Annotated in this window: 54 protein-coding genes and 1 tRNA gene (2 of these 55 only partly in view); 29 read left to right on the plus strand and 26 right to left on the minus strand. The window is 68.2% G+C overall.

Going from position 1 to position 55,657, the window contains the following annotated elements; genetic code table 11:
• Positions 1 to 579, minus strand: partial view of a helix-turn-helix domain-containing protein gene (locus NL115_RS03020; protein ID WP_254831741.1) — the 5' portion only. Its footprint begins 90 nt before the window's first position; the window shows 579 of its 669 coding nt (coding positions 1-579); the start codon lies at positions 577 to 579; the stop codon falls past the left edge of the window.
• 80 nt (positions 580 to 659) lie between these two features.
• Here NL115_RS03020 and NL115_RS03025 point away from each other — a divergent pair, with 80 nt between their 5' ends.
• Positions 660 to 1,565 carry an alpha/beta fold hydrolase gene (locus NL115_RS03025; protein ID WP_350355279.1) on the plus strand — a complete coding sequence of 302 codons (906 nt, stop codon included), beginning with the start codon at positions 660 to 662 and terminating at the stop codon, positions 1,563 to 1,565.
• Between the two features lie 150 nt (positions 1,566 to 1,715).
• Here the strand turns inward: NL115_RS03025 and NL115_RS03030 are convergent, their stop codons facing one another.
• Positions 1,716 to 2,390: a helix-turn-helix domain-containing protein gene (locus NL115_RS03030; protein WP_254831743.1), complete on the minus strand. Its 675-nt coding sequence runs from the start codon at positions 2,388 to 2,390 to the stop codon at positions 1,716 to 1,718.
• Positions 2,391 to 2,668: 278 nt separating this feature from the next.
• Here NL115_RS03030 and NL115_RS03035 point away from each other — a divergent pair, with 278 nt between their 5' ends.
• Together NL115_RS03035 and NL115_RS03040 are read left to right on the plus strand one after the other, a co-directional pair.
• Positions 2,669 to 3,628, plus strand: a complete 960-nt coding sequence (locus NL115_RS03035) for a quinone oxidoreductase family protein (protein WP_254831744.1) — start codon at positions 2,669 to 2,671, stop codon at positions 3,626 to 3,628.
• 77 nt (positions 3,629 to 3,705) lie between these two features.
• Positions 3,706 to 5,163: an amidohydrolase family protein gene (locus NL115_RS03040; RefSeq protein WP_254831745.1), complete on the plus strand. Its 1,458-nt coding sequence runs from the start codon at positions 3,706 to 3,708 to the stop codon at positions 5,161 to 5,163.
• Between the two features lie 157 nt (positions 5,164 to 5,320).
• Here NL115_RS03040 and NL115_RS03045 read toward each other — a convergent pair whose 3' ends face one another.
• Positions 5,321 to 6,781 carry an amidohydrolase family protein gene (locus tag NL115_RS03045; protein WP_254831746.1) on the minus strand — a complete coding sequence of 487 codons (1,461 nt, stop codon included), beginning with the start codon at positions 6,779 to 6,781 and terminating at the stop codon, positions 5,321 to 5,323.
• Between the two features lie 455 nt (positions 6,782 to 7,236).
• Positions 7,237 to 8,661, minus strand: coding sequence for an amidohydrolase family protein (locus NL115_RS03050; protein ID WP_254831747.1), 1,425 nt, complete (start codon positions 8,659 to 8,661; stop codon positions 7,237 to 7,239).
• Positions 8,662 to 8,773: 112 nt separating this feature from the next.
• On the opposite strand from NL115_RS03050, the gene NL115_RS03055 reads away from it, so the two are divergent.
• Positions 8,774 to 9,499, plus strand: a complete 726-nt coding sequence (locus tag NL115_RS03055; protein WP_254831748.1) for a helix-turn-helix domain-containing protein — start codon at positions 8,774 to 8,776, stop codon at positions 9,497 to 9,499.
• 486 nt (positions 9,500 to 9,985) lie between these two features.
• Positions 9,986 to 11,341 carry a glycerate kinase type-2 family protein gene (locus NL115_RS03060; protein WP_254831749.1) on the plus strand — a complete coding sequence of 452 codons (1,356 nt, stop codon included), beginning with the start codon at positions 9,986 to 9,988 and terminating at the stop codon, positions 11,339 to 11,341.
• Between the two features lie 282 nt (positions 11,342 to 11,623).
• Here NL115_RS03060 and NL115_RS03065 read toward each other — a convergent pair whose 3' ends face one another.
• Together NL115_RS03065 and NL115_RS03070 are read right to left on the minus strand one after the other, a co-directional pair.
• Entirely contained in the window at positions 11,624 to 12,661 is a 1,038-nt protein-coding gene (locus tag NL115_RS03065; RefSeq protein WP_254831750.1) for an ArsA family ATPase, read from the minus strand.
• Between the two features lie 206 nt (positions 12,662 to 12,867).
• Entirely contained in the window at positions 12,868 to 13,968 is a 1,101-nt protein-coding gene (locus NL115_RS03070) for a pyridoxal phosphate-dependent aminotransferase (protein ID WP_254831751.1), read from the minus strand.
• Between the two features lie 134 nt (positions 13,969 to 14,102).
• Between NL115_RS03070 and NL115_RS03075 the strand changes: the two genes are divergently transcribed.
• From NL115_RS03075 to NL115_RS03090, 4 genes are read left to right on the plus strand one after another with little or no spacing between them, the layout of a single operon-like run.
• Complete coding sequence (locus NL115_RS03075) at positions 14,103 to 14,387, plus strand: hypothetical protein (protein ID WP_254831752.1); 285 nt, start codon at positions 14,103 to 14,105, stop codon at positions 14,385 to 14,387.
• Complete coding sequence (locus NL115_RS03080) at positions 14,388 to 15,260, plus strand: FAD:protein FMN transferase (protein ID WP_254831753.1); 873 nt, start codon at positions 14,388 to 14,390, stop codon at positions 15,258 to 15,260.
• The gene (locus NL115_RS03085) at positions 15,247 to 15,531 is read left to right on the plus strand and encodes a hypothetical protein (protein ID WP_254831754.1); all 285 of its coding nucleotides are present in this window, start codon (positions 15,247 to 15,249) and stop codon (positions 15,529 to 15,531) included. Before NL115_RS03080 ends, NL115_RS03085 begins: the two co-directional genes overlap by 14 nt.
• A complete protein-coding gene (locus tag NL115_RS03090; RefSeq protein ID WP_254831755.1) occupies positions 15,531 to 16,076 on the plus strand; it encodes a DUF8596 domain-containing protein in 546 nt (181 codons plus the stop codon). Before NL115_RS03085 ends, NL115_RS03090 begins: the two co-directional genes overlap by 1 nt.
• On the opposite strand, the gene NL115_RS03095 is transcribed toward NL115_RS03090, so the two are convergent.
• Positions 16,070 to 16,591, minus strand: coding sequence for a winged helix-turn-helix transcriptional regulator (locus tag NL115_RS03095; RefSeq protein ID WP_254831756.1), 522 nt, complete (start codon positions 16,589 to 16,591; stop codon positions 16,070 to 16,072). The genes NL115_RS03090 and NL115_RS03095 overlap by 7 nt on opposite strands.
• 2 nt (positions 16,592 to 16,593) lie before the next feature.
• Positions 16,594 to 16,893 (minus strand): hypothetical protein, encoded by a 300-nt coding sequence (locus NL115_RS03100; RefSeq protein ID WP_254831757.1) that lies wholly within the window; start codon positions 16,891 to 16,893, stop codon positions 16,594 to 16,596.
• Between the two features lie 188 nt (positions 16,894 to 17,081).
• Here NL115_RS03100 and NL115_RS03105 point away from each other — a divergent pair, with 188 nt between their 5' ends.
• From NL115_RS03105 to NL115_RS03130, 6 genes are all read left to right on the plus strand, one after another.
• Positions 17,082 to 17,603, plus strand: coding sequence for a CinA family protein (locus NL115_RS03105; RefSeq protein WP_254831758.1), 522 nt, complete (start codon positions 17,082 to 17,084; stop codon positions 17,601 to 17,603).
• A 63-nt stretch (positions 17,604 to 17,666) separates the two neighbouring features.
• Entirely contained in the window at positions 17,667 to 19,040 is a 1,374-nt protein-coding gene (locus NL115_RS03110) for a D-aminoacyl-tRNA deacylase (RefSeq protein ID WP_254831759.1), read from the plus strand.
• Between the two features lie 210 nt (positions 19,041 to 19,250).
• The gene (gene ftsZ, locus NL115_RS03115; RefSeq protein WP_254831760.1) at positions 19,251 to 20,468 is read left to right on the plus strand and encodes a cell division protein FtsZ; all 1,218 of its coding nucleotides are present in this window, start codon (positions 19,251 to 19,253) and stop codon (positions 20,466 to 20,468) included.
• 117 nt (positions 20,469 to 20,585) lie between these two features.
• A complete protein-coding gene (locus NL115_RS03120) occupies positions 20,586 to 20,759 on the plus strand; it encodes a protein translocase SEC61 complex subunit gamma (RefSeq protein WP_254831761.1) in 174 nt (57 codons plus the stop codon).
• Between the two features lie 4 nt (positions 20,760 to 20,763).
• Entirely contained in the window at positions 20,764 to 21,201 is a 438-nt protein-coding gene (locus NL115_RS03125; RefSeq protein ID WP_254833140.1) for a transcription elongation factor Spt5, read from the plus strand.
• Between the two features lie 259 nt (positions 21,202 to 21,460).
• On the plus strand, positions 21,461 to 21,934 hold the full coding sequence (locus tag NL115_RS03130) for an Lrp/AsnC family transcriptional regulator (protein WP_254831762.1): 474 nt from the start codon (positions 21,461 to 21,463) through the stop codon (positions 21,932 to 21,934).
• Here NL115_RS03130 and NL115_RS03135 read toward each other — a convergent pair.
• Positions 21,931 to 22,947, minus strand: a complete 1,017-nt coding sequence (locus NL115_RS03135; RefSeq protein WP_254831763.1) for an amidohydrolase family protein — start codon at positions 22,945 to 22,947, stop codon at positions 21,931 to 21,933. The two genes, NL115_RS03130 and NL115_RS03135, sit on opposite strands and share 4 nt — an antisense overlap.
• A 364-nt stretch (positions 22,948 to 23,311) precedes the next feature.
• On the opposite strand from NL115_RS03135, the gene NL115_RS03140 reads away from it, so the two are divergent.
• The 3 genes from NL115_RS03140 (at position 23,312) to NL115_RS03150 (ending at position 28,053) form a co-directional block, all read left to right on the plus strand.
• A complete protein-coding gene (locus NL115_RS03140) occupies positions 23,312 to 24,805 on the plus strand; it encodes a proton-conducting transporter transmembrane domain-containing protein (protein WP_254831764.1) in 1,494 nt (497 codons plus the stop codon).
• The gene (locus NL115_RS03145) at positions 24,795 to 27,200 is read left to right on the plus strand and encodes a DUF2309 domain-containing protein (protein ID WP_254831765.1); all 2,406 of its coding nucleotides are present in this window, start codon (positions 24,795 to 24,797) and stop codon (positions 27,198 to 27,200) included. Before NL115_RS03140 ends, NL115_RS03145 begins: the two co-directional genes overlap by 11 nt.
• A gap of 91 nt (positions 27,201 to 27,291) precedes the next feature.
• Positions 27,292 to 28,053: a PHP-associated domain-containing protein gene (locus NL115_RS03150; RefSeq protein ID WP_254831766.1), complete on the plus strand. Its 762-nt coding sequence runs from the start codon at positions 27,292 to 27,294 to the stop codon at positions 28,051 to 28,053.
• A 1-nt stretch (position 28,054) separates the two neighbouring features.
• On the opposite strand, the gene NL115_RS03155 is transcribed toward NL115_RS03150, so the two are convergent.
• Complete coding sequence (locus NL115_RS03155) at positions 28,055 to 28,612, minus strand: metal-dependent hydrolase (protein ID WP_254831767.1); 558 nt, start codon at positions 28,610 to 28,612, stop codon at positions 28,055 to 28,057.
• Between the two features lie 130 nt (positions 28,613 to 28,742).
• On the opposite strand from NL115_RS03155, the gene NL115_RS03160 reads away from it, so the two are divergent.
• On the plus strand, positions 28,743 to 29,009 hold the full coding sequence (locus tag NL115_RS03160) for a hypothetical protein (RefSeq protein ID WP_254831768.1): 267 nt from the start codon (positions 28,743 to 28,745) through the stop codon (positions 29,007 to 29,009).
• Between the two features lie 71 nt (positions 29,010 to 29,080).
• Here NL115_RS03160 and NL115_RS03165 read toward each other — a convergent pair whose 3' ends face one another.
• Together NL115_RS03165 and NL115_RS03170 are read right to left on the minus strand one after the other, a co-directional pair.
• Positions 29,081 to 30,712, minus strand: coding sequence for an acyl-CoA carboxylase subunit beta (locus NL115_RS03165; RefSeq protein ID WP_254831769.1), 1,632 nt, complete (start codon positions 30,710 to 30,712; stop codon positions 29,081 to 29,083).
• A gap of 90 nt (positions 30,713 to 30,802) precedes the next feature.
• Positions 30,803 to 33,007 (minus strand): hypothetical protein, encoded by a 2,205-nt coding sequence (locus NL115_RS03170; RefSeq protein ID WP_254831770.1) that lies wholly within the window; start codon positions 33,005 to 33,007, stop codon positions 30,803 to 30,805.
• A 177-nt stretch (positions 33,008 to 33,184) separates the two neighbouring features.
• Between NL115_RS03170 and NL115_RS03175 the strand changes: the two genes are divergently transcribed.
• Positions 33,185 to 34,276, plus strand: coding sequence for a sensor histidine kinase (locus tag NL115_RS03175; protein WP_254831771.1), 1,092 nt, complete (start codon positions 33,185 to 33,187; stop codon positions 34,274 to 34,276).
• A gap of 3 nt (positions 34,277 to 34,279) precedes the next feature.
• Here NL115_RS03175 and NL115_RS03180 read toward each other — a convergent pair whose 3' ends face one another.
• The 3 genes from NL115_RS03180 to NL115_RS03190 form a co-directional block, all read right to left on the minus strand.
• Positions 34,280 to 34,474, minus strand: coding sequence for a DUF7331 family protein (locus NL115_RS03180; protein ID WP_254831772.1), 195 nt, complete (start codon positions 34,472 to 34,474; stop codon positions 34,280 to 34,282).
• Between the two features lie 205 nt (positions 34,475 to 34,679).
• Positions 34,680 to 34,871, minus strand: coding sequence for a DUF7331 family protein (locus tag NL115_RS03185; RefSeq protein ID WP_254831773.1), 192 nt, complete (start codon positions 34,869 to 34,871; stop codon positions 34,680 to 34,682).
• Complete coding sequence (locus NL115_RS03190) at positions 34,871 to 35,056, minus strand: DUF7331 family protein (protein ID WP_254831774.1); 186 nt, start codon at positions 35,054 to 35,056, stop codon at positions 34,871 to 34,873. Before NL115_RS03190 ends, NL115_RS03185 begins: the two co-directional genes overlap by 1 nt.
• Before the next feature lie 207 nt (positions 35,057 to 35,263).
• Between NL115_RS03190 and NL115_RS03195 the strand changes: the two genes are divergently transcribed.
• Together NL115_RS03195 and NL115_RS03200 are read left to right on the plus strand one after the other, a co-directional pair.
• Positions 35,264 to 35,884 carry a uracil-DNA glycosylase gene (locus NL115_RS03195; protein WP_254831775.1) on the plus strand — a complete coding sequence of 207 codons (621 nt, stop codon included), beginning with the start codon at positions 35,264 to 35,266 and terminating at the stop codon, positions 35,882 to 35,884.
• A gap of 95 nt (positions 35,885 to 35,979) precedes the next feature.
• Positions 35,980 to 36,456, plus strand: coding sequence for a hypothetical protein (locus tag NL115_RS03200; protein ID WP_254831776.1), 477 nt, complete (start codon positions 35,980 to 35,982; stop codon positions 36,454 to 36,456).
• Here the strand turns inward: NL115_RS03200 and NL115_RS03205 are convergent, their stop codons facing one another.
• Positions 36,457 to 37,725 carry an outer membrane protein assembly factor BamB family protein gene (locus NL115_RS03205; RefSeq protein ID WP_254831777.1) on the minus strand — a complete coding sequence of 423 codons (1,269 nt, stop codon included), beginning with the start codon at positions 37,723 to 37,725 and terminating at the stop codon, positions 36,457 to 36,459.
• 179 nt (positions 37,726 to 37,904) lie between these two features.
• On the minus strand, positions 37,905 to 38,516 hold the full coding sequence (gene hisB / locus NL115_RS03210) for an imidazoleglycerol-phosphate dehydratase HisB (protein ID WP_254831778.1): 612 nt from the start codon (positions 38,514 to 38,516) through the stop codon (positions 37,905 to 37,907).
• Between the two features lie 293 nt (positions 38,517 to 38,809).
• On the opposite strand from hisB, the gene NL115_RS03215 reads away from it, so the two are divergent.
• Positions 38,810 to 42,004 carry a tetratricopeptide repeat protein gene (locus NL115_RS03215; RefSeq protein WP_254831779.1) on the plus strand — a complete coding sequence of 1,065 codons (3,195 nt, stop codon included), beginning with the start codon at positions 38,810 to 38,812 and terminating at the stop codon, positions 42,002 to 42,004.
• 165 nt (positions 42,005 to 42,169) lie between these two features.
• Positions 42,170 to 42,325 (plus strand): hypothetical protein, encoded by a 156-nt coding sequence (locus NL115_RS03220; RefSeq protein WP_254831780.1) that lies wholly within the window; start codon positions 42,170 to 42,172, stop codon positions 42,323 to 42,325.
• Between the two features lie 32 nt (positions 42,326 to 42,357).
• Here the strand turns inward: NL115_RS03220 and hisA are convergent, their stop codons facing one another.
• The 3 genes from hisA to NL115_RS03235 form a co-directional block, all read right to left on the minus strand.
• Complete coding sequence (hisA, locus tag NL115_RS03225; protein ID WP_254831781.1) at positions 42,358 to 43,080, minus strand: 1-(5-phosphoribosyl)-5-[(5-phosphoribosylamino)methylideneamino]imidazole-4-carboxamide isomerase; 723 nt, start codon at positions 43,078 to 43,080, stop codon at positions 42,358 to 42,360.
• A 53-nt stretch (positions 43,081 to 43,133) separates the two neighbouring features.
• The gene (locus tag NL115_RS03230; RefSeq protein WP_254831782.1) at positions 43,134 to 44,312 is read right to left on the minus strand and encodes a serine hydrolase domain-containing protein; all 1,179 of its coding nucleotides are present in this window, start codon (positions 44,310 to 44,312) and stop codon (positions 43,134 to 43,136) included.
• Positions 44,313 to 44,465: 153 nt separating this feature from the next.
• Positions 44,466 to 44,828, minus strand: coding sequence for a nuclear transport factor 2 family protein (locus NL115_RS03235; protein ID WP_254831783.1), 363 nt, complete (start codon positions 44,826 to 44,828; stop codon positions 44,466 to 44,468).
• A 95-nt stretch (positions 44,829 to 44,923) separates the two neighbouring features.
• On the opposite strand from NL115_RS03235, the gene NL115_RS03240 reads away from it, so the two are divergent.
• Positions 44,924 to 44,994 (plus strand) — tRNA-Gly (locus NL115_RS03240).
• Positions 44,995 to 45,329: 335 nt separating this feature from the next.
• Here NL115_RS03240 and NL115_RS03245 read toward each other — a convergent pair.
• Together NL115_RS03245 and NL115_RS03250 are read right to left on the minus strand one after the other, a co-directional pair.
• Positions 45,330 to 46,466 (minus strand): YihY/virulence factor BrkB family protein, encoded by a 1,137-nt coding sequence (locus NL115_RS03245; RefSeq protein WP_254831784.1) that lies wholly within the window; start codon positions 46,464 to 46,466, stop codon positions 45,330 to 45,332.
• Positions 46,467 to 46,580: 114 nt separating this feature from the next.
• Positions 46,581 to 47,558, minus strand: a complete 978-nt coding sequence (locus tag NL115_RS03250; RefSeq protein ID WP_254831785.1) for an alpha/beta fold hydrolase — start codon at positions 47,556 to 47,558, stop codon at positions 46,581 to 46,583.
• Between the two features lie 52 nt (positions 47,559 to 47,610).
• Here NL115_RS03250 and NL115_RS03255 point away from each other — a divergent pair, with 52 nt between their 5' ends.
• Positions 47,611 to 47,928, plus strand: a complete 318-nt coding sequence (locus NL115_RS03255; RefSeq protein WP_254831786.1) for an MTH1187 family thiamine-binding protein — start codon at positions 47,611 to 47,613, stop codon at positions 47,926 to 47,928.
• 9 nt (positions 47,929 to 47,937) lie between these two features.
• Here NL115_RS03255 and NL115_RS03260 read toward each other — a convergent pair whose 3' ends face one another.
• Positions 47,938 to 49,266 (minus strand): tRNA(Ile)(2)-agmatinylcytidine synthase, encoded by a 1,329-nt coding sequence (locus tag NL115_RS03260; RefSeq protein WP_254833141.1) that lies wholly within the window; start codon positions 49,264 to 49,266, stop codon positions 47,938 to 47,940.
• Between the two features lie 221 nt (positions 49,267 to 49,487).
• Here NL115_RS03260 and NL115_RS03265 point away from each other — a divergent pair, with 221 nt between their 5' ends.
• Positions 49,488 to 50,462: a transcriptional regulator gene (locus NL115_RS03265; RefSeq protein ID WP_254831787.1), complete on the plus strand. Its 975-nt coding sequence runs from the start codon at positions 49,488 to 49,490 to the stop codon at positions 50,460 to 50,462.
• Positions 50,463 to 50,554: 92 nt separating this feature from the next.
• Here the strand turns inward: NL115_RS03265 and NL115_RS03270 are convergent, their stop codons facing one another.
• Entirely contained in the window at positions 50,555 to 50,860 is a 306-nt protein-coding gene (locus tag NL115_RS03270; protein WP_254831788.1) for a hypothetical protein, read from the minus strand.
• A 277-nt stretch (positions 50,861 to 51,137) separates the two neighbouring features.
• Positions 51,138 to 51,560: a DUF7975 family protein gene (locus tag NL115_RS03275; protein ID WP_254831789.1), complete on the minus strand. Its 423-nt coding sequence runs from the start codon at positions 51,558 to 51,560 to the stop codon at positions 51,138 to 51,140.
• A gap of 105 nt (positions 51,561 to 51,665) precedes the next feature.
• Here NL115_RS03275 and cmk point away from each other — a divergent pair, with 105 nt between their 5' ends.
• Positions 51,666 to 52,283 carry a (d)CMP kinase gene (gene cmk, locus NL115_RS03280; RefSeq protein WP_254831790.1) on the plus strand — a complete coding sequence of 206 codons (618 nt, stop codon included), beginning with the start codon at positions 51,666 to 51,668 and terminating at the stop codon, positions 52,281 to 52,283.
• A gap of 327 nt (positions 52,284 to 52,610) precedes the next feature.
• The gene (locus NL115_RS03285; protein ID WP_254831791.1) at positions 52,611 to 54,152 is read left to right on the plus strand and encodes an ABC transporter substrate-binding protein; all 1,542 of its coding nucleotides are present in this window, start codon (positions 52,611 to 52,613) and stop codon (positions 54,150 to 54,152) included.
• An 89-nt stretch (positions 54,153 to 54,241) separates the two neighbouring features.
• Here the strand turns inward: NL115_RS03285 and secY are convergent, their stop codons facing one another.
• On the minus strand, positions 54,242 to 55,657 hold the 3' portion of the coding sequence (secY, locus tag NL115_RS03290; protein ID WP_254831792.1) for a preprotein translocase subunit SecY. It continues 72 nt past the right edge of the window; 1,416 of the gene's 1,488 nt are visible here — the last part of the coding sequence; the start codon falls outside the window, past its right edge; its stop codon occupies positions 54,242 to 54,244.

The following is a 55,657-nucleotide window of genomic DNA, read 5'->3' on the forward strand; positions in this document are numbered from 1 at the left end:
GAGTGCTGCTGCGACCTCCTCAGCCGTCCCTTCGCGCGGGATGTCGTAGTACCCGACAGCAAGTGCCTTCTCGACGGCTTCTATCTGGCGGTCTGTCAGCGATGCTGTGATGCGTTCGTCGGGCTGGTGGTAGTTGCCGACGCGTTCGACATCCAACGGGAGTTGCTCGCTCGCATCTCCGATGGCTTGCTGTAGATCTTCGGGTTGACCGAGAAGACGGAAGACGAAACTGTAACCCTCTTCGACATCGACTGGCGGAATCATTGTGAGTGACTGTTCCGTGAAAACTCTCTGTAGCCAGATCTCATACTCATTCAGCTCACTAACCAAGTGTATTACTGCATAGTCGGCTTGGCGACGCAGGAATTCGTGGCTAAGTATCCCCTCAGTCACTGCGAGTCGTGAATCGAGCGCGGAGACATCACCCGTCACTGAACAGACGTAGGTTCGTGGACCGTCTTCACTAAAGCCCCCGTATCGAACGCGAACCGTGTCAGAAGCAGTGGTGTCGGCCAGTGCAGAGTGGATGGGTGTGTCCTGACTTTCTTCGAGACTGACTCGAACACGGGCGAATTTCATACGCGTTGCTTGCACCCTCGTCTTAAATCCTCAAAAATGTGGCCCAACTGCCCAATCTGTTCGTAGTCACAAACAACACTATGGCGGTTCCAAACACTTCCCAGACGACTGATGCGTCACTGCTCGGTGAGCTCGGTGTCGAATCGACCTACCGAGACGCCAATGGAGTTCAGTTGCATGTCGTGACCGCGGGCGACCCCGATAGGCCTCTGGTCGTCTTACTGCATGGGCATCCAGATTTCTGGTACGGGTGGCGTGACCAAATCCGAGCGCTCGCTGATGCCGGTTTCCGCGTGGTTATTCCGGATCAGCGGGGTGCTAACTTGAGCGAGGCACCGGACGGAACTGACCCGTATCGGATAAACGAGCTAGCAGCCGACGTTCGTGAACTCATTCACAGCGAGGGTCGGAACTCGGCTCACGTCGTCGGACATGACTTCGGGGCGTTCGTGGCCTGGAACGTCGCACTTCGCTATCCCTCCCTCGTCGACCGCCTCGGGATCTTCAACGTTCCTCACCCGACAGTGTACTGGGAGACAGTGACATCAAGTCTTCGGCAGATTGCCCGGAGCTGGTACGTTTGGTTCTATCAGGTCCCACGGTTGCCTGAGTGGCTCCTCGAGCGCAACGACATGGACAACATGGTCGACACGCTTGAGATTAGCTCAAAGCCGGGCACCTTTGACGAGGAAACGATTGAGCGCTACAAGGCGGCCTGGCAACACACCGGGATTCGACCGCGGATAAACTGGTATCGCGGCTTTCGGCGATCGGGACGTCCATCGCAGGAGACCGTTTCGCAGCCGACGCTGATTTGTTGGGGCGAAGACGACGTCGGACTCGTTCCTTCGATGGCTGAAAAGAGTGTTGAAAGGTGTGCCAACGGTGAGATTCGGATGTTCTCCAACGCGTCCCACTGGGTGCATCTCGAGCGTGAGGAAGTGACTGAAGAGCTAATCCGTCACCTCGCAGGGAGTTCACCGTAAGAGCCCCTTGGCGTTCTACAAGCGTCCACTCAGGAGGGCTGTGCTTTTTAGAATCTAATCAGCGAGGATCATCCTGTTGGCTCCATCTATCCCCTCCTCGCTATATTTATCGGCTCTACAGCGAATGCTATTCAAGCACCGGTCAGTTCGTCACAGCGACGACGTAAATGCCGTGAGTCCGGCCCTGACGAGTTTTGCCTCGCCTTTCTGGAGATGGTCACTTGCCGTGTTCGGCGCACAGTCTAACTCCGCCGCGATATCGGTATGTGTCGCCTCACGCGGCGTATCGTAGTATCCCAGTTCGACGGCAACTTCGAGTGCCTCCTGTTGTCGGTCGCTCAGCGTTGTCGCCGGATTCACGTCGGCACTCGGAAACTGTTGAATCGCGTCAATCTGGACGGAAACGCTCTCTGGGAGGTCATCAAGCGTCGCTTGCAGCGTCGCGGGGTCCCCGACGATGTGGCCGTGAATACGCCCATCTCTGTAGACGAGTGGGCGCCGAACCACCAGTCCAGTCCGGTCGATCGCGGTTGCGGATCCTCCGAATATCGGGAGCTCCGCGTCACGGAGTTCGATGAGTGCGTACGATACCCGAGCGTCGGCAGCCGAGAGTTCGACCGATTCGACCCCCGCCGTCTCCTGGGCTAATTCAGCGAACCGGCCGCCATCGCCGGCGATTCCGTAGATGTGGGTCGACAGCTCCGAATCGCCGCGGTTCCAGTCGATAGCCCGTGCTTCGTCGTGAGCCTCTGCCTCCAGCAAGTACCGAAGGAACGGGGGGGCGCGGTCGATATCTGGGCGGACCGTGATCCGGATGTGCTTCATAGCTGTTGGCGATGGTCTGTATGACACTTCGCTACGGCTAAAATTCACCCCCTCTACTGGACGGTTCTGTAGATATGACTCCCCTGTTCACCGCCTAGAGCTATCTGCTGCTGTCCGTCTCTCATAAACCCCTGGAGTATCATCCACAGAACCGCTACTGGAGATGCCTCCCATGCGTTAGATGTGATGGCGACGAACCCAACCACAAACGACATGCGATGGCGCACCGCTCCGGCGAGTACCATCCCGGCAACCCACCAGTCCGAGGTGACTGATGCATGAGAGCCGTTCGCTACCACGACTACGGCAGTCCAGACGTGCTCCAAGTCGATGAGGTCGACCGGCCGACGCCCGATCGCGACGAAGTCTTGGTCGAAATGCGGGCGGCCAGTGTCAATCGCGTGGACGTGATGTTCCGTTCCGGTCAGTACGGCGAGCTTCCGCTGCCGTCGATCCCCGGCGGTGACGGTGCCGGGGTCGTTGCGGCGGTCGGCGAGGCCGTCGAGGCGTTCGAACCCGGTGACCGAGTCTTCGCATCAGGCATGGATCGTGCCGAGGGCGGCACCTTCACCGAGTACGCCACAATCCCGGCGGAGAAACTGGCCCATCTGCCAGAGGATGTGTCCTGGACCGCCGGGGGTGCCATCGGCAACGTCGGTGCCACTGCCTGGACGGCACTGGAGGAACTCGCCGGCATCCAGGCCGGTGACCGCGTCCTCATCCACGGCGGCTCCGGCGGTGTCGGCCACGCCGCAGTCCAGATTGCCGCACACAGCGGGGCGGAGGTCATCACGACGGCCGGGTCGGAGGAGGCTCGGGCCCAGCTCACTGATCTCGGAGCGTCTGTCGCGTTGGACTACGAGAGTGACTCGCTCGCTGAAGATATCCTCGCTGCGACCGACGGTGCCGGTGTCGACACGGTCCTCGACCATCGGCTTGAGGAGTATCTCGACCTCGATCTGTCGGTTGTCATCGAGGGCGGGACGATCATCAGCACGATGGGCCACATCCCCGAGACGAACGGTCGGCCACTCTACAACAAAGAAGTGACCATCCAGCCGCTCAAGATGGATAACCATCCGACTCGACGGCCGGTGCTGGAACGACTCGCCCGCTTGATGAAACAGGACGTCTTGACGCCCATCGTCGCCGACACGTACGCATTCGACGACACCGCTCGGGCCCACCAAGAGATACGTGCCGGCGGGTACGTGGGAAAACTCGTCGTAACCCCGTGACCATCGAATAATGATACCGCTGACCGTATGATTAGTTGGGGTTCCGCCACTCAGTAGATTACAGGATCGAGCTACCCATGGATTCCCTCGTGCTTCACAACGGAACAATCGTTACCGTCGATGAAGACAACCGTATCATCAAAAATGGGACCGTTCGAGTCGGCAGCGACGGTCGGATTACCGCTGTCGAACCGTCGTCCGCAGACACAACACCGGCAGACGCAGATCAGGTGATCGATGTCGACGGTAAGGTCGTGATCCCGGGCTTGATCGATGCCCATCGCCATACTGATTTTACCCTCGTTCAGGGGCTGTTTAGCGAACTGCAGGGGGGTGAGCTCCTGAGAGAGGCAATCGCCCTGTATCATCGTGCAGAGGCCGACCTCGACGAGACATTTTTCGAGGCCGCCTGGCGACTCGCGTCGCTCCGGCAACTCTCCCACGGCGTGACCACGGTCAACGCGATGGACTTCACTCCCGAACTGGGGGCCGAGACGCTGGGCGAGGCGGGCCTCCGGGGCGTCGTTGGCCCCGAGTTGGCCGACCTCATCAAACCAGCCGGTCCAGAGACACAGCTTGCGGAGGCACGGGAATTCATCGAGGAGTACCACGGGGCCTACGAAGGACGGATTGCGGCGAGTATCGCCCCCGGCGGTGAGGCTGGCTGTTCCGGAGAACTCTGGGAGGGCATCGCTGACCTGCGGACGGAGTATCCGGACCTTCGGCTCCATACGCACATATACGATTCACCGGAGGCCGACACGATGGCGGCCGGAAGCGGCGCGGACGACCCACTCGCGCTTCTGGAGGCCCATGACCTGTTGGACGACCGGACGCTGCTTACACACGTGCTGCACGCAGGACGTGAGGAGGCTCGGCGGATCGCTGAATCGGGCGCACACGTCCTCCACTGTCCAACGATCTATAGCTATTTCCGAGCCGGCGAACAGGCGTGGTTCCCGCTCCCCGCGTTACAGGAGGACGGCGTCAACGTCGCCATTGGGCTTGACGACCCGTTCTGGTTCGACTCTTGGGATCTCCTCCAAGAGGCCAAACACGCCCGGTTGCTGGCGAACTACGAGTACGGTGCCCAGCAGTGGACCTCGTACGAGCTGCTCAAGACAGTGACGATCAACGGGGCACGCGCGCTCGGCCTAGCCGATGAGGTCGGAAGCCTCGAAGTCGGCAAGCGCGCTGACATCGTCGTTCTGGATCCGAAGCCGGCACGACATCTGCCGTTCAGCAACGTCCCATCCGTGGTGATGAACACGCTGACCGGCGGAGACGTTACGACAGTGGTCGTCGACGGCGAGATATTGATGCACGAGGGGACGGTCGAATCGATGGATCCGGAGTCAGTCATCACGGCTGCCGAAGACGCCCGTGATCGACTGCAAGACACGACCGGGTGGGCCACCTCGCTCGCTGGCAGTTCTTCGCCTGAGACATCGATCGCTCGCCGGATTGCCGCTCGGCCGACCCTGCGCGTGCTCAAACAGTACGGGCAGGGATTTCTGTCCGAACACCTGCCGTAAGGACAGGCGTATCTCCCTTGGAAAATGTCCGGCCCTGTGACCACATCTGTAGTGAGACACCCATCTCAACTATCCTCAATCACAGGCTACCCTTCGAACAGTAGAACGGAGCAAACAGTACCTGCCAGCCGACGTGAACGAGATAACCGCAACCCGATCACAGTTTCGCGCGCAGAGTCGGACCGACCCCACGGAGCGCCTGCCGTGCGTAGCGTGCAATGACGGCTGGTGATACTCGCCGCCAGAGACTCGATTCCGGTGGCCGAGACGAGCCAAGAGTCGCATCCCATCCTGTCGCTTGGAGAAAGCGATCGAACTCCTGGCGAGCAGTTGTTAATACGCTTGACACATCCATCGACCGAACCTCCCCGTCATGAATAAGTATCTCACCGTCGACAACGACGGTTTCGACGTCGCCGGCAGTGACTGTGTTGACGATCGCCGCAGGGAGGTTGTAGAGTGGCTGGTGGGTCGGTGAATCCACGTCCAAGAGGAGTACGTCTGCTCGTTTGCCGACTTCGAGACTGCCGACTCGGTCGTCAAGTCCGAGCGTCCGCGCTCCGTCGATTGTGAGCATGCGGAGGAGATCACGCGAGTGGTACTGGTGGGCGCCGTATTCGTAGTTTGCGAGGAGGCGGGCGCGGCTCGCTTCTCGGAATAGATCCCACGACCCGAACCATCCCGGGTCGTCCAGTCCCAGTCCAATTGGCACGCCGGCGTCTCGCAACGATTCAACGGGGTACCAATCGCGTTGTTCGGCCCGGTAGTAACTAAAGATACTCGCACAGTGGACTACGCTCGCACCGGTATCAGCGATGCGGCGCACGTCGTCGGTGTCGGCGTGGGTGCAGTGTGCGATGACGGTCCGGTCGTCGAGGAGCCCGAGGTCGTCCAGCGTACCCAGCCGATCATTACCGTGGGTGCCGCGAGCGACGACAGCACCGTAGGGCACGTTGAACGCGTGAGTATGCAGCAGCAACTCGGGATACTCCTCACGGAGGACGGCCGTCGCTTCCCAGGCTTCCCGCGAACAGGCCCCGGTCCCGTCAGGGGCGAGACTCGCCTGAACCCGCCCGTCGTAGCTCCCGTGATACTCATCGATGAAGGCCCGTATTTCGGCGACTTGGTCGGAGACCGACGCCGGCATCACGAGGTCGCTGAAATCGAGCCCGATGATGGCCCGGAGGCCGCTCTCACCGACGGCCCGAGCGCCGATGGCGGGGTAGCCGTCCATCGCGTTGACCGTCGTCACGCCGTGAGTAAGATGCCGGAGACAGGCCAGCCGCCAACTCGCCTCAAAGAACGACCGACCGAGCGACTCAGCGTCGGTGTGGTAGAGCGCGATGGCTTCGGCGAGTGCGTCGAACGGATCCAAGTCTGCGAACAGCCCGCCGACGAGACAAAAATCCGTGTGTCGGTGGGCATCGACAAGTCCAGGTATCGCCACGGTGCGGGTGCCATCGATGACTGTCTCGGCCGGCAGCTCGTGGTCATCGTCTTCGGCCGGCCGCACGGCGACCAGTTCGCCGTCCTCAATGACGATAGTCCCGTTCTCAATAATCCGGTTCCGGCCGTCGACGGGCACGATCGTCGTCCCGTGGATGACCGTGTCGTGCATCTGTTACGAAATGTATTACTGTCGGGTCCGTTCTCTGAGCATCCCGACCGCTGTTGCGAATACGGTTCCACACAGCATCCCTACGGCACGCTTCCGTGGAATTTTCCCCGTCAGACCTGCGTGAGCTACCATGACCGTGTCAGTCGAATCTACGATGAGCGATATCCGTTCCCACCGGGTTCGCTGTGCGGGTGGGGCAATCACTCGACCGATACCCAATGCGATTGCTCGGATACTGAAGTACCGGATCGCAACCTCGTTTGGACCATCTCCCTCGGGTGAGTAGATACCGTACCACTTCCCGAGGAGCCGGGGTTTCAGCAATCCGATACTGCCGAAGACGATTCTGAACCACGGCAAACTCCGCTCCAACCACCGAACGGATGTACTGTCTGTTCGACTTCCGTGTTCGTTCTCCGTATCGAATCCGGTCATATCACTCGGTTGGAATCAATTCACAATTTATCCTTGGCTGACTGAAGGACGGCTTTCGCAAACAAGCGGGTGGGCCCGCGCTTTGGTGCGTCCCGGAACGTCGAGACCGTGCTGGGGGTCTCAGTTCCATCCATCTCGAAAGACCACTCGGTCTCGGACTCGAGCTGCTCCATCGCCGCTTCGACACGGTTAATGACAGCGTCCGGATCCATCGTCTTCACCACACCGTCACGCATGAGGACGTTCCCATCGACGATTACTGTCTCCACGTCGGCCCGGGTCGCTTGGTTAGCCACGTGGGCGAAGACGTTGTTACCCGGGGCGAACTTCGGGGAAGCGAAGTTGAGGACGATCATATCTGCTCGTTTCCCTGCCTCGATACTGCCGATCTCGTCACCGACGTTGAGTGCCTGGGCCCCCTCACGGGTGAGCATCCGGACCAGCTCTTCGGAGGTAAACTGGCCACCACCCCATTCAGTTCTCGCCCGGAGTCGAGCCTGCCTGGCTTCCCCCAACAGGTCGTAGGAGTCGTGCCAGTAGTGGTCGTCGATGCCCAGTCCCACGTCGATGCCGGCGTCCCGGATATCGGGGACTGGCGTCCACTGCATGTCTGGATCGGCGTTCCAGTAACTGAAGATAGATGGGCAGTGTGCGACCGAGGCACCTGCTTCTGCCGTCCGTTGGATATCTGCTTCGTCCGCGTTCCGGAAGTGGGCCGCAATCAGTCTCTCGTCCAGTATATCCGTCTCCTCCAGCAGGTCCAGCGAGTCGTCGGCTCCGTTCGACCGGGCGATCGTGTTACTCAGATCGAGTTCGAGCAGGTGCGTGTGGACGTTGATATCTGGGTATTCGTCGGCGAACTCCGAGGCTTGCTCCCACAATTCGCGTGTGCACGCCCAGTCGCAATGGGGGCAGATCGTCGCCTGAATCCGCCCATCGTAGGACTCGTGGTAGTTTTCGATGAACTCGCGTGTGCGCTCGAACTGTTCGTCGACGGGAGTGTCCCAGAAGAGATCGCTTATCCAGTTCCCGAAGAAGCCGCGAAGACCGGCTTCACCGAAGCTCTCGGCACAAATACTGGGCCGAGTGTCCATCGTATTGACTGTCGTGATTCCACTTTTGAGAAAATTCAGTGCGGCGAGCTCGGCTCCAGCCTCGGCGAGATAATCGAGTTCTTCCTTGCCCATGCCCGTGAGGAGTGGCGCATTATATCCCCAGAGTTCGAAGTCGCCAAGGTCGCTGTGACCCGCCATCGTCGGGGACAGTTCGACATGGGTGTGGGTATTGACGAGGCCTGGCATGACCAGTTTCCCCGTTCCATCGATGACGACCTCAGCATCCAACTTCCCGTCTTCAGGCTTCGACGGACGCACGTCAATGATTTCCCCGTCGTTGACGAGGACGGTCCCGTGCTCGTAGAGGTCCTGGTCGTCGTTGACAGTCATCACGAGTGCATCGTGAATGACCAAGTCGGGATAGGTCGCCGGCATATTTCATACAACAGGGGGAAGAACTGAGACGCTTTTGTCGAGGATGGTCTATTGATTTAAGTCGGCGGTGAAAGAGTTTGGCGACAGGGAGCGAGTGACGATGAAACACATTCAACTCGAAACTCGAATCGACTCTACGTTTCTCCCGGAACTATACTCGGCTGCTACCGAATCATCCGAAATTAGAGAGCTCCGCGTCATCGACTGGAATTTGGCAGCCGATGACAGAGGGACATTGCTTTACGCTATCGATGGGGATAGTGTCGTCTTCGATGAAGGTGCCAGCAAAACCGAGGGTATCGACAATTGTAGTTTTGCGTGCACAGATGAAACGATTTCGTACGCACTCGTCAGCGCTCGGCCTGCCGCAATGCCGTTTCTCAGTACGTTTATCGCAGTGATTGCGCGTGCGGGGTTGGTTGTACGAAAACCCCTCGTGTACCGAGACAAGCGATCCTACGCTCGCGTAGTCGGTGAACCTGCGCCGCTACAAGAAGCGATCGACGACACCCCCACGGGTATCAAGGTCGAAATCCAGCAGATCGGCCAGTATCCGTCAAGAGCGGAGAACCCATGGATGGGGTTGAGCGACCGACAGCAGGAGACAATCAAAACGGCGCTACAGCTGGGATACTACAAACAACCACGGGAGGCGACACACGCCGAAATCGCTGCTGAGATGGGATGTGCGCCGAACACTGTGACGATCCATCTTCAAAGAGGAGAGGCAAAGATCATCCAATCTGTGGAGAAGCGGCTACGAGATACCGCTCGGTCGGAGCCGTCCATTTAACCCCTATCGTCGCCGGCGCCTTTGCGTTCGATGACGCCACTCGGGTCCACCAAGAGATACGTACCGGCAGGTACGTGGGGGAAACTCGTTGGTTGGGAGATAGATCTCGAAGGAAGTGATTCCCCGAGCCACCTGCGTACTGCCCGCGACCTCCCGAAACGCGGGCTAGCACACCTCCAGGCTCGTCTCGGTCTGCAACACGTCACAGATAGATTGTAAGTTTTCACTTCCGGGAAAGGTATTCGCACAAGCGACACTCGGCTGCGGCGGATTGGAAGTGCGGAATCTAGAGGCTCGGAGAGAGGAATTGAATGCACTCATGAAATAGCCGCCACAGCCATGTGCATTGAGACGGTCAGTCTCAACTATTCTGCTGGGTGATTCGATATCGCGCTGAGCGGTTTATCTCATATATCTCCGGAACACGTCCGCAACACAGCAACCGTCCGAGACACCGTTATGAGCCCCCACGACGAGTCATCAGCCGTGATTCGCAACCGTGAGGCCCTGCTCGAGAGCGCGCAGGACCCCGAACTCGCCGAACTCGCGCTGGACTGCATCGCGGCGGGCATCCGGGCAGCCGATCCCTCTCACGCCACCAGCGAGCGCATCCGGCTGTCGGATGGCCGTCTCCGCGTCGGCGACGAGCCGTACGACCTCTCGGCCTACGACCGCGTCCTCGTCCTCGGCGGCGGGAAGGCCGCGGCCGGGGTCGCCCGCGCCCTCGAGACGACCCTGGGTAACCGGCTCTCCGGTGGCGTCGTCGGTGTCCCAGCCGACGGGGACACGGCCGGCCTCGACCACATCGAACCCGTCACGGCAGGTCACCCCACCCCGACCGAGGGGAGCGTCGAGGCGGGCGAGCGCGTCCTCACCGCCGCGAACGAGGCCGACGAACGAACGCTCGTCCTCGCGGTCGTCACGGGTGGCGGCTCCGCGTGCCTCGCGGCGCCCGCCGGCGACCTTTCGCTCGCGGTCCTCCGCGACGTGACCGACGCACTCCTGGCCGCCGGCGCCGACATCGGCGAGACGAACGCGGTCCGCAAGCACGTCTCGGCGCTGAAGGGCGGCCGCCTCGCCCGCGCCGCTGCGCCCGCCACGGTCGTGGGGCTCCTCGTGAGTGACGTGGTGGGGGACGACCCAGCGGTCGTCGCCAGCGGCCCGACCGCGCCCGACCCGACGACCCACGCGGACGCACTCGACGTGCTGGACCGGTACGCCATCGACGCGCCGGCTGTCCGGACGCACCTGGAGGCCGGCGCACGCGGCGACCATCCCGAGACCCCCGACGCCGGGGACGCGGCGTTCGAGCGCGTGACGAACCACGTCCTCGCCGGGGCACGAACGGCCATCGACGCTGCCCGTGACCACGCGGCAGCGGCCGGATACGAGCCGCTCGTACTCTCCTCGCGTGTGCGCGGGGAGGCACGCGAGGCCGCGCTCACGGGCGTCGCCGTCGCGGAGGAAGCACTGGCGACCGGCGACCCCGTGGCCCCGCCCACGGTCGTGCTCTCAGGTGGCGAGACGACGGTGACGGTACAGGGCAGCGGCACGGGCGGACCGAACGGCGAGTACGCGCTCCGCGCGGCCCTGGAACTGGCTGACACCGACGCGCCGGTCGCGCTCGCGTGCGTGGACACGGACGGGCGGGACGGGAGCGCCGACGCCGCCGGCGCGCTGGTCGACCCCGGAACCATCGACGGCCGGGGGGTCGCCCGGGACGCGCTCGCACGGAGCGACTCCCATGGCTACCTCGCGGAACGCGGGGCACTGGTCCGGACAGGGGCGACGGGGACCAACGTGAACGACCTCCGGGTGTTCGTGGTCGGTCGGCAGACGTGAGCGTGTGGGGGACGAGTTTTTGCTGGAGCCGGGCGTAGAGACACCCGTGCTGGAGTTCTTCCCCTCGCCGCTGACGTTCGACCGGTTATAGTGGGCCGTCTTCGGCCTCCACTGTCTCGTCGCGTCGCTGTTCGTCGCGGGCGCCATCGGCTTCATCCAGCAGGGCGAGCCGACCGGCGCCGTGCTCCAGAGCGTGCTCGCGCTCATGTTCACGGGCCTGGGGCTGGTCGTGGCGCGCATCGTCGGCCGGCGGCTGTAGTCGCGGCCGGGTCGGAAACGCCGTCAGGAGAGACAGGCCGCGACCACGCGCAGCATCCGCTCGCCCCGGACCTCCTCGGCGAACAGCGGGACGCGCTTCACGTCGTGCCCGCGGAACACGTCCTGGGCCCGCGAGAGTGCCTCGCGCTGGACCTCCCAGCGCCGCTGGCAGAACTCGCAGTTCTCCAGGTCGGGCGCGACGAACCAGTCGGCCTCCATGTCGGTCACGTCGGCCAGGTCCTGCATCACGCGGTTGACGACCACGGTGCCGACAGGAATCTCGAAGGCGCGCAGGCGCTCCAGCAGGTGTTCGGACTCGACGACGCTCATCTCCTCGGGCACCATCACCACCCGGAAATCGGTGCGTGCGGGGTCGCGCAGGCGCTCGCGGAGCCGCTCGACGCGGTCGGCCAGCACCCGCAGGTCGTCCATCCCCTGTTCGAGCGACTCCTCGTCCGCGCCGGCACCGAACAGGCCCTTGACGCTGCCCATCATCCCCGACAGCCGCTCACGGAAGGCGAGGAGACGGCCGGTCAGCGACTCCATCAGCTCCGGCAGCTCCAGCAGTCGCAGGGTGTGGCCCGTCGGGGCCGTATCCACGACGACGCGGTCGAACCGCTCGTCGTCCATGTACTGCAGGAGCAACTGCATCGCAGCGGCCTCGTCCGCGCCGGGCATCGTCCCCGCAGCGAACGGGTTCAGTCCCTCGTCCTGCATCAGCGCATCCAGGCCGCCGAGCATCCCGCCACCCTCGCCACCCTCGGCGAACGGCCCGCTGGTCATCGCGTCCGGGTCGATCTCGGCGGCGTAGAGGGGCACGTCCTCGCGGACCCGGGTCGGCTCCGCCGGGATCTCCGTCTCCAGCGAGTCCGACAGGGAGTGCGCCGGGTCCGTCGAGACGGCGAGCGTCGAGACGCCGTCGCGAGCCGACGCGAGCGCGGTGGCGGCCGCCATCGTCGTCTTGCCGACACCGCCCTTCCCGCCGTAGAGGACGTACTCCGGTGCGTCGACGGCGAGAGAGTCCTCGACCGACTCCACGGCCTCCACGTCGATACTGCTCATATGCCGCGGTACTCCACGCGGACGGGAGTACCCGTCGGTATCGCGTCCGTGCCGACGCCGCCGAAGGTTCAAACCGGATGCCGCACCACCGAACGCGGACGCGCCGCCAGCGCGGGGCGGCCCGGTTCCGACGCCGACCGGGAGTCCGGATAGGCCGCACGCGGGCGGTCGCGAGTACGAGGAGCCACGGCCACGCCCTGCTCCAGTCAGGCGAAGAACTCGCGGAGCCGCTCGGCCGCTTCCTCGACCCGTGGCGTCACCAGCGCGAAGCGGAGCCAGTCGGCACGTGATTCGCCGAACGCGTCCCCCGGCATCCCCGCGACGCCGGCCTCGTCGATGAGCCGCTCGACGTTCGCCAGCGTGCCGGGGTAGTCCTCGAATCTCGCGAGAACGTAGAAGGCGCCCTCGGGCGTAACGTAGTCAGCCCCAGCTGCGTCCAGCGCGGCCGTGAACGTCTCGATGCGGTCGGTCACGAGTTCCCGGTTGCGCTCGTAGTACGACTCGGGCGTCTCCCGGAGCGCCCGCAGCACCGCGTACTGCGCCGGGCGCGAGCAGGTCACGTTCGTCAGCATGTGCCGGGTGCGGACCGCCGGCCGCAGGTGCTCCGGAGCGATGCAGTAGCCGACTCGCAGGCCCGTGATGGCCATCGACTTCGAGAACGCGTTCGTCACGAACCGGTGCTCGGAGTCGAACTCGAGCGCCGAGCAGAACCGCCCGGAGTGGTCGAACCGCTCGTACACCTCGTCGCTGACGAGCAGCGCGTCGTGTGCCTCTGCGGCCTCCACGAGCGACCGCTTCGTCTCGCGCCCGTACACCGCGCCCGTCGGGTTGTTCGGCGAGTTGACGACGATGACGGCCGTCTCGTCACTCGCCGCCCGATGGACATCGTCGGGGTCGAGGCGTCCCTGTTCGTCGGCCGGCACGTAGGTCGCATCGGCACCCAGTAGCTCCGCCCTCCCGGCGTAGTACGGGTAAACGGGGTCGGTCAGCACCACCTCGTTCCCGGGGTACTCGTCGAGGCCGATGGCCGTTCCGAGATGGTTGGCCTCGCCGGTCCCGTTCGTGACGAACACGCTCTCGGTCGGCACGCCGTGGTGGGCTGCGATGGCAGCACGGAGTTCGTCCAGCCCCTCGCTCGGCGGGTACTGGTAGTGCTCGACCGGCAGGTCCGCGAACTCCCGGAACCCATCGTGGAGTGCCTCTGGCGGTGCCCAGTCCGGATTGCCGCTCACCATGTCGACGACGTCCCGGTCGGCGGCCTCCGCGTACTGCATCACCCGGAAGAACAGTGGCCGCTCGTAGTCCATATCCCTGCTCACGGGGCGTCCCACCTGTCTCTTTCTGCTCGCGAGAGGGACGGGGACGATTCGACGGTCGGACGAGGATTCGACGGTCGGACGCGAAACGGTATTTCGGGAACCCGGCTACGGTCAGCCGTCGCATGAGAGTTCCCATCCCGCGGAACAGGCTGGTAGCGTTCACCCTGGCGGGTGCCGTCCTGACCGCCGTCGTCGCCGTCGGACTGGCGTTCCCCGCACTCGGACTGACCGATGATCCCGATAGCCCATCGGTAGGCGATTCGGGGACGAACACCGTCGCACCCGACGCCCCGACCCCCAACCAGAACTTCACTCCCGCCGTCTCGCAGCCGAGTTCGTATGAGGAAGAGGAGCACGAAGACGAGGACGAGGACGAACACGAAGCGGAGGAAGAGGAGTACGAGTAGATGGATATCACCGACGCCATCACGGCGACGTACGAACGTCTCGGTACGGCAAGGCGGACCTTCCGCTGCTGTGACACCGAGTTCTACGTCCATGCGGCCGGTCGAGGAGCCGACGCCGCCGCGGACCGTGCCCGGCGGAGGACTCGCTCGCTCGCGTCGCAACTGAACGCGTTCGACGCGGAGAGCGCCGTCGCGCGACTCAATCGCGAGGGGACCGTCGAGAACGAGCACGTCGCACGGCTCGTCCGACGCGGACTGGCGTACCACGAGCGGACCGACGGCGCGTTCGACATCCGGCAGGGCAGCGTCGAGCAGCGGCTGAAGTCCTATCTCCGCGGCGAAAGCGAGTCGCTTCCGGAGACGTTCGACGCAGGCAAGGTATCCGTCGACGGCGCGACGGTAGCGGCCGACAGTCCGGTCGACCTCAACGGCCTTGCCAAGGGCTACATCGTCGACCGCGTCGCCACCGAACTGGCTGGGTTCGGTCGAGCAGGGTTCGTGAGCGGCGGCGGCGATATGTCGCCACCACCGGGTCCGGTCGCTATCGAGAGTCCGTACGACGACGACCGTCGACTGAAGGTCCTCGACACGGACTGGAACGTCGCGACCTCCGGCGGCTATCGCCGGACGCGCGACGGGACCGACCACGTCTACAATCCGCACACGGAGCGGCTGGGCGCACACCACGAATCAGTGACGGTCGTCGCCGAGCGGGACTGTCTGGAGGCCGACGCACTCGCCACGACGCTCGCTGCGCTTCCCCTTGCGGAGGTTCTCGACCGCATCGATGACTGGCCCGGGGCCGAGGCGCTCGTCGTCCACGATGGGGTCTTCCATACCTCGACAGGATTCGAAGCCCATGTCCACGACTAGAACCGCCATGACCGTCGCCGCGGTCGTGATGCTCGTCGCGACGCTCCCGCTCGCCTGGCAGATTGCCGACGTCCGGGCCGCCCAGGCGGCCGAACAGCGGCGGTCGGACCTCGTTCAGGAGCAGGTCGCCACCCGGCAGGCACCGACCGACTACGACGGTGACGGCATCGACGATGGGCGCGACCGGTGCCCGACGCGACGGGAGACGGCGAACGGCTTCCAGGACGACGACGGCTGTCCGGACGTCGTCGTGACGACGGGGGCATCCTGATGGAGGCCATCTGGTACCTCGACCGGGCCGCCGGACTCCTGTCCTACCCGGCCCTGTACATGGCCGTCGTGACCGGCATCCTCTACAATACGCCGGCATTCGGGCGATTCCACGAGGCGGCCCGTCGCGTCCACATCGAGGTGTCGGTGTTCGCCATGCTCGTGACGTTGCTCCACGCCGGACTTGGCGTTCTGGACACGTGGCTGGTCGTCACCGGACAGGTCCCCCAGCCCGCGTACTCGACCGGATACCTGCTCGCGGGGGTCGCAGTCGGGACTGGTGCCCTCCTGCTGCTCGTCGTCGCCGTGCTCGGTTTCGTCGATGCCAGACGGTTCGAACACCCCTGGAGCCCCCGCGTCGTCCACACGTTCGCCTACGGCGGCTTCGCGTTCGGGACGATACACGCCGTCGCAGTCGGCACCGACGTGGGCGGACTCGCCCGTCCCGTGCTCGCCGCGACGACGGGGTTTCTCGTGTACGTCCTGCTCCTTCGGCTGCTGGAGGACCACGACCTGCTCCCTGGCGGAACGGCCGACGGTCAGTAGCTGTCCCAGAGGTCGAACAGCCGGTCGACGACCCGGTCGGTGAACGACCTCCGGTGGACCGTGTAGAGGTACCTGACGCGGTCCGGGTCGGTCAGTTCGTACGCCACGCGGCGCCCCTGTCGCTCCTTCGTGACCAGGTCCGCGTCGGCGAGCTTCGAGAGGTGCCACGAGACGGTCGACGGCGACTTCCCGAGCCGCTCGCTCAACTCGGCGGTCGAGAGCGGCCCGTCCATCGCGAGGTGGGCGACGATGCGCCGTGCGTACTCCCGCCGGAGTGCGTTCATGATGGCCTCGTCGGCCTCGTCGAACGACTCGGTCGAGTAGTAGCGCGTGAACTTCCCGTCCTCCGACTCCCGGACGAGGTCGTGGTCCTCGAGCCAGCGAAGGTGGTACTGGACGGTCCCCTGCGCGTAGTCGAGCGCGTCGAGCAGCCCGCGGAAGTGGATGCCCGGGTTCGCGACGACGTGCTGGTAGATGGCCCGCCGCGACTCCAGTTCCAGTTCGCCCTCGCTCATCGTCACTCCCGCGAGAGGGCGAGGAAGAATGCGAGCAGCCCGAGCAGGATGAGCCCGGCCGCCCCGTGCTCGAGGAGTTCGACGACCTGGTACGAGAGGTGCGGTAGGAGGAAGTACTCGAGAAAGACGACCAGTCCGTAGACTGCGAACATCGCGTAGGCGACCGTGACGACGGCCATCCGACGGTCCCGCTCGCGTCGCCACGCCAGCAGACTCAGGCTGGCGAGAACCGCCCCCAGTACGAAGATGCCGAAGCTGATGATCTGTTCGAGCTGCTGCGCGAGGGGCAAGTCGAGCGCCATGGACGTCTCAAGAGGCCTATCCGGGAACTGGCGGGGGAATGCGAAAAAGTGTTGTCGTACAACGGTCGAATCCGGCGCATCCTGGCCGACTCGTAAACCCGAGAGCGCGATACAGAATCAGCCATGTGCCGGCATCCCCGACCCGCAAGAGCAGCCGGTTTCATGGTCTGGAGCGCCGAAGCCCGGCCATGCGCGAGTTCGCCGCCGACCCACCGGTCGAGGAGCGCATCGGCGACGCCCTCCGGGCGACCGACGCGACCATCGCCGCTGCCGAGTCCGCGACCGGCGGGCTCATCGGCTCGCTGTTGACCGACGTCTCGGGCTCCAGCGACTACTTCGACCGTTCGGTTGTCACCTACTCCTACGACGCCAAGCGCGACGTTCTCGCGGTCCCACGCGAGTACCTGGACGAGGAAGGAGCCGTCAGCGAACCGGTCGCGCGAGCGATGGCCCGGGGGGTCCGCGACACCGCCGACACCACCTGGGGCGTCGCCACCACCGGCATCGCCGGTCCGTCCGGCGGCGACGACGAGGACCCAGTCGGGACCGTCTACATCGGTGTCGCGCACGCGGGCGCGTGGGGCTCGGGCCAGTCGATGACTACGGTCGAGCGCTACGTTTTCGATGGCGACCGTCTGGCGGTCAAAGAGCAGTTCGCCCGCCAGGCACTCCGAGATACCCTCACAGCCATCGAGTCGCGGCGCGAGTGACCCTGTCGCCGCGGCCCGACCGAGACCGACGCGTTTTCGACCACTCGGAGCCGAGCGACGCCCGTGCTAGCCATCGTCGTCAGCCGTGCCGACAGCGCATCCGTCCACATCGCCGAGCAACTCCTGGACCGCGCGTCGTGGACCGAGCACACCGACGGCACGCGTTCGGATGCGAACGGCGGCGACACCGTCTACAGGACGGATGGCGCGGAGCTCAGGGCCTTCGACGACCTGCACCTCCACCTCGACGGCGTCGCGTCGGCGTTCGGCACCGTCGACGGCGGCCCCGAGCACGAGCCCGCCCTGCTGGCGTTCGCCTCGCGACACGCCGGCGAGACCGGCCAGCTCCTGACCGCCCACCATACGGGCAACTTCGGTCCCGCGGACCACGGCGGCGCAGACGGCGAGCTGGCGGCCGCCGCACCGAACGCCACTGCGACCGTCCTCACCGCCCTGACCGACCACGCACCCGACGCCTACGAGACGGGACTGGAGTGTACCCACCATGGCCCGACCGACGTGGGCTGCCCGTCGCTGTTCGTCGAGGTCGGGAGTTCGGAACCACAGTGGGAGGACCCGGCGGCTGCCGGCGCCGTGGCGGCGGCGATTCTGGACCTCCGCGACGTGCCCCCTGCCACGGACCGTGCAGTCGTCTGCTTCGGCGGCGGCCACTACGCCGCCCGGCCCGAGCGCGTCGTCCACGAGACGGACTGGGCCGTCGGCCACATCGCCGCCGACTGGTGCCTGGACGACCTCGGTGACCCGGATTCGCCGGCGGCCCGCGAGACACTCGACGCAGCCTTCAGAGAGAGCGGCGCGACCCACGCGCTCGTCGAGGGGAACCATCCGGACCTCGTAGCCGTCATCGAGGACCTCGGCTACCGTGCGGTCGGCGAGACGTATCTCCGGGAGACGACCGGCGTGCCGCAGGGAACGGTCGAGCGGGCCGAAACCGAACTCTGCCGGGTCGAGGAGGGACTGCGCTTCGGTGACCGCGCGATTGGGTACGACGGCCCCCTGACCGCGGTCGACCTTCCTGCCGGGCTGGTCACCGAGTGCGAGGGCATCGACTCCGAGCGGACACGCGCGGCCGTCGACAGCCGAACCGTCGCCGTGACGACCACCGAGAACGGGACTCGCGTCGACGACCGTGGGGTCGTACCGACCGACGACCAGGCGGCTGCCGCGGACACCCGGGCCGAGCTGGTCGACGGACTGGCTGCCGTCCTCCGGGAGCGCTACGACGGCGTGAGCGTCCACGCCGACGCGGTCGTGGCGCGCCGCACCGCGTTCGACCCGGAGAAGGCCCGGACGCTCGGCGTCCCCGAAGGTCCGGCGTTCGGGAAGCTCTCGGCCGGCGAGCCAGTGGAAGTGAGCGGTCGGACCATCGACCCCGAGGCGGTCCGTTCCGAGGAGGAACTGCGATTCCCGGTCTGACTCGTCGGTCCGGGGTAGTCGGGTGCGCGCCCGTCAGACATCGTGCGCGGAGCGGCGCGACGACTGGCCCTCGCGCCCGGATTCCGTATCGTCGCAGACGGTTTATGCCCAACGCCCCCTCCGAAACCGGCAAAACCGCGCATCGGCGTCAGACACGCGCGTGACGCCGGAGAAAGCTACTTACGGGACGTAGGCATCCGACCTGACAGCATGGACTCGCTGATCGAGGACGCCATCGACGAGGCCGAGAATAGGGAGGAGGAGGGCCCGGCTGGGGACGGGCCGGCGAACTCGAACGACGCATCGCCGAACACGTCGGGCACCATGACCGACGATGAGCTGGCGAGCGTCGTCGAGGACCTCGAAACCAAGATTACCGTCGTCGGCTGCGGCGGCGCCGGCGGCAACACCGTCACCCGGATGGACCGCGAGGGCATCCACGGCGCGAAGCTGGTCGCCGCGAACACCGACGCCCAGCACCTCGCAACCGAAGTCGAGGCCGACACGAAGATCCTCATCGGCCGCCAGCGAACCGGCGGCCGCGGTGCAGGGTCGGTCCCGAAGATCGGAGAGGAGGCCGCCCAGGAGAACATCGACGACATCAACGCCGCCATCGACGGCTCGGACATGGTGTTCGTGACCGCCGGGCTCGGCGGGGGCACGGGGACCGGCTCCGCGCCCGTCGTCGCACAGGCCGCCCAGGAGCAGGGCGCACTCACCATCGCCGTCGTCACGGTCCCGTTCACCGCGGAGGGGGAGCGCCGTCGGGCCAACGCCGATGCCGGGCTGGAGCGCCTGCGAGCGGTGGCCGACACGGTCATCGTCATCCCGAACGACCGGCTGCTGGACTACGCGCCGAACCTGCCGCTCCAGGACGCGTTCAAGATCTGCGACCGCGTCCTGATGCGCTCGGTGAAGGGGATGACCGAACTCATCACGAAGCCCGGGCTGGTCAACGTCGACTTCGCCGACGTGAAGACCATCATGGAGAACGGCGGCGTCGCCATGATCGGTCTCGGCGAGTCCGACTCCCAGAACAAGGCCCAGGACTCCATCCGCTCGGCGCTGCGGTCGCCGCTGCTGGACGTGGAGTTCGACGGAGCCAACTCGGCCCTCGTCAACGTCGTCGGTGGGCCCGACATGAGTATCGAGGAGGCCGAGGGCGTGGTCGAGCAGATCTACGACCGCATCGACCCCGACGCCCGCATCATCTGGGGCGCGTCCGTCAACAACGACTTCGACGGGAAGATGGAGACGATGATCGTCGTCACGGGTGTCGAGAGCCCGCAGATCTACGGCAAGAACGAGGCCGAGGCCGAGGCACAGGGCGGCACGCAGGTCGGCAACCTCGATGGGCAGGCGACCACCGACGGGTCAGGTGGCCAGCAGCCCGCCTCCTCCGACGGCGGCATCGACTTCGTGGAGTAATCACCTGCGGTGCGAACGGCCGTTGACACACGCCCCCTTTCTCTCGTTTCCAGCCGCTGCCTGCCCAGCGTCGGGCGTACCAACAGGTATAGAAAGCCCGACCGGAAAAGACCCCGCATGGAAGTACCGAAGGAACTCGGCGCGTACACCCGGGTGCTCAAGCTCGCGAGCACCCCCTCCTGGCAGGAGTTCTCCAGGGTGGCCCTCATCGCGGGCGTGGGGGTCGTCCTCGTCGGCATCCTGGGGTTCCTGATATTCGTCATGATGAGCTTCGTCCCTGGAGGTGTCTGAGGCCGTGCCCATCTTCGCCGTCAAGACCACCGCGAGCCAGGAACGCACCGTTGCGGACATGATAATGAGCCGTGAGGAGGACAGCGTCCACGCCGCGCTGGCCCCGGACTCGCTCACCTCCTACGTGATGGTCGAGGCCGACGACATCTCGGTGTTCGACCGCATCCTCGACGAGATTCCCCACTCCCGGGGCGTCGTGCAGGGAGAATCCTCCATCGCCGAGGTGGAGCACTTCCTCTCGCCGAAACCGGACGTGGAGGGCATCGCCGAGGGCGACATCGTGGAACTCATCGCCGGCCCGTTCAAGGGCGAGAAGGCCAAGGTCCAGCGCATCGACGAGGGCAAGGACCAGGTCACCGTGGAGCTGTACGAGGCGACTGTTCCGATTCCCGTGACGGTTCGGGGGGACCAGATCCGCGTGCTGGACTCCGAAGAGCGGTAATCGGTCGACGACTGTTTTCTGTTCCTACGGCAGTTTTGGCAGCATCGAGTTGCCCATTCCTCGAATAACGCCGTCGCACGGCGTGGGCGTCGCACACGCCCACGGCCACGAGCCGAGTACCGTTCCCACACGCCCCCACGCCGTTCCCACGCACGTCCACGAACGAGCCCGAAGCGAGCGATACCGAACGCCGGGTCCTACTCGGGTATCGGTAGCGCGCAGGTCCAAAGTAAAGTGGCTCTGTCGCGGAGTCCCTCGCATGGCCAACGACGACCTCGACGACGTCGACAGGGCGATCCTGCACGCCCTCCAGGAGGACGCCCGGAACATGTCGTCCGGCGACATCGCGGAGCGAACCGGGACCTCGGACAGCACGGTCCGCAAGCGCATCCAGCGTCTGGAGTCCGAGGGGATAATCAAGGGGTACAGCGCCAGCGTCGACTATCAGAAGTCGGGCTATCCCCTCCGGATGTTGCTCTACTGCACTGCGTCGATAGCCGAGCGTGGGGAGCTCATCGCGGACATCCTGGAGATCGACGGTGTCGTCTCGGTCCAGGAGCTGGTCACCGGTGAGCAGAACCTCCTCGTGACCGCCGTGGGCACATCGGACAACGACATCACGCCCGTCGCACAGGAGCTCATCGATATGGGGCTCACCGTCGCCGACGAGGTGCTCGTTCGAAGCCACGAGACCACACCCTTCGGCAGGTTCCAGTCCGGGAACGGCGGCTAGCCGAGGACGCGGTCGACATCGAGCGCGGTCGCGCGCCGGACGACCGCGCGTGCCGGGTCGACCGAGTCGGCCAGATTGTCCGAGTTGCCGTCGAGAACGGTGATTTTCGCCCGCCGGCCGGGGGCGATGACACCACAGTCGAGCCCGGCGATTTCGGCCCCGGCGGTCGTCGCCATCCGCAGCACCTCGCGCGCAGTCACGTCGAACCGCTTTGCCGTGTACGCCATCTCGCGGAACATGGACGGTGGGTTCAACATCACGTTGTCCGTTCCGAGCGCGACCGTGGTCTGGTCGACCAGGTCCCGTATCGGAGGCCGTCCCACGTCGAGGACGGTGTTCGCGCGGGGGCAGACGGCGACCGGCACCGACTGTGACGCGACCCGTTCGAGGTGTTCCGGTTCGGCGTGGACCATGTGGACGAGCAGGTCCGGCTCGAGGTCGAGTGCGGGGTGGATGTCGGTCGCGTCCGGCTCACCGGCGTGGATAGCGAAGGGGACGCCGCGGCGCTCGCACGCAGCCCGTTCCTCGTCGAAATCGTCGTCGTTGGCGCCGGAAGCGCCGTACCCGTCGGCGATGTCGAGGACCGACGGGTCCCCGCTCCCGAAGACGAACGGGCCGACATCGGTGGGTCGCGCCGCCTCACGGAGCGCCCGCGCCCCGGCCACGCCGGACTCGCGGAAATCGAGGCAGGACACCGTCCCGGTCCGCTGCATGAACCGGAGGGTCCGGCGCATCGCCGACACGAGGTCGTCGTGGTCGGCAGCCGCGAGCTGTCGATGTTTCAGACTGTCCGGTGGCGCGACGGCGTCCTCGAGCGACAGGCCGACGGCGGCCTCCTTCGCGACCGAATCCCCGAGGTGCGTGTGCGCGTTGACGAACGACGGCAGTACGATGTCCGTCGACTCCGTCTCCACCTCGTCGATGGCCTCGATTCGTCCGTCCTCGATGACGACGCGACCCCGAACCGGCTCGAACGACCGACCGACGAGAACGGTTCCCGTGACTGCTTCCATAGTTGCATCCCGGAGCGGAGAACGATATGGTTTTTTGACCCGTCGCTGGAGAACAGTCTGGTAACCCCAGTCCGCAACGGCGACCCACTTCCCGATAGCTGATGGGGCTGTGGATGCGTGTGGACCGGCTTACATCCGGCGTGAACGACGGACAGCCCGGGACAGCAGCCGAGTCAGGCCGTGCTGGCATCCGAGACGGCGCGCTCCGCAGCCAGATAAACATAATGTTCTATAATCAACTCTATTAAGAACAGTTTGGGATTTTAGACAGATTTAATAACCAGTCTGTTCGAGAAGGCTGGTAGAGACGACCAGAGGCGGTCGTCAGGACTGCCCCGGTCGCAATCAGTCTGAGACCCGAACGATGTCAGGACGCACCTCACAGACGACGGTTGGACAACTCCCGGACACGACGGCCGAGTCGCCGTTCGTGCCCGTCGCACTCACGTGGCTCGTGTGGGCACTGCTGGTCGCGAGTATCGTCACGCTCATCCTGCGAGTCCGAACTGGGGGCGCGTGGGAGATTCCCGGTGTGGTTGCTATCGACGGACTGACCGTTCTGATGTGGGTGGTCGTCACCTTCTTCAGCGGTATCGTCCACAGCTACTCGCGGCGCTACATGGCGGGGAGCGCACAGAAGACGCGCTTTTTCGCCACCACGTTCGGGTTCACGCTGGCCGTGATGGCGCTGGTGGCGGCCGACCACGTCGCGCTGTTCGGCGTCCTGTGGCTCGCGATGGGGCTGCTGATGGCGAACCTCATCGGCACCGCCAGGGACTGGGACCAGGCGCAGGCGGCCGCGACGCTGGCACGCAGGTACTTCATCGCCAGCAGCGCGCTCCTGGGTGTCGCGCTGACGGCCCTGTGGTGGACGACCGGCGCGACGACCATCTCCGGAATCGCCGCGGCCGCCGGAACACTCGGTGGCCCGGTGTGGCTGGTCGCCGCCGGCGCACTCGTCCTCGCGGCGATGATACAGTCCGCTCTGGTGCCGTTCCACAACTGGCTGCTCTCCTCGATGACCGCCCCGACGCCGGCGTCGGCACTGATGCACGCGGGCTTCGTCAACGCGGGCGGCATCCTGCTGACACGCTTCGCGCCGGTCGTCACCGTCGACTCCGCACTGCTGCTCGTGGTGGTCGCCATCGGTGGAGCCAGCGCCATCGGCGGGAAACTCCTGAAGTCGGTCCAGACGGACATCAAGGGCAAACTCGGCTGTTCGACGGTCGGGCAGATGGGGTTCATGCTCATGCAGGCCGGCCTTGGCTTCTTCGGGGCCGCCATCACCCACCTCATCCTCCACGGCTTCTACAAGGCCTACCAGTTCCTGAGCGCGGGCGAACAGGTCGAGCACACCAGCCCGGAGGCGGCCGCGCACACGACGGGCCGCCTGTCCAGCGCCACCGGCGTCGTCGTGACGCTGCTGACCGGGCTCGCGGGCGGCGCGCTGTTCGCGGTGTTGACCGGGAAGGGCACGACGGTCGACAGCGGCCTGCTGCTGACCGTGTTCGTGGTCTTCACCACGCTCCACGCCGCCCGGAGCGCGGTGCAACGCACCGCGCTCCCGACGACGGTCCGCTACGGGGCCGTTCCCCTGGTCTTCTTCCCGGCCATCGTCGTCTACGCCGTGGTCTACGGGGCGGTGTCCGGGCTCCTCTCCGGGCTCCCGATGGCCTCGGCGCCGACCGAACTGACCCTGCTTCACGGTCTCATCGCCGTCGCCTTCGTCGGCATCTACGCCGGCATCGAGACCGGCATCCACGAGCAGAGCCAGCGCCTCTACGTGGCTCTGGTGAACGCCGGCCAACCGTCATCCGACACCCTGCTGACCTCCACGGAGGATTACAATGAGTACTGACGCCACGATTCAGAACAGCATCGACAAGGCAGCGACGACCGTGGGTTCGCTCTGGCCCATCCACTCGTTCGTGACGGCAAACCCCCTGTCGGGGTTCGAGGACCAGCCGTTCGGCGAGGCGGTCGAACAGGCGGCCGACCTGCTGGGCGGCCGCGGCTACCCCAGTGCCGAGACCTTCCGGACCGCGCTCGAACGCGGGCAGATAGACCCGGATACCCTGGAGGCGGAACTCTCAGAGGCCGGCTACGGGGGCGAAGCCCCCGAGGCACTGCTCGACCGCATGGCCGATGCGACCGCTCACGACACGACGGCGGCCGACACCGCCACGGAGCACGTCGACCGGGTGCTGGCGAAGTGGCTGTCGGCCTTCCTCGACGAGGGGAGCGCCCACTGGGCGATGCCGAAGCGTGAGGCGGGGTTCTACACCGCCTTCCGCGGAGTGACCGAACACGACGACGAGATTCCCGACGAGGGGGTCGTCACGGACCTGCCCGAGACACCGGCCGAGGCCATCGAGACGGTGCTGGCACCGTTCCCGGAGAGCCAGTGGGTACCCATCTTCGAGGAGCAACTGACCGCACTCCCCGGCTGGACGGGGTACATCAAGCAGCGCGTCGACGACGGGGGCGAGTGGCAGTCGACGTACCCCATCTCGCTGGAGGGGTACCTCGCGGCGCGGCTGGCGCTGCTGGATGCCGTGGGGGCCGACATCGAGCCCTCGAACGACGACGTCGACGCGAACCCGGCCGACGAACTCGCCCGGGCGTTCCTGCGCGCCTGGGAGGCGACCTACCGCGGTGACCTCGTCGAGGCCGTCTCCGTGGAGAGCCAGTCGCTGGCCGACAGCGATGCCTCGGGTCGCCCGGACGCCCAGCTGGTGTTCTGTATCGACACCCGGTCGGAGATCATCCGCCGCCACATCGAGGCGACGGGCGCGTACGAGACACACGGGTACGCCGGCTTCTTCGGCATCCCGATGGAGTATCAGGGGTACGATGCCGACGTGTCGGTCGACGCCTGCCCGCCGATTCTCGACCCACAGCATCACGTCACCGACTTCCCGACCGACGACGGCACGCAGGCACGTCACGACCGCTGGTCTGGTATCCGCGCGGCCGCGGACGAGGTCATCGAGACGCTGGAGGCCAACGCGGCCACGGCCTACGGCTTCGTCGAGACCGCCGGGAGCGGCTACGGGCTCGCGCTCGCGGCCCGCACGCTCGTCCCCGGCCGCGTCCGCGACCTGTTCACCACCGCCGACGAGTCGGTGCCCGACGAGCAGGAGTTCTGCGAGCCGCTCGTCCATCACCAGCACACCTACGCCGGCGACCTCCCGGTCGGGCTGACCACCGAGGAGAAGGTCGAGTACGCCGCCACCGCCTTCGACCTGATGGGCTGGGAGGAGTTCGGTCGCCTCGTCGTCTTCACCGGCCACGCCAGCGAGACGGCCAACAACCCCTACGATTCGAGCCTGGACTGTGGTGCCTGTGCCGGCAACCCCGGCGGCCCGAACGCCCGCGTCCTCGCGACCATCTGTAACGACCCCGAGGTGCAGGCGGAACTCCGCGAGCGCGGCCACGAGGTCCCCGAGGACACCGTCTTCCTCGCCGGGCAGCACAACACGACGACCGACGAGGTCGAACTGTACGACGGCGACGTGCCCGAGAGCCACGCCGAGGACCTCGCACAGCTGCGTGCGGACCTCGCGACCGCCCGCGAGCACGCGGCCGCCGAGCGCGCCGCGTCGATGGACGCCGACGGGGCGAGCGTCGACGAGGTGGAGCGCCGCGCTGCCGACTGGGCCGAGACCCGCCCCGAGTGGGGACTGGCCGGCAACGCCGGCTTCGTCGTCGGCCCCCGCGAGTTGACGAGCGACCTCGACCTCGACGGCCGCGCGTTCCTGCACTCGTACGACTGGTCGACCGACCCCGACGGCGAGGCGCTGGAAGCCATCATGACCGGGCCGATGGTCGTCACCCAGTGGATAAACACCCAGTACTACTTCTCGACGGTCGACAACGCCGTCTACGGCAGCGGCTCGAAGGTGACCCACAATCCCGTCGGCAACGTCGGCGTCTACCAGGGCAACGGTGGCGACCTGATGACCGGGCTCCCGAACCAGTCGCTGATGGCGGCCGACGACCAGCCACACCACCAGCCGCTCCGCCTCTCGACGGTCGTCCACGCGCCGGTCGAGCGTGTCACCGGGGTCCTCGCCAAGAACGGTGAGCTGGCGGAGCTGCTCGACAACGACTGGCTCTCGTTGACGGTCGTCGACCCGACCCAGGAGCACCGCGCGTTCCACTACGAGGAGGACCTGGAGTGGACGCCGGTATCGGAGGAGGCCGCCCCCGAGCCCGCGGCGCCGACCACGCCCGCGGTGGCGGACGACTGAGCCGGAACAGAGACACCCGGCCGCCGTGGCGTCGGTCGTCGCCGGCCCGAACCCGCAACGGCTTAGCCCTCGCATGCCCGACCCGACACCAGTGACCGAGAGCGAGTTCCGTGTCGACCCTCATGTGAAGGTTCTCGACGAACGGGTCGTCCAGCGGGCCAAACGCCGCGGCCTCGACGCGCTCATCTACGCCCCGCACTTCACGCGCCTCCCCGACATCCGGGCGAAGGCACGCCGGTTCTCCGACGAGGAGCTGCTCGTGTTGCCCGCTCGCGAAGTGTTCACCGGGAGCTTCCGCGAGCGCAAGCACGTCCTCGCGGTGGGGCTCTCCGAACCGGTCCCCGACTTCATCACGCTTGAGGCGGCGATGGCCGAGTTCCGGCGCCAGGACGCGGCCGTCCTCGCCCCGCATCCGGAGTTCGCGACCGTCAGCCTCGACGCCGACGACCTCGCGGCGTACCGCGATACCGTCGACGCCATCGAGGTGTACAACCCGAAGCACCTGCCAGGACACAACGAGCGGGCGCTGGAACTCGCCCGGGAGACGGGCCTGCCGCCGTTCGGCTCGTCGTACGCCCACCTCCGGGGCACCATCGGCGAGGTGTGGACCACGTTCGAGGAGCCGCTCTGGTCCGAGCGCGAACTCGTCGAGGCGTTCCAGACGGGCGCTCCTCGGCGGGTCCACCACCGCGACGGCCCCGGGCACGGCGCCCGGTGTGCGGCCGAGACCGCACACCTGCTGTACGAGAACACCTGGGAGAAGGTCGACCGCCTGTTCCTCCAGGGGACCGAGCCGACCCATCCACGACACATCGCCTACGACGGCCGGTTCGACGACGTGTCGGTCTACTAGCTCAGACGGGCAGGCCAGCGACGGCCCCGACCAGCCAGCCGAACACGGCGGTCGAGGGCTCGTTCCCCACGCCGGGTGCGAACGGCAGCGCTGCCGCGAGGTCCCGGAGGAGGCCGGGGACGACGTGGACGAACACGGCGACCACGGCGAGTTCCAGCAGCGTCACCAGCAGCGTCACGGCGTCGGCGTACGAACTGCTCGTCGTCACGCCGAAGGGGAGCCCGAACTCCTCGTCCCAGAGCGGGTGGAACAGCGCGATGCCCCGCTTCGAGCCGACCATGTCGAGCACGTAGTGACTGAGGACGCCGATCCAGACGTAGTGGAGGTTGTCGAGGTAGATGGGGTAGGCGACGAAGACAGCCAGTACGGTGAGGCTGTGGAACGTCTTGCGGTGCTTCCCGAACGCGGTATCGATGTCGGGGAACAGCGCGCCCAGCGTCACCGGCACGAGCGTCATCGCGATGGTGCGGAACGTCTCGATATCCCCGGCCGGCTCGAGGACGTACCCCAGCCCGATGGCCAGCAGGACGCCGTTCAGTACGTGACCCTTCTTGTTCATCGGGTAGGGGGACTCGCGGGGGCCGGACAAGCGTTTCCGTCGGCGGCGCGGTCGTCCGACGCGCGGCTGACGGGACCACCGTCCAGACCGGCCCCAAGGCGTTTGTCACCGGAGACCCGACCCGGCCGGTATGCGCGTCGGACTCCTCGCGGTGGGCGGCCTCTCGGCAGCCATCCTCGCGACCGGCCTCGCCCTCCTCTTGCGGCCCGAGCGGGCAATCGAGTACCAGGAGCGGTACGCCGAGCGGGTCGCGACGGTCGGCCCAGAGGACGCCCCCGACTATTACGACCAGACGCGGGCGGACCGCCGGGACACGTTCCTCCTGGGCGGCCTCGTCCTGTCCCTGGTCGGGGGCGCCCTCCTCGCGTTCACGGTGTACGGCACGCTGTTCCTCTGAGGCGTTGGAGCACGGGCGAGCCAGCCACAGCCGCGGGAGACCGGCGGGCCCGAACGCCTGGTGGGGCGGCCTCAGATCGGGTCGATATGGTGCTTCTTCGGCGGCCAGTCCTCCTCGAGTTCCTCGTCCGCACGGGCGAGCATCCGGGCGATGCGGCCGCGGGTCTCGTCCGGCGCGATAGCCGCGTCGACGCCGACGCCCGACGCGGCGCGGATGGCGCCCGTACGGTCCTGGAACTTCCGAACGAGTGCCTCGCGCTTCGCCTCGGGGTCGTCGGCCGCCTGTATCTCCCGGCGGTACGCGATGTCGACGGCGCCCTCGATACCCATCGCCGCGACCTCCGCCGTCGCCCAGACGACGGTGAGGTCGTTGCGCGCCGACCGACCACCCCCCATCGCGACGTGGCCGAAGCCGTACCCCCGCCGGAGCACGACGTTCGCGATGGGGACGGTCGCCCGATTCAGCTGGAAGGGGAGCTTCCCGGCGTGGCGGGCGACGCCCTCGGCCTCCGAGTCCGGCCCCGGCAGGACCCCAGGCGTGTCCTCGAACAGGAGGATGGGGAGCCCGAACGCGTCACAGAACGAGGCGAAGCGGGCGGCCTTCTCGGAGGCGTCGGTGTCGATGGTGCCGGCCATCACACGGGGCGCGTTGGCGATGACGCCCACGGGCTCGCCCTCGACGCGAGCGAAGGCGGTGACGATGTTGCGGGCGTAGCGTGACTTCAGCTCGAATACCGACCCGGCGTCGACCACACCCGCGAGCACGTCGCGCACGTCGTACCCCTTCTTCGGGTCCGCCGGGATGACATCGACGAGTGCCTCCGGGTCGCGCTCGGGAGCGCGAGGCTCGACCGCGGGCGGGTCGCGCCGGCAGTTCCGCGGGAGATACGACAGCCACTCCGTGATGGCGTCGAGACACGCCTCGTCGTCCGGATACGCGGCGTCGGCCATCCCCGTCCGCACGGTGTGGACGTCGGCACCGCCGAGTTCCTCCTTCGAGACCGCCGTCCCGAGCGCGGCCTCGACCAGGGAGGGCCCGGCCACGCCGAGCGTCGACCCCTCGACCATCGGAACGAAGTCGGCCATCACGGAGAAGTTGGTCGGCGCGGCAAAGCCCGGCCCCATCATCGCGGAGACGAACGGGACCCAGCCCGACAGCGTCGTCTGCTGGCGGAACAGGCCGCCGTCGCCCTGCGCCGTCGGGCGGGCGTCCAGGCCCTCCTGGATGCGGTGGCCGCCGCCGTCGTGGAGGTTGACGACCGGGAACCCGCGGTCGGTTGCGAGGTCGTACAGCCGTTCCAGCTTGTGCCCGCCGGTGTGGCCGATGGAGCCGCCCTTGACGGTGAAGTCCGTCGCCGCGATGGCGACCGGCCGGCCCTCGACCTCGCCGACGCCCGCGACGACGCCGTCGGCGGGGGCGTCCTCGCGCTCCCAGTCGGCCGTCTCGGGCGTGGTCGGCGCGGGCGCGGCCAACTGGCCGAGTTCGTCGAAGCTCCCGTCGTCGCAGAGGTAGGCCACTCGCTCGCGGGCGGTCAGTTTCCCGTGTTCGTGCTGGCGTTCGACGGCCTCGGGGCGTCCCTCGTCGCTGACGGCCCGGCGCTCGGCGCGCAGGCGTTCGGTCAGTGCCGCCGCGTCGAGGTCACGTCGCTCGGCCACGTCGTCCCCGGACCCGTCCGTCGCCACGTCGTCGGGCGTCTCGTCCATGACCCGGCGGTCGGGTGGCGGCCTGTTATCGGTTGCCCCGACGGTCGATGAGCCCGGCGGCACCGGCGTGCCGGGCGGTCGGGAGCTGGCTCAGTGCCGCCGGCACGCCCCGAGGGCGACGAGACCGGCGGCGAGAAGCGCCGCGAGGGCGCCGAAGCCGTCGCCGGCCGCGCCGGTCGGCGTCACCGGCGACCCGGTCGCCGTCGCGGACGGGGCCGCTCCCGCCGTACTCTCGGCGTCGGGGGCGGCACCGCTCCGGGCACCGCTTTCGGTACCCCGACCCGCGTCGCCGCTCCCGGTCGCCGTCGCGGGAGTGGCAGTGCCGGAACCGTCGCCGGAGCCACGCCGCTCGCCGGCCGTCGGCGTCGAATCGCGGGCCCTGACGGTCGTCGCGCGAGTGCCAGCCTCGACGGGGTACTCGCCAGGGGCGTCGAACGTCACGGTGCCGGCCAGTGTGGCGGACTCGCCCGGCGCGAGCCGGAGGGTGCGCTCGGCCACCGGCTCCCTGTCGACAGTGAGCATCACGGTCCCGTCGGCCGGGCGCTCGGCCCGGTTCCGGACGACGGCGCGAACCTCGATGGACTCGCCGACGGCGACGCGCTCGGGAACGGTCAGTTCGGCCACGACGGGCGTCGCCGGCGGTCGGACGGTCACCGCACGGCTGGACTCGCCGAGTCGGAGCTGTGTGTCCGCGGGCGCGTCGAACGGTACCGTCCAGGAGCGGTCGGCCGTGGCGCCGGCGTCGAGTTCGCTCGTCCGGGTCCCGACCGCGCGGTCGCCCCGACGCAACGTGATGGCGAACTCGCCGGCGGCGTCCCCGGTGTTCTCGACCGTCGCGTCGACGACGACCCGTTCGCCCGGGACGAGCGTCGGAAGCCGGTCGACGGTCGTGTTCCGGTAGGGCCCCGCCACGTGGAACTCCTCGAAGCGGTAGTCGAAGTCGGCGAGGCCGCCGAAGACGCGGGCGTACTCCGAGCGGCTCGGCGGTTCAGGCGTCGCGTCGGTCTCCGTGTACCGGCGCGCGACCTCGCGAGATTCGCTCCCGCCGACGGCCCCGACACTGGCGAGGAAGGTCGACTGGTCGAGCTGGCCGCCGTCGGCACGGTCCTGCGCACGGCGGATGGCATCCTGTAGGGTAGCGCTCCCGTCGGTCTCGGCCCGTATCTGCCGGTCGATGGCGGCGAACACCAGCGCGCCCTTCCAGTAGTGGGCGGTCGTCCCGCGCCACGTGTCCGGCTCCGCGAGGACCACGTCGCCGTAGCGCTGGCGCGTCCCGATGTTCAGGTGGCGCTGGAACTGCGAGTAGTTGATTCGACCGCTCCGGAGCGCCCGGCTGGCGGCGTAGTAGTCGGCCATCCCCTCGTACGTCCAGCCCGTCTCCGTCGTCGGGCGATACGTCTGCCGGGTGTGGACGTACTCGTGGGACCAGACGTTCTCCGGGGTGTCGAGGCGCTGCACGTCACGGACCCAGAAATCCTCGGGGCCGCGCTGGAGCCCCGTCGACCCGTACTCGACCCCCTCGGTCGGGGCGATGATGGCGAGGACCTCGTCGTCGGCCGGCCCGAGCGTCATGGTGCGGGCGGTGCCCGCCAGCGCGTCGAGCACGTCGGCCCGGGAGTCACGGAGGCCCGCGGCCTCCGGGACGGCGAGCGTGATTCGTTGCCCTGCGACCTCGCGGGTCGTCGTGTCGACCGGGCCGAGGAAGAGGAGGTTCTCACCGGCCACACCCTCGCCCGCGACCGACTGGTCGGTCCGGATGGGCTGGCGCTGGCCGGTCCCGGAGTAGGTCACGCCGAGGCGCGGGACCTTCGTCAGTGCCCACTCGCCCGCGTCGACGAAGATGTAGCCGCTCGTCTCGGCCCCCTCGCGCCCGCGCGTCACGGTCTCGTTCACAGGCAGCCGATAGGACAGCGACGGCCGGTCGGTCGTCCGCGTCCACTCGTACTGGCGCGAGCCGCGCTGGCTGAACCCCTCGGTGTCCGTGACCGTCACCCCCTCGGGGACCTCCGCGGTCAGCGAGGTGACGCCGTCGGGGATGGTGAACCGGGCGTCGACGCCGATCTCGCCGGGGCGGTCGGGCGTCAGCGACGAGCTGAACGTGATGTGGACGCCGCCGTGTGGCGTCGTGGGGCCGGCCGTCGTGGCCGCGCGCGTGAGCGTGGCGGTTTCGGTCCCGGCCCCCGTCTCCGCGGCCGCCAACCCCGCGAGTGGGACCGAGACGGTGCTCGTGACGACGAGCACCGCGACGAGGACGGAGCGAGCCGCGACCCGGACGCGACGGCGGGACCGTGTCATCTACCGCCCCGTCCGGGCCGGAGCGGCATAACCCCCCGGCGAGCGGCGAGGCTGACCGTGACCCGTCACGGGTGGGCGCTGACAGTCGGGACCGACACCGTGTCCGAGAGCTACTGGATGCCACCTGTCACCGAGGGCCCCAACGGTTTTGCCGCGCGGACGAGTACCGACGCAAAGATGTCCTCCAGCCACGTGGCCGGAAAGCTGCCAGGTGCGGTTCCGGAGGAAGCCGCGGGCTGGGCGGTCGCCGTACTGGGTCTGGCACTCGCCGCGGCCGGCCTCGCCTACCACGCCACCGTGCCGGACAGCGAGTTCTTCATCACGGCGGTCGCGAGCCTGCCGGGAGCCGTGACGGCGGGCCTCTGGTTGGTGGCGCGGAACCGGTGGGTCGAGACGGACCACCAGCCACGACTGCTCCAGTGGTCGCTCATCGGCGGCGGGGTCCTCGGCAGCATCATCATCGTGGTGGCACTGGTTCAGGGGGGCGGGCTGCTGGAGTGGTTCGTCCTGCTCCAGTTCCTCACCGGCGTCGGGACCGCGTCCGGGGTCGCCATCGGCACCAGCGAGGCCCGGAGCGTCGAGGCGGCTCGCCGGGCCGAACGCGCCCGCGTCTCCGCCGAACACGTCCGCGAGGAACGTGACCGTCTCCGGTTCCTCAACAACCTGCTGCGCCACAACGTCCTCAACAAGATGCAGATCGTTCGTGCGTACACCCACGAGGTCGCCGAGCAACAGGACGGTGAGTTCGACGAGGAACTGGAGACGACGATGGAGCAGACCCGCGAGGTCGCCGAGCTCGTCGAGAACGTCCGCCACCTCGTCCGGGCGACGACCGACGACACCCCTCCGCGCCCGGTCGACCTGCGGGCGGCGGTGGAGGCCGCTATCGAGTCCGTCGACCCCGAATCCGGCGGCAGCGTCGAGACCGACGTGCCCGCCGTCACCGTCGAGGGGGACGACCTCCTGAAGTACGTCGTCGAGAACCTCGTCCGGAACGGCTTCCAGCATCACGACCGGGAGAAAGCGACCGTTCGGGTGACGGGGACGGTCGACGGGGGGACGGTCCACCTCCGTGTCAGCGACGACGGCCCCGGTATCCCGAACGGGCTGAAGGACGAGGTGCTGACGGCCGGCGAACACGGCGATAGCGGCCTCGGTCTCTATCTCGCCCGGACCGTCATCGAGGGGTACGGCGGGTCGATGGGTATCCGTGACAACGAACCGCGGGGGACGGCGGTGGAGCTGACGCTGGAGCGCGCCGAGGAGTGAGACTCACCGACCGAGTTCGACCGAGTGGTCCGCGCGAATCCAGGCCCCCTTCGCGTCGCTGTCGTAGAGGATAGTCTCGTCGTTCCGGGTGGTGAACGCACCGTAGCGCTCCGGGTCGATGCTCGGCAGTGAATCGTCGTCGGGGGTGTGGACGGCCGCCAGGTCGGTCGCTTCACTCCGATTCTCGTTCGTGGGCATGTGTGTCACGACACGTTCCATCACCCTGAGCGTGATGCCAGTCATTGCCGGTAGAAGGTAATGCATGGTGGGATGGCACGGGGAGTGGGGATATCCGGAGCTGTTCGTCACCGAGTGGTGACTCCGGAGGAGCACGAGAGGAACCGCCGTGAGGCTGCCGGCGGGTGACCGGTGTCGAGCAGCAGCGACAGCGGAGACAGGTATCTCATCGACCGAGTTCGACCGGGTGGTCCGCGCGAATCCAGGCCCCCTTCGCGTCGCTGTCGTAGAGGACGGTCTCGCCGTTCCGGGTCTCGAACGCGCCGTAGCGCTCCGGGTCGATGCTCGGCAGCGAGTCGTCCTCGGGGGTGCGGACGGCCGCCAGGTCGGCGTCGTCGCCGCCGTGACGCTGGTCCATCAGTGCCCCACCTCGACTGCACAGTCGGCGCGAAGCCAGGCGTCCTCTGTCTCACGGTCGAAGAGGACGGTCGTCCCGTCCGCGACATCGAAGGCCCCGTATCGCGCGTCGGGGACCGGCGGGAGCCGCTCGTCCGCCGGCGTCTCGACGGCCACCCTGTCGGTCCGTTCGTTCGTGTCTCCCATCGACAGGTCCTTGTCCCGGGACCTCCCTGAGGCTGTTCCCGGTTGTAGCCAGCTATTTATTATCTAGCGATTTATAATACGCCGTATTGAGACGGTAAATATACATTCAGGTAGCGCGGGCCACGGTCGCTCCCCCCGTGACGGGGGCGGGCGGCCATACTGACCGGGTCGGCGGGTTTCATGCCGGCGGGACGCCTCCCGTGAGCCGTGCCCGAGGACCCGACCTTTCCGGACCCCGACCGGCGGAACCCGGTGGCGGCCGGCTGTGGACGCTGCCCGGAACTGGTCGACTGTCGTACGAGTATCAGCCACGGCGTCGGGCCGACGGACGCGTCGCTGGTCGTGGTCGGGGAGGCCCCCGGCGCGGGCGCGCCGGCGGCCGACCGCTGGCGGGGCGGGAACCTGACCGGGATGGCCTACACGACCCGCAACTCCGGGCGGAAGGTGCGCCGGCTGGTCGCCGACGCCGGCTTCGCGGACGACGCCTACTACACGAACGCCGTCAAGTGCTTCCCCTGCGACGGCACGGGGAGCAACCGCGAGCCCACGCCCGAGGAGCGGGCGAACTGCCGGCCCTATCTCCGCGAGGAACTGGCGGCCGTCGACCCGGACGCCGTCCTCACCACCGGCAAGCACGCGACGACCTCGGTGTTCGCGATGGCCGGCCGGTCGCTCGACGGGTTCCTCGACACCGTTCTGGAGCCCGTGGAGACCGATTTCGGGCAGGTGGTCCCGCTGTTGCACCCCAGCTACCAGGAGGTGTGGCTCTCACGGCTCGACCACACGCGCGGCTCGTACCTCGCGGAGCTGCGAACGCTGCTGCGGTGACCGCCACCGGTCGGCCGGAGCGTCGTCGGGGAGTCACAGGGTCCGCCGAGAGGGCAGGTTTCAAGCCCTCCCCCGCGGATTCGACACCAACGAACATGTCCGACCAGGCGATCCAGCGGGCGGTGCGCGAACTCCGGAACGCGGAGGTTGCCGCGACCGAGACGGTGACCGTCCAGAACGGGACCAACGTGTTCCCGGACGACGTGGGGGAGCCGGTGCGGGTCCTCGACGCCGGGAGCGCGGTCCGGAAGGTCGAGGACCTCGCCCGGAACGCGCTCGGCGAGTACCTCCCCGAGGGGGTCGGCATCGCGACACAGAACGGGGAGTTCGAGGTGAGCGCGCCCGCAGCCGAGGGGGTCGACGTCCGCTTCGACACGGAGCTGTTCGCGGTCCACTCGACGCAGGTCACCTTCTCGGGTACCGTCGAGCGGGCCGCCGACGCCGTCGAGGTCGGCATCGTCACGGTCAACTTCCGCCTGCTCGACCGTCAGCGGTTCCCCGGGACGCAGGGTAGCCGGGGGCAGCAACAGGGCGAGCAGCAGGGCGGACAACAGGGTCAGGGCGGACAGTAACTATCGGAGCGCGGCCACGAGCCCGTTCCCGGTCATCGCGAACACCGTTCCGTCGACGGGCGCGAGCGTCCGGGCCGGCGCGTCGAACGCGACCCGCCAGCGCTCGCGTCCGTCGGTGGGGTCGAGCGCCCGCACGTCGCCGGAGGCCCCGCCCGTCGCATCCTCGTCTCTGGCCGTCGCCACGAGTACACGGTCGCCCGCGAACACGACATCACGGACGAACCGGCCGTTTCCGGCCTCGTGCGTCCACTCGACGGCCCCGTCCTCGAGCGCGAACGCCCGCACCGTCGCCCGGAACCGCTCACCGGTCGTCGGCTCGCTGGTCCATTGCCGGTAGACGCCAGCGTACACCCGGTCGCGGGCGGCGTCGACGGCGGCGTACCGGGACCCGAGGAACGCGTCCCGCTCGTCGCTGCGAATCGCCCGCCACGCCACCTCGCCCGTCGTCGCGTCGACCGCTCGGAAGGCCGGCGCGCCGGCGTCCGTCCGGAAGCCGTACCGCGTACCCGGCACGAGCACCCGAGAGCCGGCGCCCACAGGGGCGCCGATACGTTCCACCTGTGTCACGGACCGCCACTCGGCCGGCGGCACCGCGCGCAGTGGCACGTCCAACGCACTCCGTGGCCGGTACCGGACGAGTTCGTAGCCGTCGTGGCCGAACAGCGCGCCGTCGTGGACGAGCGGCTGGGCCCGCAGGTCGGGCGACTCACCACCCCAGCGACGGATGCCCGTGTCCTGCTCCCGGGCGACCGACCCGAATCGGGTCGTGGTCAGGACCATCCCGGCTGCGACCGTCAGCCCCGCCGGTAGAGCGGGGAGGTCCCGTGTCCACGCCGTGTCGCCGGTCGCGGCGTCGCGGGCGGCGACCCTCGGACTCTCGCCGTCGCCGCCGGCGACGAACAGGCGACCACCGCGGCGTGCGAGGGTATCCACCGGCCGCTCGTCGCTCCACACCTTCGACCCGCCGCCCCGGTCGAGTGCGACGAGACCGTCGGCACCAGCGTACACCCGGTCGGTATCGACGACGAGCGCCTGCGGCGCGAACTGCGACGACGCCGCGACGGACGCGGTCCAGTCGACCGTCGGGTCGTCGGGAACGCTCACGTCGGGCACGGCAGCCGTGTTCGCGAGGTCGTAGCGGGAGAGTGGCCACGTATCCGCAGTCGGCGTCCAGTCGTCCACCTCGCCGAGTCGGACGCGGTCGGCGACCAGTCCGCCACCGGCGACGAGACCGGCCGCACCGGCCAGGAGGGCACGTCGGGAGGGCATCGTCGTCCGGTTCCCGACGAACCACCGAGTGGTTTGTGGTCCGGAGAGCGGTCAGGTGGCGGACTGGTCGCCGATGTCAGAGATGTTCGTAATCCAGCTACTATCGAGCATCTCCGTCGCATATATCACGAAGATGAACAGAAATACGAATATGTCGAGAGCTCCGGGACTGTCTCAGCCTACAGCTCGCCCTTCGTACTCGGCGTGTCACCCGCCCGGCGCTCGTCGACCCGCGTCGCGTCGTCCAGCGCGCGGGCGAGCGTCTTGAACAGCGCCTCGACCTCGTGGTGGGCGTTCTCGCCGGTGACGCCGGCGTGGAGCGTGAGCCCGGCGTTCATCGCGAGCGAGCGGGCGAAGTGGGCGGCCATGTCGCTGGTGAACTCGCCGACCGACGGCTGTGAGAACGCGCCGTCGAAGTCGAAGTAGGGGCGCCCGGAGACATCCACGACCACGTCCGCGACGGCCTCGTCCAGCGGGACCCGGCGGTCGGCATAGCGGACGATGCCGCGTTTCTCGCCGAGCGCCGCGTCGAACGCCTGCCCGATGGCGATGGCGACATCCTCGACGGTGTGGTGGTCGTCGATGTGGAGGTCGCCGTCGCACTGGACCGTGAGGTCGAACAGGCCGTGCTTGGCGAAGGCGGTGAGCATGTGGTCGAAGAAGCCGACGCCGGTGTCGACGGTGGCCTCACCGTCGCCGTCGAGCGCCAGTGTGACCTCGATGTCGGTCTCGGCGGTCTCCCGGGTCACGGCGGCCTCGCGGACGCCACCCTCGGTCGTCTCGTCGCTCATGGTCGCGGCTCCGGGGCCCACCGGCAAGACGGTTCCCCCTCGGTGTGGGTGCGCCGCCCGGCGCGGCGGTACTTAAACTCAGTATGTGACGTAATCTACCCGCACCCGGAATCACCACTGCGGACTATCGTGTCTCCGCGTCGGCAGTGCATCCGAGTCGGTTCGGCTCCATCTTCGACTCGCCACTGGCGGCCGCGTCGACACGGCACCGTCTGGCGCGCGTGCCGCTACCGGGGGGTGGGGGTGCGCTCGCCGGGGAGAGCTTTTGTGAGTGGCCGAAGAACGAGCGACAAATGGACGACGGGGGGGAGCCCGTACTCGATGTTGTCAGGCGGCGCTGGCCGGTGTTCGAGCGACTGCTGGACGGTCCCTCGTACAAGCGCGACCTCGTCGCGTCGGTCGACCGGTCACGGTCGACCGTCGACCGGGCCGTCCGGGAGCTGGAGGGGGAGGGACTGGTCGAGCGGACGGACGGCGGCTACGTCGCGACCGTGGCCGGGCGACTCGCCGCCGAGGAGTACCGGGCGGCGACGGACTCGCTCGCGGCGGTCGAGGCGGCGGTCGCCGCGCTGGAGCCGTTGCCGTACGACGCCCCGCTGTCGGGCGCGGCGCTGGCCGACGCGACGGTCGGCCTCGCCGGGGCGGATGCCGACGCGGCGGCGCTCGCCGACCGGTTCCTCGACCGCCTCGCGAGCGCGGACAGGGTGGCGGCCGCCGTCGCGACGGCCGCGGACGAGTCGTTCGCGGCCGAGGCCGTCGCGGCGGCCGGAGCGTCCGTGTTGCTGCCACCGGACGCCGACACGGGGCCGGACGGGCGGCCGGCGACGACCGAGCCACCGTTCTCGCTGCTCCGGACGCCGACGGCCGTCCTGGTGCTGATCCACGCCGACGACGGACGCCCGCACGCGCTGGTCGAGGCGACCGGCGACGACGCGCTCGCGTGGGCCGGGGAGCGGTTCGCCGAACTCGACCCGGAGCGCGCCGCCGCGACGCCCCCGGGACACGGCGACGGGCCGGAGTCGACACGGCTCGCGTCGGAGGGGTTCGAGCGCCTCGGCGATGCCGCGTTCGACCCGGCGAACGCCCGCGACCTCGTGCTGGCGCTCCGGACGGGCCACGAGTTCGCGGACGTGGCCGCCGGGCACGCGCTGCCGCGGGAGCGACCCGACGACGGCGATGCCGGCCGCGAGCGCCTCGACAACTGCCTCCTGGCACGCCTGACCGACGGCCGCGACGTGGCGCTCCTGGGGCCGCCGGGGAGCGGCAAGAGCACCGTCTGCCGGCAGGTCGCACACCGCTGGGACGAGGCCGACCACGGCGCGGTGTGGTACCGCCGGAGCGGCCGGGGGCGACAGTTCACCGCGCCGGAGGCACTCGCAGCCGCGGCCCGGCGCGACCCCGGACACACGCTGGTCGTCGTCGAGGATGCCGTCCGGTCGGGCCGGGCCGTGTTCGAGACGATGCGTGCCCTCCGGGACGACCCGACGGTCTCGGTACTCGTGGACGCGCGGACGGCCGAGTGGGGCGACCCGCCGGGCGAACCGCTGTCCCCCGCGGTCAGAGCCGACCGGGACGAGGCGGTCGAGGTGTTCCGGATGCCACCTCTCGACGAGCGCGAGCGCGAGCGGTTCGTCGCCCACGTCGCCGCCGACCGCGACCGGTCGGCCGAGAAACTGGCGTCGGCGGTCGAGGCGGTCGCGCGCTGCTCCGACGACCACGCGGCCGGTGCACCGTCGTCGGTGCTGGCGTTCCTCCACTGCCTCGCGACGGCCGCGGGCGTCGGGGAGGATGTCCCGAGCGCGCTGCAGGCGGACGCGGAGACGACGCTGGCGCGACTCCGCGAGGGCGAACCGGCGGCGTACGACCTCGGCGTGCTGGCGAACCTGCTGAACGCGGCGGGGCTGGCCGTGGAGCCGGCGTCCCTCTACGCGCTGGTCGCACCGCCGGCCGACTACGACGCGACGGCCATCGACGCCGCCATCCAGACCCTCCACGGGCGGGTGCTGTTCGGGCCATCGCCGCTGGACTGTCAGCTCCCCCACGAGGAGTGGTCGGTCGCGTTCCTCGACGCGCTGGTCGAGACGGAGCCGGCGCCGGCGGCCCAGCGCCGGGTCGGCCGCGTCTGCTCGGCGCTCTGGTCGCTGGCCGACGACCCCGAAGGCCGCGAGGCGGTTCGAGACGCGCTGGGCGCGGAGGCAGCGGTCCTCGAACGGGTCGCCGCCGACCCGACCGGGTGGGCCGACGAGACGGTCGACGCGCTGTTCACGCTCGTCGAACGCCAGCCGGGGCTGGCGCCGCTGCTGGGCGAGAGCGACCACTCGGCGCTCACCCTGCCCGACGCCTGTTCGCCGGGGGCGGCCGTCCGAACCGTCTCGAGGCGATGTCAGGCCCGCTTCGACCGAGGGGACTACGAGGCGCTCGCCCGCGAGGCGGCGGCGCTGTACCACCGGGCGGGCGTCCTCGACGCCCCCGAACGGACGCGGTTCCGGTCCGAGGCGTTCTTCCACCGGGCCTGGGCCGCCATCAGGACCGGCGCGTTCGACGACGCCGACCGGTACGCCGAGTGGGCGCTGGCGCTGGCCGAGACGGTCGACGATGACGAGCGGGCACGGGAGGCGCTCGGCGCCCGCGGCGTCGCGGCGTGGCTCGCCGGAGACCTGGACGACGCCGAACGCCACCTCACCGCTGCGGAGTCACGGGCCGACGCCGAAGGGGACCCGGCCGGGGCGGCCTCCATCCAGAACAACCTCGGCATCGTCCACTACGAGCGGGGTGAGTTCGACGCCGCACTGGACCGGTTCGAGCGGAGCCGAGCGCTCCGCGAACGGGCGGGCGCCCGGGTCGCGCTCGTCGACTCGCTGGTCAACCTCGGCGTCATCGAGCGTGACTGGGGACGGCCGGCGGCGGCCATCGAACGGTTCGAGACAGCGGTGGACCTCGCGCGCGACGTCGGGGCTCGCGACTATCTCGCCCACGCGTTGCGTGCGCTCGGGAACACGCTCGCCGACGACGGCCGCGACGCGGTAGCTACCGAGCGCCTCGAAGAAGCCCTCGCCCTCGCCCGTGATGCCGGCAACCGGGAGAACGTCGCCCACTGCCTCCGGGGGCTGGGCGTGGCCGCTCGGGAACGGGGCGACCTCGACCGGGCCGAGCGCCACCTGACCGAGAGCCGCGAGACCGCCGACGACGTCGATGCCGACCGCGCGCTCGCGCTCGCGCTCCGGGAGCTGGGCACGCTGGCCCGTGAGCGCGGCGCCAGCGAGGTGGCACTCGACCGACTGGACGCGTGTCTCGAGACGTTCGACCCGGAGACGCGGAACGCCGAGACGGCACGTGCACACCGCGAGCGCGGCGAGGCGCTGCTGGCGCTCGGCGACGACGCGGCGGCGCGTGCGGCCTTCGAGACCGCACGGACCCAGTACCGGGCACTCGGCGCTGACCACCGGGTTGCGGAGTGCGAGAGTCGGATGGCGGGTGTCGCGGACTGAACCGCTCCACCCATGCCGGCACCCGGACTCCGCGAGCCTCGCGGGCCTCGTCGCCGGCTGTGGGCGGGCGCCACTGCCCTGGCCGGGGTCAACCGCTGATAAAGAGCAGAGTAGAACCGGACTGGTGCTCGATTTTATATACCTCTGCCCCGACGAACGGGTACAGTGCCGCTCATCCAGTCAGTGGCGGATACGGTCGTCGCGACGGCTCCACAGATGGCGGCCGCCTCCCCGACGGGAGCGGCCGTCTCCGGTGCCGCCGCCTACGCGCTGGTTCGGCTGGCCGGTCGGCGGGAGTACCGACCCACGGACGGAGCCTGAGGCCGACCGAGCACGGGACCGGCCGCGGTTCGTCACTCGACGGCCGCGCTCGCCTCGGCGAGCGTGAACGCGCCCTCGTAGAGCGCCGTGCCGACGACGACCGCCGCCGCCCCCGCGTCGTGAACGGTCCGGACGTCCTCGACGGTCGCGACGCCGCCGCTGGCGATGACCGGAGCGTCCACGGCCTCGACGACGCGGCGGACCTCCTCGCCGCGGACACCCTCCATCTGTCCCTCGACGTCCACGTCGGTGAACAGGATGCCCGCCGCGCCGGCATCGACGAACCGCGCGGCGGCCTCGGCCGGGTCGAGACCCGTCCCCTCCGTCCAGCCGGAGACGACGACCTCCCCGCCCCTGCTGTCGAGGCTGACGAGGACGCCCTCCGGGAAGCGGTCGGTGATGGTGGAGACGACATCCGGGTTCTCGACGGCCGCCGTGCCGAGGATGACCCGGTCGACGCCGCCCTCGAGCAGCGAGAAGGCGTCGGCAGCGGTCCGGATGCCGCCGCCGACCTGCACGTCCGCGTTCGTGGCTGCGACCACGCGCTCGATGGCGCCCGCGTTCGCGCGCTCACCCTCGAACGCCCCGTCGAGGTCGACGAGGTGGAGCGTTCGAGCCCCCTCGTCCTCCCAGTCCCCCGCGGCCTCGACCGGGTCGCCGTAGGTGCGCCCGGTTCCACGCTCGCCGCCCACGAGCTGGACGACCTGCCCGTCCTGTACGTCCACCGCCGGCACGACCTCGAACGAGTCGAACATTCCGGTTGGTGTGTACTGGGTGGCCGCGCGGCTAAACGGTGCTGGTCGGGCCGTCACTGGAGACAGTCGTAGACGGCCTCCCGGACGGCCACCTCGCGGGGGTCGTCGACGAGATGGACGCCCAGTCGGTTCGGAACGTACGCGAAGGCGAGGTCGGCGTCGGGGTCGGCGAAGCCGAACGTGCCGCCGAAGCCGGGCGTCCCGAACGCCGCGTCGGAGCTCCCGAACGTGAACTCGCCGTACGGCTTCGAGTAGCCCATGTCGTACTCGTTTCGGATCCGCACGACGAGGTCCCGGTCGCCACCCGACGGGGGCGTCGGGACCGTCGTCAGCTCCTCGTAGGTCGCCTCGTCGATGCCGAGGCGGTCACCACCGGTCGCGAGGTCGTCGTAGACTTGGGCCAGCCCTCGGGCCGTCCCGATGCCGTTGGCCGAGGGGATCTCGACCGACCGGAGCGGCGGCTCCGTCAGGTCCGTCGGGTCGTCGTAGGCGACGCAGTTCGCGGCGCGGTTGCTGAGCGACCGCGGGTTCAGCAACGCCGCGAGGTAGCGCGGCGACAGCCGGTGGGCGTTCCGGAGGAGCTGGACCGGGCCGAAGGGGTCGAGCTCGGCCACCCGCTCGTCCGGGACGGACTCGGGCAGGCCGATGTGGAACTCGGCGTCCAGCGGGTCGGCGACCTCGTCCGCGAAGAACTCGCCGACGGTCCGCCCGTCCGTCCGGCGGAACAGCTCGCTCGTGTACCAGCCCAGCGTGAACGTGTGGTAGCCATGGCGGGTCCCGGGGCCCCAGTCGGGTTTCTGGGCCGCCAGAACCTCGGCGAGTTCGTCGTGGTCGGCCAGCTGCGCGGCGGTCACCGGCTCGTCCAGCGTCGCCAGCCCGCTCCGGTGGCGCAGCAGCTGCTGGACGGTGATCGTCTCCTTGCCGTGCCGAGCGAACTCGGGCCAGTGGTCGGCGATGCGGTCCTCGAGGGCGAACAGTCCCCGCGAGAGCGCGACCGCCGTCGCCGTCGCTGCCATCCCCTTCGTCCCGGAGAACGCCATCGCCATCGTGTGCTCCGCCCAGGGCTGCTCGCCAGCGGTGTCCCGGTAGCCACCCCAGATGTCGACGACACACTCCCCCTCGTGGTAGACGGTACAGGCGGCCCCGAGCTCGTTCCGCGACCGGAAGTTCTCGGCGAAGGCGTCCACCACCGGTCCGAACCCGTCCGCGGCCGTCCCGTCGACGACCGGCATCAGCGATCGTCTCCTTGTGTCATGTTATCAACCCGGACAGACATGATACCGGGTAGGCCACAAGCGAAGATAAATCTTGACCGGGGGCTACCGGTCGGTGAACAGAAGCTCGTCCACCACTGCGCTGTCCGCCGCAGCCCCGGCCGTCGGGTGCTACATCGTGTACGTTGTCAGCGCGGCCAACCGGCCGTCCGCGACGGCGAAGGTGTCGACGAACCGGAACCACGTCTCTCCGTTCGCGCGCTCCAGCCGCCCCTCGACGGCGACGTGGGCGTCCGTGTCCGCGTCCGCGTCGTCGCTTCCGTCGCCGGCCCGGTAGACCCGCTCGACGACGTGCGTGGTGTCGGTATCCGGGCGCTCCTCGCGCATGAACCGGACGAACGCGTCGGCCCCCTCCAGCGTCCGGTCGGGCCGGTGCTGGACGAAGGCGTCCGCAAGCAGGTCCCGCAGGGCCACGTAGTCGCCGTCGTCGATGGTCCGATAGTAGGCACGGGCGAGGTCGCCGGCGTCGGTCATGGCTGGGTCCTGGGTGCGTGGACGGTATCAAACCCCGCGGCCGCAGGGGTTCCGGAATCCTTTTGTGCAACACCGGCGTCGCATCTGGTACAGGCGCGCTGGTAGTGTAGTGGTATCACGTGACCTTGCCATGGTCACAACCGGGGTTCAAATCCCCGCCAGCGCACTTCTCCGACCACTCCCCGTCGAGCGGCCGCGCTCTCCGACCGCTTCCCACAGCAGCGACGGCTCTCGTCCGCTGCGTGAAACCCGCTCGTCGGCGGACAGGACCATCCGGTGTGAGGAGCTGGTCCCGGGGAGGAGGCTACCCGGGGTGGCGGCGGCGGCGACCCTTGCGCCCCACCCGGTTCCAGAATCAGAGACGGGGGCTGAGTCCGAGGCCAGAGAGGGCCGTCAGCAGCAGGAGCCCCAGGGACGTACCGTCGAGCCGGCCGAGGACGAGGACATCGGGCGTGGAGATATTTCGACTCACACTATCGGGGGAGATACCCTTCTCGACAGTTACGCGTCCGGGCCGTCCTGGCGGCGCTCGCTCCGGGAATCCCACTGGAACAGGACCTTCCCGGTCTCGCGGTCACCGCCGAGAAGCCGCGGTCGGTCGACGGTCTCGACCGTGACCGATGCCTCGTCCGGGCGCGGGAGCGTCACCTCGCGGTCGTCGATGGCGATACGGACCTCGTCGTACCCCCCGGCCTCGGCGACTGCGAGGGCCTCCTCCAGTTCGCGGAGCGGCTCGACGAAGTCGTCGTCGTTGTACGAGTGGTGGGTCCCGGGCTCGGCGCCCCAGGCGATGTTGTCCACGTCCTCGCTACGGCCCGAGAGGACGGCGTTGACCGACGCGCCGACGAGCAGAATCAGCCCGCCGAAGTAGAGCCAGGTGATGAGGAGGATGATGACGCCGACGATACCGTAGGAGGAGGTCGAAGAGGCGGCGACGTAGTAGCGGAACACGGCGCTGAGGGCGGTCCAGCCGACGGCAGCGACCAGGGTGCCCGGAATCACCTCGCGGACGGTGACGTCCTCGTCCGGGAAGATGTAGTACATCGGGAACAGGGCGACGCCGATACTGAGGACCGAGAGGAGGGGGCGGACGACGGTGTCGGCCTCGCCGAGCGTGGGGAGTCCGACGAATCGCTCCGCGGCACTGACAACGAAGAGAGCGATACCGAGCGCCCCGAAGACGATGAGACCGTCGATTATCTGGTCGGCGAAGGAGTTCGCCGCCTCCGACTCGTAGATGTCGGAGAACGCCTGGTCGAGGCCACGGAAGATGCGCAACGTCCCCCAGCCGAGCGCGACGAACGACAGAGCAGAGAGGCTGGCGTTCTGCGTCCCACTGGTGGCCGCCTGCAACAGGAGGTCCGTGAACTGGCCCGTGACGCTCTCCTCCTGGGCGGCGCCCGCTGGCGTGAGGTTGCCGGCCATGGCCTCGATGAACGTGCGCGCCAGCGTCTCGTCACCCACCTGCGAGATGAGATACAGGACCAGCAACAGGAACGGCACCAGCGAGACGAACGCGTGGTAGGCGATGCTCCCAGCCATGAACGTGACGTTCTCGGCCCTGACCTCGGTGATGATAGCCTCCATCACAGTCCGTGCACGGCGGACACGAGGGTCGTCGAGTACCCGGCTGCTCATGCTGGGGCCTTCTCGCGCCCCCGTATAACCCCCCGGGATGCCGGCGACACGATTCCGTGGGAGAAGGAGCTGAGCTGCTGGCCGGCGACGGCGGCGACGCCGAAGCGAGCGGGGTCAGGCGCCGTCGAGGAAGCGACGGATTTCGTCGCCGACGAGCGCGGGGCGCTCCTGATGGACGAAGTGGCCCGCATCGCTCACCCGGAGGACCCGACAGGGTGCGTCGAAGGCGCGCTCGGCCTCGTCGTACAGGTCCGTCCCGATACAGCCGTCGCGAGCCCCCGTGATGAGCAGCGCCGGCACCTCGATAGCCGGTCCCTCGTCGGGGGAGGGCGGGCCATGGAAGACCATCTCCTTCAGGCCGCCGCCGACGATCTGTCGGTAGTACGCCAGCGCGTGCTCGACGGTGTCCCCGCGCGCCATGGTGGCCTTCACGCTCTCGATGCGGCTCCGGGAGTAGTCCCAGCCGGGACTCCAGAGCCCCCAGAGGAACTCGACGAACTCGAAGTCCCGCCATCGGAGCGCCTGCTCGGGGAAGCCAGGAACCTGGAACAGCCACATATACCACGAGCGCAGCACCTGCTTCGGGTAGCGCGTCAGCAGCGCCTCGAAGCGCGGCGGGACCGCCATCGCCACCAGCCGGTCCATCGCGTCCGGGTTCGCGGCCGCCGCAGCGTACGTCGCGACGGCGCCCCAGTCGTGACCGACCAGCACGCGCTCGCCGTCGCGGTCGAAGTGGTCGGCTGCCACATCCAGCAGTGCGTTCGCGTCCGTGCCCAGCGCCTCGGCCGTGTACTCGCCGTCCGGGGCCGGGTCCGTGGGCGCGTACCCGCGCATGTACGGGGCGACGGCGGTGTAGCCCGACTCGGAGAGGGCGTCCAGCACGGGCACCATCGACCCCGCGTCGTCCGGGAACCCGTGGAGACAGACCGCGAGGTCGCCCGCGTCGTTCGCGTCGGTCGCGGGTTGTTCGACCAGGCACTCGAAGGAGAGGCCGTTCGCCTCGAGTTCGATGGTCCCGTAGCCCGCCGTGTCACCGGCGGCGACAGGGTCGGCCGGGCGCACGTCGCTATCAGCGGAATCCTCGTCGCTCATACTCGCCCCTGCGACGCCCACGCTCTTAGCCGTGGGTGTCCTACGACCGGACATGACGGTTGTCGCGCTGCTGTCGGTCGCACCGGTCATCGAGGACAGCATGGCGAGCGAGGTGGCCAAAGCGGTCGCCGCGCTCGACGACTTCGACGTCTCCTACGAGACGAACCCGATGGGGACGGTCATCGAGGCCGACGACATCGGGACACTGTTCGACGCCGCGCAGGCTGCCCACGAGGCGGTCGACGGCGACCGCGTGAGTACGGTGCTGAAGATCGACGACAAGCGGACCCGGGAGTTCGAGGCCCGGGAGAAGGTCGACGCCGTCGAGCGGGAGCTGGGACGCGAGGCGAAGCGGGAACGGGAGCGGTGACCGGGGCGCTCACCGCTCGGGGTGCGTCGGCGCGTCGAACCCGCCCCGGACGAGTGGCTTCGCGACGTGCCGCCGGGCACAGGGCGGCACCTCGTACCAGCCCCGTTCGAGGTCGCGTTCGACCGCCCGCTCGACCTTCCCCGGCGCCGCGGTGCCACAGTCCCGGCAGCGGTAGCCCTGCCCACGGCCCGCGGAGGACATCGACCGGCCGCAGTCCGGACAGTCCGGCGTCGCGGGTTCGGTCCGGACGAGGTCGCGAACGGCGAACTTCTCCAGTTTCAACGTCCCGTCGCTCACCTCGCCGCAGGCGGTGACGTGGTCGCCGACGCGCAGGGCGCGTACGCGGTCGCGGAAGCGCTTGGTCGGCTCGAACGCCGCACAGGCGAGCGTCGTCGGGTCCCCCCCGGGACCGTCGCCCGTGGCATCGCCGCCGGGTGCGCGCAACTCGCAGAAGACGTGCCCGCCCCGGCGGGTCTCGGGCGGCTCCGAGACGACCCCGTCCAGCCGGTACGCACGCCCGTCACGGGCGTTCGCGAGCGTCCCGTCGCGGAGGTGTGCGTCGGTTCCCTGGTTGGTGACGAACGTTCGCGCGCGCTCGGCCGGCTCCGAGTTGATGGCGGCGGCGACCCGCCGGCAGGCGTCGGGGGCGTCGCCGCGGATGCCGTAGAGAACCGGCCCCGGCGTGTGGGGGACACAGACCGTCTCTCGCTCGCCACGGTCGACGGTGTCCCAGACGGTCGGGTACGCCTCGTCCGCGGCGGCGAAGACGCTCGCGGCGTCGACGGAGCGCTCGGTCCCCCAGCGCTCGCGCGGCCGGTAGACGATGTGCTCGTAGGTCGGTGTCAGGTCGTCCTCGGCCCAGGCACGCCACGCACCGGTGGCCGCGAGCGCGCCCACGAGGCCGCGCCCGTCACCCCAGGTCGCGTCGCGGGTCTCGACCGCCTCGGACGCGTCGGCGAGCACGTCACGGGCCGTCTCGCGCGCCAGGATGTCGCGGACCGCCCCGGCGGAGAGGTCAGCGACCCCCTCGGGAACCGACTCCGGCGCGCCCGCGAGAGCGACCACGCCGGGATTGGTCCGGGGGTCGTCGACGACCGCGGTGTCGTCGACGAGGGCGCGAGCAGCGGCGAACGCGACATCGACGGCGGCGTCGGTGTGAACCGCGAGCGCAGCGTTACCGCGGGTCTTGTACTCGACGGCGGGGTTGAGTCGGACGAGGCAGACCCGGGCGACGCTCGCGCCGCGCTCGCGCAATCGCTCGGCGAGCACGGCGGCCGCGTACGTCGTACACATCCCCGCCTCGCGCGAGTCCGTGTCGTCCAGTCCGACGACGGTCACGGTCGTCATTATCTGCCCGGTTACGAACGGGTTTCGCTCCGCGACCGCCCGACCGACTGCACCCCGGTTCGCCGCTGAGCGGCCACGAACAGCCCTCGGACCCCCGTTCGCCGTGCCACACTACCCGGTATTTGAATGTGTCCCCGGTGCCTCCAGAATCGACGGACACAGCGGGTGAGGGGACACAACACATATGTTCATCGAGTCATCTATATTCCTCTATGTCCCGGTCCGCACTGGTCGAGAACGTGACCGCGATGCTCGAGGACGCTGGGTTCCTCGTCAGCGACCGGTGTGCGATCCGCCCGAAGAGCTTCGACGTGGCCGCGCGCCGCGGCGAGGACACGCTCCTGCTGAAGGTCCTCGTCAACATCGACGCGTTCGACGCCCCGACGGGGGCGGAGATGCGCCGGCTCGGCCACTACCTGGGCGCGACACCCATGGTGCTCGGGCTCCGGACCCGCGACGAGGAACTCGACCCCGGCGTCGTCTACTTCCGTCAGGGCGTCCCGGTCCTCTCGCCGGACACCGCGATGGACCTGTTCGTCGAGGAGGTGCCGCCGCTCATCTACGCCGCGCCGGGCGGTCTCTACGTCAACATCGACAGCGAGGTGCTGGCCGACGCCCGCGAGCAGAAGGACTGGTCGCTCGGCCGCCTTGCGCAGGAGCTCGGCGTCTCCCGGCGCACCGTCTCGAAGTACGAGGACGGCATGAACGCCTCCGTCGAGGTCGCGGCCGACCTGGAGGAGATGTTCGATGCGCCCCTCACCTCGCCCGTCGAGGTGCTCGACGGCGCCGAGGAGGTCCGCGAGGGCGACCCCACGCCCGAGGACCCCGACGCCGACCCGGACGACGAACCCGTCATCGCGGTCCTCACCCGCGTCGGCTACGACGTCCACCCGACCGACCGCGCCCCCTTCAAGGCCGTCGGCGAGGCCCGGCGCGCCCGCCTGGCCTCGATGCTGACCGGCCACTCCACCTTCGACCGGACCGCCGAGAAACGTGCCCGCATCATGTCCTCGGTCGGCCGGGTCACCCGGACGCGCTCGGTGTACGTCGTCGATCGCGCGACGCGGGACAGCGTGGAGGGCACGGCGCTCGTCGAGCGTGAGGAGATGGAACAGGTCGAGGACGCCGACGACCTGCGGGACCTGATCCAGGAGCGCGTCGACATCGACGTGGAAGAACCGGCGTAAGGGTTGTTCTGGAGCGGTCCTGTCGTCCCGGCTCGCGGGTCGCCCGAGAACGGACTGCCGGACCGGAGCACTGGCTCAGCACGCACCACTGGTCATCCCTCGGAGGTCACTTCCGAGGATGCGACATACCGTCGTGTCGCGTAGAATCCGACGGCATAGATACCGAACGCGAACGGTCCGACCGCGAAGATGCCGACGGAGAAGATGCCGACCGCGAAGACGCCTGCAGAGAAGATTCCGACCGAGAAGATGCCCGCGGAAAGCACACCGAGACTGAAGTTCCCCGCTGCGAGGAACCCGAAGGCCGATTGCCCGGAAGCCAGCACCTCGTATCCAGCGATGGTTTCGACACCTGCCAGTGTCAACACCAGCGCGATTACCAGCAGGCCAACCGCCACGAAACCGCCCGCATCCTGCCAATCTGTTTCCATAGCCGAAGATGCGACGAAAAGGGTATTAACTCAACATCGTAGTCCAGGGTGCTGGGAATAACCGTCACTCATCGACACGGACCCAGTGGTTCGCTCCGTGAGCGAGGTGCACCCGCGGTTCAGGACGAGCACTGCGATCTGCCGCCGCCCGGAGATTTCGACAGGGCCATCGATTCCAGCGTCGCCGCCACGACGATGCCGTCCGGCGATCGCTGCACGAACGTCTCCGAGCCCCGACGAGGCCTCATTCCCGGTCGTCACCGTCGTCGCCACCCTGCCCGGCCTCTATCTCGACCACCAGCTCGTACGCCGGGCCGAGCCCGAACACCTCCCGGTAGCAGGCCTCGATGAAGTCGGCCGCGTGCTTCGGGTCGGCGAGCGCCGAGACGTGCACGATACCGTCCTGAGCCTTCCGGGTCTCGGGCTGCTGGAGCTTGAACACGGGAAACGACGCCAGCAACTCATCGAGCGCGGCGCGTGCGCTCCCGACATCGGTGGCGGCACCCGCCTCCGCGAGGTCCAGCGTGATAGTCCGGTCGGCGTAGGTGATGCCGACCTGCCGGTCGCTCGCACGCGCGACGAAGTCGACGCCGTCCTCGCGGGAGCGGTGGCGAGCGATGGCTCGAACGGCGAGCCGTTTCCGGTCGGCCGGGGACGTGGCGGGCATCGTCGGGACTCGGGGGCCGAAGGGCTTCGGTCTGACGGAGCGGGCGACGAGAGGCGCACCCATCGACACCGTTAGGTAGCGGCGGGAGCCGTCTCCCCACAACGCATGGATCACAACCTCCTCATCACGGTGTCGGGGCCGCCGGGAAGCGGCGCGTCGAGCACGTCACAGGCGCTGGCGGAGGCGCTCGGAGTCCAGCGGGTCGACGGCGGCGAGGTGTTCCGCGAGCTCGCGGAGGAGCGGGGGATGAGCCTCACGCAGTTCTCCGCGAAGGCCGACGAGGACCCCGAGATCGACCAGCTCATCGACCGACGCCTCCAGCGCGTCGCCGAGGTGTGGGGTGCCTCCAACAAGGGGTTCGTCCTGGAGTCCCGGCTGGCGGGCTGGCTGGCCGGCAACCGCGCGGACCTCCGCATCTGGCTCAACGCCCCCGAAGAGGTCCGCGTCGAGCGGACCGCCGACCGCGAGGAGATGGAATCCGAGATGCGGGTCCGCGAGGTCCAGGAGGTCGGTCGCTTCGAGCGGGCCTACGGCGTCGATGTCACGGACACCTCCTTCTACGACCTGTCGGTCAACACGTCGCGCTGGTCGCGTGAGTCCGTCGTGGCCATCATCATGCAGGCCGTCGAGGAGTACGAGTACACCGAGGACGAGGGGGCGTTCACGAACGAAATCGAACTGCCCGAGACAGACGGCGAGACGGAGCTGGGTCCGAACTCGTAAGCGGCGTCCATCCGGGCGGTGTTCGTCTCGGTAATGATGGCCGCCGACAGCTCCGGCGAGAGCGGCGCGGAACGCAAGGAACCGCTGCCCTGGGCGGTAGCACCGATAAGGCACGCATATCACGACGACCCGAACCGCGCCCACGGCGTGGAATCCGCCCGGAGCCGGTCGTTACCGCGACAGTTCGAGGATTTCTGCCAGTTATCACCAGAATAGGACACGTAATTGAGCATCGAACTGTAGAAAACAGCCAATATGCTGAATATGCATTGAACAACCCCATAACGTAAGAGCGGGGCGCGGGATACATCCGGTCGACTACACACGATGAGCCAGCAGACAGACCAGCCGTCCACGACCGGAGCGGCGGACGCGGCGGGCGGGGATGCTGGGGATGCGGTGGCGTCCGAGCGCGGGCCCGACCGCCGGTCGTTTCTGAAGTACGCCGGAGCCGGCGGGGCCGCTGCACTGGCGGCGGGGTGCAAGGAACGCGAGTTCGGGGACCGGAACGTCGAGACGTTCACTCCGGCCAGCAGCACCGGCACCGGAACGGCGCCTCCTCAGCCGCTCTCGGGCGAGTCGATCCGCCTCGGCTGCCTGGCCCCACAGCCGGAGAGCTTCCCGGTGGGCCAGTCGATGTGGAACGCGATGCGGATGGCCGTCGCGGACCTCAACGAGAACGGCGTCCCCGGCATCGGTGGCCGCGGCATCCTCGGCGCGCGGGTGAAACCGTACGTGGGCAACACGGAAGCCTCCCCGGGGACCGCCCGCGAGGAGTTCCGGCGACTCGTCCAGAAGAACGGGTGCAAGACCACGTTCGGGACCTTCCTGACGCAGTGTACGCTGCAGTGTATGCCCTCGATGAAGGCGACCGACACCACCCACATCACCACAGCGGCCGCCGGACCCAAGCCCGCCAGGGTCGTCCACGACCGCTACGACGAGTTCAAGTGGCACTTCCGGGTCGGCCCGCTGAACTCCTTCGACCTGGCCCGGGCGGAACTGGAGTTCCTCACCCTCTATGCCAGCGAACTCGACTGGGACACCGTCTCGGTCCTCATCGAGAACATCGCCCCGTTCGACCCCTTCGCGAAGGTGCTGGACGAGAACATCCGTGGCATCGTCGACGAGGTGCCCGTCTTCAAGCGGTCGTCGTCGGGGACGACCAACTGGACGCCGCTGTACGACGAGGTGCAGGGTGTCGACTCCGACCTCGCTCTCATCGCGCAGGCGCTGACGGGCACGGCCGCTGTCAAGCAATGGGCCAACCAGAACCGCCCGTTTGAGATGGGCGGCATCAGTCTCCCCGCACAGATCTACGAGTTCTGGGAGGAGGTCTCCGGTGCCTGTCAGTACGTGTTCACGATGAACGCGGTCACGCCACAGACCACCAACACCCCCCGGACCCAGGACTTCATGAAGCGGTATCGCGAGAAGTTCGACACCTACCCCGTCTACTCCGGCCCCATCACCTACGACGGCGTAAGGGTGTACGCGAAGGCGATGGCGGACTACGTCCTCGACAACGGCCTCGAGCGCCTCCCGACGAACGCGGAGATGGTCGAGGCGCTGGAGAACGTGACGTTCGAACACGGGACCATCCTCCCCGAGTTCCAGTTCACCCCGAAGAGCGCCGACTACGCCCACGACCCCGCATGGACCTCCATGAAACAGACCGGGGTCCCGGTCTGGCAGCAGTGGCAGGTCGACAAGGCGGTCAGCGAGGACTACGGCGTGATGCACTCGTTCGCGCCGGAGCAGAACAAGACCTCGCCGTACTCGTTCCCCCACTGGATCGACTACCCCAGCGACCACCCCGCCAACACCGAGGGGCCGCCCGGCCGGAACAACGGCGCTGGCGACCTGTAAGCGGCGTCCAACGACCACCCTGCCGGTGGCCGGTCGGCTACCGGTGCGCGGCGAAGGAGAAACGGCGTGTCGGAGTCAGACCGCCGACGTCAGTCTCCGAAGACCTGCCGCATCATCGGGTGCATCTCCATCAGCTGCTCTTCGGCGATCTCCTCGTAGAGCTTGTACGTGATGGAGACGGTCAGCAGCAGGCCCGTCCCGGAGACGGCGCCGATGGTCCCGAGCATGTTGGCCATGACAGCCAGCAGCCCGACCAGGGCGCCGCCGATGACGGTCACCTGCGGGATGTAGCGTTCGAGCACCTTCTCGATGACGCCGGGCGACTGGCGGAAGCCCGGAATCTGCATCCCGGAGTTCTGGATCTGCTGGGCCGTCGCCTCCGGCCCCATGTCCGCGGTCTCGACCCAGAAGATGGCGAAGATGGCGCCACCGACGACCATGATGAACAGGTCGACGAACACCCGGGCCAGAATCATGCTGGGCGGGTTCGAGGTCGTCCCGAGGAACCACATCCAGTCCTGGTAGCTGTAGATGGGTGCCAGGTAGTAGAACAGTCCACCGACGGGTTCGGCGGTGCCGGCGCCGCTGGACTGGTAGACGCCCAGCCAGCCGGGCATACCGGCGCCCAGCTGGCTGTTGAGGATGCGGCCCAGGAACTGGATGTTGGCCTGGAGCGCACGGACGAGGATCATCGGCAGGACGCTGGCGTAGATGAGCTTCACGGGGAAGCGGCCACGCGCGCCCTTGACCCGGGCGTGCGAGAGTGGAATCTCGACACGCACGGACTCGGCGTAGACGACGACCGCGAAGATGGCGACCGTCGTGAACAGGAACAGGAGCTGTCCGGGCTCGATGAGCAGGTTCAGAAGCCCCTGCGTCGACAGGACGGCTCCGAGCTGCTGTTGCCCGGTCAGGATGGTGTACCAGTTGTAGAAGAACCCGGGGTTCCGCGTGATGCCGGGCACGCCGAAGAAGCCGCCGATGAGCCGCTGGCTGATACCGGCGATGATGAACAGGCCGATACCGGAGCCGACGCCCCACTTGCTGATTACCTCGTCCATGAACAGGATGAGGAGACCGCCGACGAAGATCTGGGCGAACATCAACCACTTGACGCCGGCGAGACCGATACCGAGCTGGCGTGCGACGGTGTCGCTCGCGGGCAGGAACCCGCCCGCAAACACCATCGGGAGTCCCGTCAGGATGATCATCACGACCACCAGCAGCTTCTGGAGGCCCTGATACAGGATCTGGTCACGGGGGTTCTCCTGCGTGTTCAGCCCGAGCAGGTCGGCACCGCCGAGCAGCTGCAGCACGATGGACGCCGTGACGATGGGCCCGATTCCCAGTTGCAGCACGGTTCCCTGCCCACCCGCGAGGATGGTCCGGAACTGCCCGAAGGCGTCGTTGCCGCCCCCACTCGCGAGTCCGTAGACGAACACGTTCGTGAGGAAGAAGTACAGCACGAGGATGCCGGCGGTCCAGCCGAGCTTCCGGCGGAAGGG

The organism is Haloglomus salinum (genome assembly GCF_024298825.1).
Lineage (GTDB): Archaea > Halobacteriota > Halobacteria > Halobacteriales > Haloarculaceae > Haloglomus > Haloglomus salinum.

Bases quoted from the DNA above. Each gene is read 5' to 3' on its own strand.
- NL115_RS03025 (WP_350355279.1), top strand. From the start codon at position 660: ATGGCGGTTCCAAACACTTCCCAGACGACTGATGCGTCACTGCTCGGT.
- NL115_RS03030 (WP_254831743.1), bottom strand. From the start codon at position 2,390: ATGAAGCACATCCGGATCACGGTCCGCCCAGATATCGACCGCGCCCCC.
- NL115_RS03035 (WP_254831744.1), top strand. From the start codon at position 2,669: ATGAGAGCCGTTCGCTACCACGACTACGGCAGTCCAGACGTGCTCCAA.
- NL115_RS03040 (WP_254831745.1), top strand. From the start codon at position 3,706: ATGGATTCCCTCGTGCTTCACAACGGAACAATCGTTACCGTCGATGAA.
- NL115_RS03045 (WP_254831746.1), bottom strand. From the start codon at position 6,781: ATGCACGACACGGTCATCCACGGGACGACGATCGTGCCCGTCGACGGC.
- NL115_RS03050 (WP_254831747.1), bottom strand. From the start codon at position 8,661: ATGACTGTCAACGACGACCAGGACCTCTACGAGCACGGGACCGTCCTC.
- NL115_RS03065 (WP_254831750.1), bottom strand. From the start codon at position 12,661: ATGAGCAGTATCGACGTGGAGGCCGTGGAGTCGGTCGAGGACTCTCTC.
- NL115_RS03070 (WP_254831751.1), bottom strand. From the start codon at position 13,968: ATGGACTACGAGCGGCCACTGTTCTTCCGGGTGATGCAGTACGCGGAG.
- NL115_RS03075 (WP_254831752.1), top strand. From the start codon at position 14,103: ATGAGAGTTCCCATCCCGCGGAACAGGCTGGTAGCGTTCACCCTGGCG.
- NL115_RS03080 (WP_254831753.1), top strand. From the start codon at position 14,388: ATGGATATCACCGACGCCATCACGGCGACGTACGAACGTCTCGGTACG.
- NL115_RS03085 (WP_254831754.1), top strand. From the start codon at position 15,247: ATGTCCACGACTAGAACCGCCATGACCGTCGCCGCGGTCGTGATGCTC.
- NL115_RS03090 (WP_254831755.1), top strand. From the start codon at position 15,531: ATGGAGGCCATCTGGTACCTCGACCGGGCCGCCGGACTCCTGTCCTAC.
- NL115_RS03095 (WP_254831756.1), bottom strand. From the start codon at position 16,591: ATGAGCGAGGGCGAACTGGAACTGGAGTCGCGGCGGGCCATCTACCAG.
- NL115_RS03100 (WP_254831757.1), bottom strand. From the start codon at position 16,893: ATGGCGCTCGACTTGCCCCTCGCGCAGCAGCTCGAACAGATCATCAGC.
- NL115_RS03105 (WP_254831758.1), top strand. From the start codon at position 17,082: ATGCGCGAGTTCGCCGCCGACCCACCGGTCGAGGAGCGCATCGGCGAC.
- ftsZ (WP_254831760.1), top strand. From the start codon at position 19,251: ATGGACTCGCTGATCGAGGACGCCATCGACGAGGCCGAGAATAGGGAG.
- NL115_RS03120 (WP_254831761.1), top strand. From the start codon at position 20,586: ATGGAAGTACCGAAGGAACTCGGCGCGTACACCCGGGTGCTCAAGCTC.
- NL115_RS03130 (WP_254831762.1), top strand. From the start codon at position 21,461: ATGGCCAACGACGACCTCGACGACGTCGACAGGGCGATCCTGCACGCC.
- NL115_RS03135 (WP_254831763.1), bottom strand. From the start codon at position 22,947: ATGGAAGCAGTCACGGGAACCGTTCTCGTCGGTCGGTCGTTCGAGCCG.
- NL115_RS03140 (WP_254831764.1), top strand. From the start codon at position 23,312: ATGTCAGGACGCACCTCACAGACGACGGTTGGACAACTCCCGGACACG.
- NL115_RS03145 (WP_254831765.1), top strand. From the start codon at position 24,795: ATGAGTACTGACGCCACGATTCAGAACAGCATCGACAAGGCAGCGACG.
- NL115_RS03155 (WP_254831767.1), bottom strand. From the start codon at position 28,612: ATGAACAAGAAGGGTCACGTACTGAACGGCGTCCTGCTGGCCATCGGG.
- NL115_RS03160 (WP_254831768.1), top strand. From the start codon at position 28,743: ATGCGCGTCGGACTCCTCGCGGTGGGCGGCCTCTCGGCAGCCATCCTC.
- NL115_RS03165 (WP_254831769.1), bottom strand. From the start codon at position 30,712: ATGGACGAGACGCCCGACGACGTGGCGACGGACGGGTCCGGGGACGAC.
- NL115_RS03170 (WP_254831770.1), bottom strand. From the start codon at position 33,007: ATGACACGGTCCCGCCGTCGCGTCCGGGTCGCGGCTCGCTCCGTCCTC.
- NL115_RS03175 (WP_254831771.1), top strand. From the start codon at position 33,185: ATGTCCTCCAGCCACGTGGCCGGAAAGCTGCCAGGTGCGGTTCCGGAG.
- NL115_RS03180 (WP_254831772.1), bottom strand. From the start codon at position 34,474: ATGCCCACGAACGAGAATCGGAGTGAAGCGACCGACCTGGCGGCCGTC.
- NL115_RS03185 (WP_254831773.1), bottom strand. From the start codon at position 34,871: ATGGACCAGCGTCACGGCGGCGACGACGCCGACCTGGCGGCCGTCCGC.
- NL115_RS03190 (WP_254831774.1), bottom strand. From the start codon at position 35,056: ATGGGAGACACGAACGAACGGACCGACAGGGTGGCCGTCGAGACGCCG.
- NL115_RS03200 (WP_254831776.1), top strand. From the start codon at position 35,980: ATGTCCGACCAGGCGATCCAGCGGGCGGTGCGCGAACTCCGGAACGCG.
- NL115_RS03205 (WP_254831777.1), bottom strand. From the start codon at position 37,725: ATGCCCTCCCGACGTGCCCTCCTGGCCGGTGCGGCCGGTCTCGTCGCC.
- hisB (WP_254831778.1), bottom strand. From the start codon at position 38,516: ATGAGCGACGAGACGACCGAGGGTGGCGTCCGCGAGGCCGCCGTGACC.
- NL115_RS03215 (WP_254831779.1), top strand. From the start codon at position 38,810: ATGGACGACGGGGGGGAGCCCGTACTCGATGTTGTCAGGCGGCGCTGG.
- hisA (WP_254831781.1), bottom strand. From the start codon at position 43,080: ATGTTCGACTCGTTCGAGGTCGTGCCGGCGGTGGACGTACAGGACGGG.
- NL115_RS03230 (WP_254831782.1), bottom strand. From the start codon at position 44,312: ATGCCGGTCGTCGACGGGACGGCCGCGGACGGGTTCGGACCGGTGGTG.
- NL115_RS03235 (WP_254831783.1), bottom strand. From the start codon at position 44,828: ATGACCGACGCCGGCGACCTCGCCCGTGCCTACTATCGGACCATCGAC.
- NL115_RS03245 (WP_254831784.1), bottom strand. From the start codon at position 46,466: ATGAGCAGCCGGGTACTCGACGACCCTCGTGTCCGCCGTGCACGGACT.
- NL115_RS03250 (WP_254831785.1), bottom strand. From the start codon at position 47,558: ATGAGCGACGAGGATTCCGCTGATAGCGACGTGCGCCCGGCCGACCCT.
- NL115_RS03255 (WP_254831786.1), top strand. From the start codon at position 47,611: ATGACGGTTGTCGCGCTGCTGTCGGTCGCACCGGTCATCGAGGACAGC.
- NL115_RS03265 (WP_254831787.1), top strand. From the start codon at position 49,488: ATGTCCCGGTCCGCACTGGTCGAGAACGTGACCGCGATGCTCGAGGAC.
- NL115_RS03275 (WP_254831789.1), bottom strand. From the start codon at position 51,560: ATGCCCGCCACGTCCCCGGCCGACCGGAAACGGCTCGCCGTTCGAGCC.
- cmk (WP_254831790.1), top strand. From the start codon at position 51,666: ATGGATCACAACCTCCTCATCACGGTGTCGGGGCCGCCGGGAAGCGGC.
- NL115_RS03285 (WP_254831791.1), top strand. From the start codon at position 52,611: ATGAGCCAGCAGACAGACCAGCCGTCCACGACCGGAGCGGCGGACGCG.